This window comes from Vibrio viridaestus, assembly GCF_003856525.1.
Lineage (GTDB): Bacteria > Pseudomonadota > Gammaproteobacteria > Enterobacterales > Vibrionaceae > Vibrio > Vibrio viridaestus.
On sequence record NZ_RJVQ01000017.1, the window covers coordinates 1 to 42,661 of the forward strand.

Here is a 42,661-nt window from a genome sequence, read left to right on the forward strand (position 1 = left end):
AGATGCTCGTATGGATATCTTTGAATATATTGAGATGTTCTACAACGTAAAACGCAGGCACGGTTCCAATAATCAATTATCGCCTGTAGAGTATGAAAAGCAGTATGAAGAAAGGCTAACTAGTGTCTACTGACTCGGTGGCTATTCAGTTGGCCATGGTATGGAGGCTTCAGAATATAAAGCTCCGCCCTCAATTGACATATCAACTCTCTCAGAAGAAGAGATTGAGGCCTTTTCTGATTCTTACTCACCTGATTATGAACACGCAGTTAGTGAGGCTCATGGATACTTTAAAAAGAATCACAAGGACACCGCTGCTTGTATCCAAGCATCTAGCATGTTCCTACAGTCTTTAGTAGATATTGAGAGAGTGGTAATCCTAGGTCATTCTATAGCAGAAATCGATAAACCTTACTTTGACTATGTAAACAAAATAGTTGGGCCGAACTGTCAATGGTGGGCGTCTTACTATCCAAGTTCCGAAGAAGATGCAATACGTAGTCGACTTGAGGAGATTGTTGATGACGAAAACAGGATGAAATTGATAGAGATGTCCCTGTTGACTAAATAATTTGAAGCTATCAATTTTTCTCAAACTATTTAACGTGACGGTTATTCCCCAAAGTGTGCCAGCCTAAGATTTTGGACACATTTCTTTTGTCATCATTTGACCTATTTTTTCTAATAACTAAATATGTAGTTAGTTTTGCATGCGATGTTATACCGACTGTCTTCATTTTGAGTTTTATTTTTAATCAACAAAAAACAATGTGATAAGTAATTTTATTCGGTATTCTTCTCTTCACTTATATGGAATGTGTTTTAGATAAAAGATATTGTTAGGGCAACCAAGGATAGTTAATGAGTATAATTTTAGAAACAACAGTCGGTGCAACGGCTGCATCTCTTGCTAATCTTATTCAGGAGTGGTCAAAGCTTAGAGAAGCGAAGAAAGAGGAAGAGCTAAAAACTCCTGAATGGCAGCAATTAGAACAGTCATATATTGAACACCTTAAATGGCGTTTTGAATATCCTAAAAAGGTATTCGGTCAACAAATTTTAGCTAACTGGATTATAACTTTTGTCGTTCTTGCTCTAGTCGTTTCGGGGTTAGTGTTTTCATTTCTCCAGCTCCAATATGCTATTACCTTAGGAGATATGTCTACATTAAACACGAATGTTCAAATAGAAACTGCTGGGAAGGTGTCAATTAGTTCTTCGATAGTCGGTGCTATTACGTTAGTAATTTCGCTTGCTTTCTTTGCTCTTTATTTGAAATATGTTTTTCAAATAAAACATACACATCCTCCGCATGTAAGCTTGTCAGAGACTGATGCAGAATCAATCTTAAATAAGGTAAAAGAAACCAAATCGGATCTGTCAGCAGGGGACATGAAAATCACTGGTATTCAAGTTGGGTAGCCCATACAAGCATTTAAGACGGATTCACAACGCTTTAGGGGCGGTGGTCGGCGTTGTTCACCACTTAACGCGGCTATGCTGATTAGCGGAGATCGAGAGACTTCCGCTTGTTTAGAGTAGTTAGTCCGCTAGATCTTGTTTATCTTCAATTAACTTAAGTTCGGATTTATCTTGAAGTTGCTTAAAGTTGGAATTAAGTGCTTCTGATGTTGTTCTGTTCTTGTTCGTGGAGATACAGTGAATACTTCCACCTTTTTGGTTATATTTAGTTAGCTCTTTAATCGCACTAATTAGCTCGTTTTGGCAATGTTCATTCATTACCAAGTTTTGTTTTTTAAGGTGCTCTACAACATTTTCTATGAGTTGTTCTTCATCCTTTCGTACATTTTCAGTCACTTGCTCAAGCATTGTGTTATAGGTTTTCTCGTCCATCTTTCCCTTTAGTGCTTTTACTCCTTCAATGCCCATCTTTAAGGCAATCAATTCAGTTGCTAGCTCAGCCATTGCTTTCAATGTCTCTGTCACTAGCTTGACCACCTCGATATTAAGCATCATATCAACGATCACTGAGCCTTTATCGGTACTAACTATCTCAAAATCTTCAGGGGCTTGGTTTACTGCCATTGAGAACCCCCTAGCTATTGTGTGCCAAGTTTTACTCCAATCTTTGAGATCAACAACGTTGTCGATAGCAGCATTATTATGAAATCTAAGTCTTGTTAAGCATTTGTTGTCTGGGATATCCGTCGCTTCCAAATATACAGGGGCTAGTACAGTCTTCATTTGCATACGCAAGCCTTTAAAGGAATTCACAGCTTGCGCAATTCGGTCTGTGCCAGCTTTTAAAGTAGAAACTACGTAGGCATTATCTTGTGGTAGCATCAAAAGGTTTTGAAGATACTCTTTTGATGGAGACAGGAGCAAGCTTTGTAGTTCCATATCTCGAAGAATCTCTTTGTGCGTATCTGTCAGCCCCGACTCATCGATTGCATCCAATCGTTCAATAAGCAAGCTGTATTGAGCTTCTTTTAGCTTTTGCGCATTTTTAAGGTTTTGTTGGTTGGGTGTCGCAGTCAAGCGTTTAAGGTCCGAATGTAGTTTGTTATATAGGCTATGGACGGGGTCTACTTCAATGTTTTTGTTAAACCATAAAGCTAATGAGTATAATTCGTTGGTTTGCAATTTAGTTTCCACCGTTAATTAAATCAATAAGTTAATTATAATGTAATATACTCTCTATGCCATTTCCATAATCCACACAACTAACTGGATCAGCATACAAACGTTTAAGGTTTCAAGATACTTTTTCTTATCTACACTGATGCCACTTTGTCATTTAGGCTAAGAAGCTTTTGTCCAAAAACTTGTTACAAAATCCGCAACCTTATAACCCATAAAGGTCTTTTGTTTCGGATTATATTCATTATTCTAGATTCATAGTGACACTGATTTTGGTATAAGTTATTAATAGCCTTAAAAATGTGACAAATGCTCTAGTTCTTTGTGGAACATGAATAACATTGCCTTTGTCATCGTATCGTTTACGGTCAAATTTGCTTTGTAACAGGTGAATACTGATTGTTCCCGGAGGATGGTATTTTAAGTATTTCCCATCATCACTGATGATTGTTTTAAATTTTGTCGAACCTTTCATATAAGGTTCCAGTAGCTTAGAAACTATGATCTCTATTGTCATGTTCGGGTAGATATCTGTTTTTATCGCATCGTGCCAGAATTTAAGGTGTTTTCTATATTCTTCTAGTTTAGATGGAGAAAAGTAGTCTTCGCTCGGGAAATACCATTTAATTTTTACATGTCTTTCTGTTAAGCCCATTGTTTGGATTAGCTTGAGAAGTAATAGGGCAGCCTTTTGGTTATGTGTGCGAATTAAAAAATCTTTCGCTCCAACTAAATCATTTAGTATTTCACTTAATGAACTTAAATCACCATGTGCTGGTAACTCTACAGAATTGTAAGCCTTATGGAACATATTGATTAATGCATCAATCGTGTCGATATTACCCTTGTTTAATTTTTGGTAATTGATTAGGGGTCCTAGCTTATATTTGGAGCGAGGCAGAGATGATTTAATGAATAGCTCGTCGGATTCTATTATTGCTGAAATAGTCTTTGCTGTAATACCTGTGTTGTAGCTGATTTCGTTAATTGTTTCTCCTTCGGCTAAACATTGTATAACCGTCCATATGTCATTAATGGAAACACTTTGTATAGTATCTGGCACTTTCGGAACACTAAGCTCTTGAATGGCATTCTCTATGTTTGATATGTCTAACGGTGGTTCATAGCTTTCAGGAATAGATGACATTCGACTCAATTTGGTAGTTGGTATCGCTGATAGTCGACCCTGATCATTGACACGTATTCTTTGTCCCCAAAAACGCCTCAACAAAAACGAAGATGGACGATGATTGGAAAAGTTTGTTCGTTGAATAAATTCACTAAGATGAAAATAGGATGAAGTAGTCACTTCAGGTGAAGAATGTCCGAGCAAGCTTGATAACGCCCACAGTTTTTTCCGTGAGAATGACCTTAATGCTAGTCTTTCACATAATCGGTTATGATTATGTGTAGAAAAATAATCATGCTGGGTGAATGAAAAATCAGCCAATCGTGATGGTTCTGGGTAATTCAACCGAACCCAAGTCCAGTTGCAAAAAGAATGGCGACAATGGTGGTATCGAATATCAGGCTCACCAGTAACAATTTTTAGTATTTTAGTGAGAAGCGCAAATGCTTCGTTCAGTTTATGGGCATCTTTAAAGAGGAGAGACTTATCTTGTGTAAACTTGGTTTTGGTAATGTCGAGATAATCCGATAGTACTGTTATAAATTCTTCCGGCCACAGACAATCAAGGGGAAGGTTCCTTGAACTATCGCTGGATTTTAATTCTCTATATTTGTTGGGCCGAATATGGAGATTGATGTAATCAGTTCCGTTAGATGTAAAATCTGAAAACTGTAGTCCAGCAACTTCTCCCCGACGTAATCCACTGTAGAAGCCAAAGCAGAAACATAATTTAGCTAATTTTGATATTGGGGTATCGAGTGAATTACAGGCTTTAATAATACGTTCAGCCTCATGTTGTGTTATTAAATTTGCGTTGACACGATGTCCTATGGAGGGAATATCGATATCAGATAGACATAAATTAGTGACGAGGTCACTTTTAATTAAGAATTCCGCAAAATAAAGAACATAAGCTTTCTTAGTTGATGCGATTTGTTCTGCCACGACATTTAATTTTTCCGCCCAATCTAAATTGTCCATTTTTTTTGGAGTACAGCCAGAAAACTCTTGAATAAAAGGCCCTGCGACATAATCGATATAAGCTCTTATGGTTGTTAACCGAAGGCGCTTTTTAAACTTGCCGCCGAATTTCAGCAAGTGATACAGCCACGATAGTACCAACCATCCCCATGGAGAGGACTTTGCTATGTCGTTACTCTCAAGTTTTGCTCTTAGCTCCTCTTGTAGTTCACAATTAATATGAAGGCTTTCCTTTAGCGAGGTTTTAACTAAACGGTTAGTAAAATACGCTATGACTTCAATTTGCTCAGAGGTTGTAAGTTCCTCCTGCTCAAGAATGCTTCTTTTCCTCAATTTTTCTGCCGCAGTTGATCCTACTGATAGCCAGGCGACTTTTTGTCTCACGGTCATTGTTCGTTGTTCATCACTTTTCTGTTGGTGCATTACCCGTTGATCACTCAGTAGTCTAAATAGTGAATTCTGAGTTAACGATGTTGTAGGAAGTGCCGATTGACAGATTGAGTATTCTGCTGGGCTAGCAGTGAGAACAAACTCATTTTTTAGTATCGAGCGTAAGTCAATGAATCTCAGTTGAAAGCTATTAGGAATTAGCCGGTACTGATAAAGTAAGGTGTTCACCGATGCCATAATGTTGATCTTAGCGGCTGATTCATTATTCCAATATGCAGTAAGAAGTAATTCGGCTTTTGGGGAGAGCCAATATCGTTGACTATTTGTTTCTACAAACCAATCCGGTCCAATGCGATAAGTAATACCTTTCTGTGATAACAGTGAACTAATATCCTTCGACTTTTGAATGCCTTCTTTTAAAACGAGCCATAGGATTATGATGGCTTGATTTTTCTTTGGCTGATCGAGATAGTTAGCGACAAGTGATTCATCTTCGATTAATTGATATATCTTGGCTTGCAGACGAGACATCAGAAAGTCATCGGGCTTTAGCAGCGGTAAATCCTGCTTTATCTGGCAAATCTGACTGGGCGGTGGTGACGTGATCCCCAGCTCTTTTTCTATCACACACAATAATAGCTCAAGTAACTTAAGTTGTAGATTGTATTCCTCGAACCCTTTACGAAAGGCTTTCTGAATATTATTGAGTGAATCAGGCTGAATTTGGTCACTAACTAACCGGGCGTGTTTCGAGGTTAATTCATAAACGTTATCTGTAATTTTCAACTTATCGGAATCTGGGAGCATTTCTGTGTCAGTTAGCCTGAGATATTCGTCAGTCTCCTTCTGTGCTGCCAGTAAATATACACGCTTAACATGTTCAGTTAGTACTTGACTTAATTTGGACATGTTAAGCTCGCTTACGTGTAATTAATGAAGGGATCGCTTTCCAATCTAGCTCTTCCATCATCTGGTTTAAGATAGGGAGAAGGTGCTCTATTGCTTCCCGATGGTTTAGCGACGAACATTTCTCTAGTGGAGTCTCACCATTTACCCAGTGACCTAATTGAAACTTGATTAATTCTTGATGGACATTAGAAAGTTCTAGATAACGTCGCACGTAATGACGACCAAAATTAAGCGGTAAATTTATATATTCACTTAATATCTTTGGCCCTGAGTTTTTCGTTCGGTAAAAGGATTTGTCATCAGAATCCTGCAGAAATAAAAAGAACAACCCATCATTAGAGCGAGAGTTTTTTGCAGAAAGGAACCACTCTATTCGATCATTTTTATGTGTAAGATCGATTAATTGATGATCGCAGGTTTGAGCGTAAAGCTGCCTAGATTGAGCTGGATAGAGGTGATTAATCAAATTTGCTAATGCTATGGCATGTTGTTGATAGTGTTTTAGCTGAAACTGCAGTAATGTGGGACAGGCAATCACTCTCGTATGTGAAAATGTCTTAGATGAATCTTTGTCAGAAATACATAATGCTTTGTAGCGAATTAGCAACAAATCAAAGCTCGGTAACGGATTATAAACCGCACGATAGCCAGACGCATTTATTAGCATGAGCAAAGTATAGACCGCATACCGATTATGATATTCCACTAGGTTCTGTAAGTTTTTGGACACATCAAATGCCGACAATTGGTTTAATTCATTTATATGATTGGAAACCCATCTATGTAACGAGGTTGCTTTTGGAGTGAACTGTGACCCGATGCCTCTACTATCTATATCTAATAAAATGTCACCTACTACAGGGGTGCTAAAATCAGGTTTATATTGTTTAATTTGTTCGAAAGTATCTGACCAAAGAGCTTGTACATAGCAGTTGATTTCTGATTCTGAATACCAGGCATAATGACGAGGTGAACGACTATAGTAACTGAGCTCACCACGTAACATTTCTAGAATGACAGGGTCATGCTGTTCTACTGCAATCATTCGATTGGTCAGATGATTTTCTATACGCTTCAAGCTAATTTGACAGTGATAACGTTGATTGAGTTTTTTTATATAAGATTCGATTGCTTTTCTGCAGATATTAACTTTGTATTTTCCTGCAAGAGTTGGATATCTGTCTAACCTGCTTTGTTTATAAATATCAAAGAGATAACAGGGCAGGTATATAAATGCTACTTTTTTGGTCTTAAGCAAATTTTCGTTATTGGAATGCTTACCGAGTTCGGCCGTCGGTTTGGGGGCTATTTTTAATACTAATCGTGAGTTTTTAATGATGATGCTAGCATTCTCATTGCTTTCGTTATAATCGATAGATAAATTACATACGGCGTTTAGATCTCGGCCTGTCAGTAATATTATGTGGAGAAGAAGCTTAATGTTGTTTTTAGGGACGGTTTGTATCGCATTATTACTTTTGGTGTTGAGTGAATGCCATAAGATGCAAAGCTCATGCGGCTGAAGGATATTTCGACTTAGTGGAGTAATATTGTGGCTTCGGCGTACATCCTTTGAAATTACTCTGTTTTTATTTTGAATTTTTGCCCTATCTTTGATGACAGAAAAATCGGGCAATTCATATTTGGGTTTTGGATGTATTGGCTGCTCAGTCTTAATAATACAGAGCTCAGGATAGTCTTCATCAGCCGATACACCAGCTTCAGTTAGTGGTTGACTCAATGTACGTTTATTTAATGATGCTGTATATAAATTGTCAGAGCCGACTACCCGTTCAATTTTCCTTCGACTAAACGATGAACGTATAATTTTTTGCGATGTTCGAGTAAAACTGGTTCGTTTTTTCCAATCGAGTAGATAAAAATGCTCTAAATTACGCAAATAACCAATACGGCTGGATGCGCTAGATTCATCATCAATATTATCTTCTTCTTTTAATGTATCACGAAAGTTGCGAATGTTATTTGTTATCTCAGTGATAGACAATGCGTTAAAGCAGCTTCTATCAATAGTCTCATCAGTATACAAAAGTCTAAAAGCACGTATAGAATCTTCCGTGCGATTTTCCATGATAATTTTTGACTCGTTTTCGTAGTAATGTTTAAGGAAAAAAAGTAATGCGGAAGCGGTTTGTTGATCCTGGCGATCATAAAAAACGAAGAGTAATGAATAAAGTGGTCGCCGACTCATCCATCCACGCGCTGGCTTAGGGTTTTGATAATTTTCGTAATACGCACTATCGATGTCGGAAAATAAAGCTAAAGCTCTGCTTGCTGTAAATGTGTCTAGGTCAAATATAATTTCAAATAGCGTTGGGTGTGTATCCAAAAAATAATCTATAACAGCGTGTACCTTTTGAAATCCACGGAAATCTACTGGACAATCTATCGTTTCTAACAAGTGCTCAAGAGGCTCTAGTAAATCGGATGGTGCTAAAGGCAAAAATGATTGAATATCTTCTACTGTGGGAGTCGACATCTTTTGTCCTTGACTTGCTATAAATCGGCTTTAGAAATAGATAAATAATTTGCAACTTTTTCGGCTGAATTGAGCCCAGGGAAAAACGTTAACCATTCCTCAGATTGATAAATACTGCGTTTCCCTTCATCTTTTTTAAACCATGAACGTAAATAAAAACTGATTTTTTTTGTATCGCTTATGAAACATTTTGAGAGTAGGTCATTTGTTAGATCGAATAAAATAATCGCGCGCTTGATGTTGGAAGATGGTTTTTTTTTCATGACTAGAACGAATATCGAATGGTCTTCAGGGAGCTGATGTTGTGCGATAGCGCACCGGAGTTTTGTTAGCGTGAAGGTCCCTGTTAGTGCCTTATATTGTTTACGATATCGATAGCAGATAATGGGAGATTGTAGAGAAAGTAAATTGAATAGGTATGCCGATTTGTCTATTGTTTGGCTCGATGTTCTAAGTCCACTCTGTGGGTTTGCTTGGTTAAACAGATCTTCAATGATATCGTCAGACCTCAGTTCATTAATCGCTACCCGAGTGAGTTCCACATTATCGAGTAGGGTAGCATCAAATCGAAGAATCTCATCTTTCAAAATCGTATCTAACCTAAAATATATCTGATTTAGATACTTTAAGATTTACACCAATTTGTGTCCAAATTGCGTGTAAAAACTGTGATCTAGTTAAAAGGTGGGAGTCATATGCCTAATAAAATCAAGGTATAGAAGCTATTCTTAACGTTTAGAGTATGTTATTAATGTCTTGACATGGTAGGGGTCGGCAGTTCGAGTCTGCCTAGACCCACCAAATTTTAAACAAAGCCCGCCTAACGCGGGCTTTGTTGTGTCTGAAGCTTGCATATTTCTACTTACAAATTCGCAAGAGAGTAAACATAACGCCACCGACTCAATGCTAGCCAATGGTGCGCTTATTGACTTGCGCATATCTATCTAATATCAATAAATAAAATTTTATCCCTAATATGAGTTGATTTTTCTTCTAAGTTACTAATTTTAAAGGTAACTACCGGATTTTTCGTATTGAAAACCGCATTATCCAGGCATTTTTGTGAATTTCAAAATGTAATGATCAGGGCATCCCTCCGTATCAAATGTACTTACTGTAAATCCTGCTTCGATGACTTCCTGCACCGCTTCTGTTGGAGAGACTCGTGCATTACTTCCTTTGTAGTCAACGATGATATAGCGGGTATTGGGTTGAGTCTGTTCATGAATTTTCTGTAAAAACCGGAATCGATTCTCTATGAAGCGGTAGGTATTTGCGAGAAATACGACGGTACATTCGTTTGGAATGCAGGGGTCATCCCTCATAGACTGAATAGGCGAGATATTTTTGATCTTTTCTTTGGTGAAGCGCTTTATCATAAAATCGATCATATTAGGTTCACAATCAATGGCATAGACCTTTCCTTGTTTGACATAGTTGGAAAACAGGTTGGAAAAATAGCCTGTTCCGGCACCAATATCAGCGATAATGTCGTTATCTTTGAGTTCTATCTGAGAAAGTATATGGCTTGTTCGTTGCCATTCCTCACGGTTTTCACCGTCAAAAATCTGAGTTAATCGTTCCGGTTCGGCAAAGCTGATACCCATAAAATAATTCCTGTCATTGTGGTTTGAAGAGGCATTGTTCCGCTATCAAAAATGAATTAACTCAGTTCAACAGAGACTGAGCTAGTGAGTTGTGAAGAGCAGGCAAGCGTATAGCCCTGAGTTTGTTCTTCCGGGGTTAGAACGGAATTTTCAGTTATAGTGAAATCACCATCAGTGACCTTACATTTACAAGACCCGCATACGCCGCTACGGCAGGCAATGATGATGGGTAATCCTTCTCGTTCCAGCACGTCAGCGAGAATGTCACCTTGATTGGCGCTTATATTTTTATCAAAACCAGCGACGGTGACTTGGATATTCTCATTCGATATGGGAGTACTTAACGCCTCTTTCGGAGTGAAGCTTTCCTGATGGAATTTCGACATATCGAAATCGAGTTCGGTCAGATACTTTGTAACATCACGCATAAACTGATTCGGGCCACACAAATAAATGGTTTGTTCATTAAGATCTGGAACCAGTTGAGTCATCCATCGTTTATCCAAGCGACCTTGATGGTGGAGTGTGTGCCCAGAGTTTTTCATCAGTATCGATAAATGAAAGTTCTTGTAGATAGAATCCATCGTCTCGAGTAAATCAAGATAAATGGTGTCTTGTGGTGAGCGGGATATATGCAAAAATGTTACATTGATACTAGGCTCACAATCCAGTAGATAACGAGCCATCGACATAACAGGAGATATACCGCATCCCGCACTCATAAGGAGAACCTTAGTTTGATTTTTGTCGCTTACAGGAGGAAAGTCGATGCAGTTAAAATCCCCCCTGGGAGAGTAAGCATATAGCGTATCGCCAGGTAAACTATGATCAATGAGATAATTGGATACTTTTCCTCCGTCAACACGCTTGATAGTAATTTGTAAATAGTCATCTCCTGAGATGCCACTCAGTGAATACGCACGAAACTCACGCTTACCCTCTATTCCTATACCTACGGTGATAAATTGCCCGGGTTTAAATTCAAAGATCGTTGACTCTTCAATATCAGTGAGTTTTAGAGTAATGGTATCCTGCGTTTCGTAATATTTTTCAATAATGATGAGTGGACTGGGATTGGTCTCATGCCATTTAAAAAACATATCGTACTCTGCTTATTCTGGGGAAGTGGAAGGTCGCCAATGCTTCTGGCGACCTACAAAGTTATGCTGCTAAGATCGTATCTAAATCGGCTTCAACCTCGCCGATACTGCGCATATCAAATTTTTCCTGAATGATGCTAATTAAATTTGGTGTGAGGAATGCTGGTGCGGATGGACCGGTATAAATACCTTTTACGCCAAGAGCAAACAGAGTCAGCAGGATCACAATGGCTTTTTGTTCGAACCAAGAAAGAACGAGTGTCAGCGGTAGTTCATTAATATCACAATCGAATTCTTTCGAAAGCGCTATGGCTAATTGGATCGCGGAATAAGCGTCGTTACATTGCCCAACATCCAAAAGACGTGGGATACCGTTGATATCGCCGAACTGATTTTTGTTAAATCGATATTTACCACATGCAAGCGTTAGGATAACGGTATCTTCAGGGGCTTTTTCAGTAAATTCCGTATAGTAACTGCGCTCTGACTTATCCCCATCGCAGCCCCCGACCAAGAAAAAGTGTTTGATATTGCCTTGTCTGACCTGGTCAATGACAGCGGGGGCGGCTGCCATTAGAGCATTACGGCCGAATCCAATGGTGATGAAGTGTTCAATTTCGTTGTGGCTAAATCCAGACATACTAAGTGCACAATCAATCACCGCCTTAAAATCATTGCCCTCGATGTGACTGACACCAGGCCAGCCAACAATGCTGCGCGTGAAGATGCGATCGGCATATTGACCAACGTTAGGATTAATAAGACAGTTGGAGGTCATGACAATGGGGCCAGGAAAATTGGCAAATTCTTTCTGTTGGTTTTGCCATGCACTTCCATAATTACCAACTAGGTGAGGGTACTTTTTAAGCTCTGGATAGCTGTGCGCTGGTAGCATTTCACCATTGGTATAAATATTGATACCCATCCCTTCAGTCTGTTGCAATATTTTTTCAAGATCGTGCAGATCGTGACCGGATACGAGAATACATTTACCCTTAACCGGTTTTACATTTACGGTTGTTGGTTCCGGATGGCCAAAAGTTTCTGTCTCACCACGATCAAGCATTTCCATCACTTTGTAATTCATCAAACCGATTTGCATTGAGCAGTTAAGTAATTCGCTCAAGTCGGTTGGATCGGAACCTAACCAGGCCATAATTTGATGATATTCGGCATAAATATCGTCATTCGTTTGATCAAGGACACGAGCATGTTCCATATACGCCGCTGCGCCTTTAAGTCCATACAGACAAAGCAAACGTAAACCAATCACGTCTTCATGGGTATGCTCTTTACCACGATTGACAGCGACTTGTGGTGCTAGCTGAATAATATCTTCAGCGTCTTGTGGCAGTTGAAATAGAGCGAATGACGGTAGGTCTCCTAACTCCTTATCAGCAAGAATTGCTGCTGCACGAACTTTTTCCTCTAGACGATTTCTCAGCTGCTCAGTCTGTTGGGTAAATTCGATAATACGTTCTGGATCGAAATTGACATTGGTTAAAGTAGAAAAGAACGCCTTAGGCGACCACGCATTCACTTCGGGATCAATAATCTTGAATTCGCTCGCTTTCGAAGCCCAAAAAGAAACACTTTGCAGAGCATAAACTAGGACGTCTTGTAGATCGGATACTTCTGATGTTTTTCCACACATCCCTTGTGCAAAAGAACAGCCTTTAACCTTCGGTGTTTGAATCGTCTGTTCACATTGAATACAGAACATAATAGAGACTCCAGTGATGAATTGATTTTGATAGTTAATCACTGGATTGCAGATTGTGTGCCAATTTTAACTAATTGAAAATATGAGGAATTATTTCTATATAGCTCTTTTGTGATGTGTAAATGACATCACGCGCGTAGTCATTTATACATCAGAGCCTTATTCGGTTAAACCAAGTTTTTTTCCCATGCGGTATAAATTGCCTCTGTCGACCTGAAGAAATTGCGCCGCCTGAGCCCAAACACCGTTTGACTGCTGTAACGCGTGTTGAATTAAATCTCGTTGGTATTGCTCAACCAATAAGCGCATCGATTGACTTTCTGTTGGTAAATATTGTTTATTTGAATGAACGGGCTGATTCACCACTGAGTGGTCGAGGTGAGAAAGGGTAATTCGATTACTGTTCTGTTGAATTGAATGCAAAGCAGCCCGAGTCAGAACATGTTCCAGCTCACGAACATTTCCATACCAAGGTTGTGACTCGAGATAGGATATCACTTTTGCGTCAGCGTAGAGATTTGGCGAATTAAATTGGTGTCGTACTTTATCGAGTAAATATCCGGTTAATAGTGCAATGTCTTCAGCGTGTTCTCTGAGTGGCGGTACATGAATAGGGAACACGTTTAAACGGTGATATAGGTCGGCTCTAAACTGACCATTGGCGACTTCCTGATCTAGATTACGATTCGTTGCGGCAACGATTCGGACATTGACTATGATATGTTGATCGCTACCCACGCGTTGCACTTCACCTTGCTGTATAACCCTAAGCAGCTTTGCCTGCATCAATAGCGGTAGCTCACCGACTTCATCTAGAAATAACGTTCCGCCGTCGGCCAATTCAAATTTACCAGTACGATGGGTTAAAGCACCTGTAAATGCGCCCTTTACATGTCCAAACAGCTCGCTTTCAGCCAGTGCTTCGGGCAATGCGGCACAGTTCACGTAAATCATTGGTTTATCGCTGCGTCTGGATTGAGCATGAACCGCATGAGCAACTAACTCCTTTCCTGTCCCTGTTTCTCCCATAATCAGCACAGAGTAATCAGACTGCGCAACCATCGCGATATTGCGCTTTAAGTTTTCTAGTTGAGGGCTATTACCAACCATTTCTCCGTGTTTCGAACGAGCCTGTTGAATAAGAGTCTGAGTCACGTCTTTTTGCTTTTGGTTCTGAGCTTTGAGTGCCGTCACTTGAGCAATATTTCTCATCGTGGCCGCGGTCAGTGCCGCAAAGGTCAGCATCGACAAAGTATCGATATTATCAAATGCACCCACCATCAGCGCATCCATCGTTAACGCGCCCACAAGTTGCCCTTCTACATACAAACTGCATCCCATACAGTCATGAACGTCAATGCATGCCTTTTCGGTCAGAAGAGTACCATCGAATGGATCAGGTAGGTCGCAGTGAGCATCAAAACGAACAGGATCTTTTGACTGAATAATCGCATCCAATCTGGGGTGTGCTTTGGGAAGGTAGCGTCGGCCGAGTACCGTATTGGACACACCCTTAACAGCAACGGGGGTCAGAAAACCTTTTTGGTCGAAAATAAGCAGACAAGCAGCATCGCATGGGAAGACTGTTGTTAAGCCATCAATAATTTCATGATACTGGTATTCTGGAGAATTATTGGTACTCAGATTAAGAACGATGTTGAGTAAAATCTGATCAATGCTTGTGCTCATTGTGTGCTCTCTTCATATCGAATAGAGCTATGCTAACATGATGATGTCAATATGACATCAGTGTTTTTGTCCAAAGTCGTTGCGGCACGAATTTGGTTATCAATAAAGAATCAATGTGATTACTGAATCGCCACTACTTTGTTATTCAACTTTGAGGGAAACATTGGACTGCCACTACTCTCCCAGATAACTAAAATGATGAAATGGTGGAGTAATTATATTGTAAGGCTACCGTAGAATCGCTGTCGGTTGGCAGTAACATAATGTTCAGCGGATTTATACAATGTAATAAAGACTTCTTACTAAGTTTTGCTTTTTGATATCGATGGACGGAGTCGTTGATGTCAACCGCCGCAAAAATAATCGTGCATCGAGGGTTGTTTCATTAAACTTTTCTGTTATCAAGCTTTCCATAAGATGATATCCAAAATGAGCCTCGTTGAGTATGTCATCTCTTTTTTAGATAGTAGATATTCTTATAATTTATTTGTCTTAATTTATTAATACATTAAAGTCATATCGTATGGGTTCTAAATAAGAACTAATATCTGTCTCTTTTACAGAGTGACCACTAATATAAATATTTGTTCATAAGTTTTATAAGGAAATAAATATAATGAATAATAGATGTGATATAAATAATAAAAAAATTAAGCTGGAAATTTTATTAAGTATTGTACACTGTTCCATGTACTTCCTTTTTATATATCTGTGTGTTTTTAAGGTTGATTTATTAAGAGCTAAGCTGTTCAATTCTAATCTGCCAATTTCCTTTGCTTTTGGTTTGATGGTTATATTTTCTGGAGTGGTTTTAACCTTCATTTATGTTTTTATTACTAATCGTAAAAAGGATATTTAATATGAGGGGTGTAATTTTTTTAATTTTTTTTATTACAATGAGTGTACATGCAAAACCTCTGGATAACATAGCCCAAACCAGTTCTAACCCTGTTTCTATTATATTCTTTCTTATAATTATTTTAATGACTCTATGTATTACTTGGTGGGCCGCAAGAAGAACGAAAACAGCTCAAGATTTTTACTCTGCTGGTGGTAATATCTCGGGGTTTCAGAATGGTCTTGCAATCGCAGGAGATGCTATGTCTGCTGGAGCATTATTAGGGTTGACTGGACTCGTTTTTTCCAAAGGATTTGATGGCCTTGTATACGCGATTGGTTATACGACAGGGCTCCCGATAGTTGTATTTCTTATGGCGGCTAAAATGCGGGAACTTGGCAAATTTACATTCATAGATGTGGTATGTTCAAAATTATCTGGAAATAGTATTAGGATATTTTCTGCATTTGCTTCGTTAATTATTGTTTTGTTCTACTTAGTTGCACAAATGGTGGGCGCTGGGCAATTAATAGAGATCATGTTTGGTATCGATTATGTCTATGCAGTAGTTCTCGTTGGTGTACTAATGGTTTTCTACGTAGCATTTGGTGGAATGATGGCTACAACGTGGGTTCAGATGATAAAAGCTGTTCTTATGATCTGTAGTTGCTTCTTTATATGTATTTTAGTGTTAAATATAACAGGATTTGATTTTACGCTTTTGCTTGATTTAGCCGTCAAAAGCCACTCCTCAGGATCTAATATTCTTATACCAAATAATATGAGTAATTCTCCTTGGTCAGCATTCTCATTGGGTATCGCTCTAATGCTAGGTACAGCAGGTTTACCACATGTTCTGATGAGGTTCTTTACTGTCCCTGATGCCAATGCGGCTAGAAGTTCTGTGCTTTGGGCTAACCTTTTTATGAATTCATTCTATGCAATGATTTTTATTATTGGGTTTGGAGCTCTATACATACTAAGAAATGAGTCTGGTCTTTTAGATATAAATGGAAATTTACTGAGTGGAAATAATACTGCTGCTCTTCAATTAGCCTATTTCTTAGGTGGTAATCCATTATTTGGATTTCTATCAGCTGTTGCATTTGCGACTATTCTAGCAGTTGTCGCCGGTTTAACACTTTCAGGGGCATCTGCTGTTAGTCATGATATTTATGGTAGTTTTAAAGTGACGTCAGAGAATAAAGAAACTATTGAAATGAGAATTATGAAAGTATCAGTAATTACTCTTGGAATTATTGCTATTATTCTCAGTATTCTCTTTCGAGGGCAAAATATCGCTTACATGATTAGTCTAGCTTTTTCTATATCTTGTTCATCTACGTTTCCTGTCCTTTTACTTTCTATGTATTGGTCGCGACTCACCTCTGTTGGAGCAACAATTGGCGGTACTAGTGGTTTGATTGCATCACTAGTAATGACAATCCTGGGTAAATCTATATGGGTAGATATTCTTGGTCATCAGGAGGCTCTAGTAAGCTTAGATCCTCCCGCGATTGTTACGGTACCACTCGCGTTTACTATGTGTATTTTAGTGTCGTTATATCAACGTCGAGCCGTTTCTTTTTCGGCTAATCCCCACCAAGGTAACTCGTAATAATTGTCTACAAAGGAAATTTGTAAAAATGGAAAGTTCAGTGAATAAAGAATACGGTGCATTTGCAGAATTAATGAGGATACGTGGGAAAGAGCAAATTCATCAAGAAGAAGTGAATATTATTAATTCTGAGCCACTATATAAGACACCGTTCAAAGTTGATGAAGTTTCTGCGCAGATCTTAGCAGCTAGAGGTGTGGCTGCTAACGATTTGTGGGAACTTCGAACCGGTAATAGACAGAAGATTGGTGTCAATATGCGCGCTGCAGCTGCTACATCTCTATCCGGTAGTGATATGACCCTTAAAAAAGATATACGTGGGAAATTCAAGCCAATTCCTGTTTCAGAATCTATGAAACATATGATTTCACTAACCCAACCTTGGGAGACTGCTGATGGTAACTGGTTTTTACCCCACACTAATCTACCTCATTTGGAAAAAAGAGTACTTAATATACTAAATTGTCAAAGCACTCCAGATTCTATTCGTTTAGGGGTAAATAAATGGAACGCATTAGAACTCGAAAATACAGTAGCGGATGAATTAGCCTGTGGAGGGATGGTTCGAACTCCAGAAGAATGGCTAAAGCATCCCCAAGGAGCATATCTTGACTCAAAACCTGTGGTAGAAATAATAAAAATAGCAGAGGGAGAACCAGAACCACTGCCTGAAGGTGTGTCACCTGCATCGGGAATCAGAGTCTTAGACTTAACCCGCATTCTCGCAGGTCCAACCGCTGGGCTAGGTTTTGCCGAACATGGCGCTGATGTGTTGATGGTGACAGCTCCACATTTACCCCAAGTGGAGTCATTTGTACGCGATACAAGTCATGGGAAACGGTCATGTTTCTTAGATCTTAATATCCAAGAAGAAGCCTCAAAACTTCGCTCACTCGTTCAAGATTCGGATATTTTCATAGACGGTTATCGCCCAGGGAGACTTGAAGCCCACGGATTCGGTTCGGATGATTTATTTAAACTGAGGCCAGGCCTAATTCATATTGATGTTAACTGTTTTGGTTCTGGCGGGCCTTTTGCTACTAGAGCAGGATGGGACCAAGTTGCACAAGCGGTTACCGGCTTATGTCATATTGAAGGGCAGTATACCCCTGACAAAACTCCCAAACTGATGCCTGTATTTACATGCGATTTCCTGACTGGTTATCTCGCTACCTTTGGTGGATTAGTTGCTCTCTATAGACGCGCAACTGAAGGAGGTAGTTACAAAGTTAATGTTTCGCTTTGCCAATCAGCGATGCTTCTACAACGTCAGGGAATGCAAGACAATTTTCAAAATGCTCCCGGAAAACTATCACCACAGGAATTTGACGCGTTTTCACTACAACAAGAAAGCACGCCTTACGGAGACCTAAAATGTTTAGCGCCAGTTTTAAGTATGTCTGAAACTCCATGCAAATGGCTAACAAAAACACCTGAGCTAGGTAGTCATCAAGCAGAATGGCTAACTAGAGAAGCAAGTAAATATCAAAAAAATTAGTCTTTTATATTGGAAGTTATTATGAACAAACCCGTACTTATGATCGTCGGATATGGCATGGTCGGTCATCATTTTATTGAGCAATTAGTAGCAAAAGATCTACACATAAAGTATCAAATTATTCTTTACGGAAAAGAACGTTACTTGGCCTATGATCGTGTTCACTTAACAGACTATCTAGCAGGTTCAACTGCGGAAGATTTAAGTCTAGGAAGTAACGAGTTCTTGGAAGAGCATGATATTACTTTTCATAAATCTTGTTCCATAATCAATTTGAATACTGAGAACCAATACGTAGAGGATTCACTAGGCCGCCGTCAAAGATACGATAAGTTAGTTCTCGCAACTGGCTCTTCTCCATTTATTCCTAATATTGAAGGAAATACATCTAAAAATTGCTTCTCATATAGAACTTTCGATGACTTAGATTCAATTTTATCAGCTTCGAGTAGCGCGCAAACAGGGGTAGTAATTGGAGGTGGACTATTAGGTTTAGAAGCCGCTAATGCCCTGAAGAAACTGAATATTGAGACTAACGTAATAGAATTTTCTGCACGGTTAATGGCTGTCCAGCTTGATGAAGTTGGGGGAAGTATGCTCCGAAAAAAAATCGAAGCGCTGGGAGTCGGTGTTTTTGTGAGTAAGGAAACTAAAAGCATCGTTGAAAACAGTGATGGTACCCTGACCCTTCTATTTTCTGATGGAAGTAAGTTAAATAGTGACATTGTGGTGTTTTCCGCTGGGATAAGGCCCAATGATCAACTAGCAAAGTTGGCGAACATTGAGGTTGGAGAACGAGGGGGGATAGTAATTAATGATAGATGTGAAACTTCTGTTCCAAATGTTTATGCTATAGGAGAATGTGCTTTATGGCAGGAGCGTATTTTTGGTTTGGTTGCGCCAGGCTATCAAATGGCTAGGATACTAGCAGCAAACTTAGCATCAGAAAATATTACTTTCGACGGTGCTGACATGAGTACCAAATTGAAGCTAATGGGAGTAGATGTAGCTTCATTTGGTGATGCTCATGGAAAATCTTTAGGCTGTAAAGTCTATCAATGGATAAACGAACCCGAAGAAATATATAAAAAAATTGTTGTGTCTTCTGATGGGAAGAATCTGATAGGGGGGGTCCTTGTGGGAGACTGTGACGAGTATCAGTCTCTCTTACAAATCATGCTCAACAATATCCCACTACCTAGTAATCCAGAAAAGCTCATGCTACCTACAAACATAGAACAAGAAGATAGCGATTCGGGTACCGTAACGTTACCAGAGTCAGCACAAATTTGTTCGTGTCATAATGTTAGTAAAGGCGACATTTTTTCGGCTGTTGAAAGTGGTTGCTTAGACCTACCTTCCGTAAAAAAATCGACCAAAGCTGCTACAGGCTGTGGTGGTTGCTCTGGCTTAGTCAAACGAATAATCGACGAAAAGCTTGAGGTTATGGGAGTCGAAATAAAAAAAGATATATGCGCTCACTTTCCTTATTCAAGACAAGAGCTATATCATATAATTCGAATTGAAGAAATAAAGGACTTTAACACATTGCTTCTTCGATATGGTAAAGGGGTTGGCTGTGAAGTTTGCAAGCCAGCTATAGCATCTATATTAGCTTCTTGTTGGAATGAATATTTATTAGAGCCCAAACATCTGCCTCAACAAGAAACAAATGATCGTTATTTTGGAAATATTCAAAAAAATGGTACATATTCAGTTGTTCCACGAATTCCCGGCGGCGAAATTACGCCATCACAGTTAATAAACATTGGCGAAATTGCAAAGCAATATAATTTATATACGAAAATTACCGGTGGACAACGTATAGACTTATTCGGTGCAACTCTAGAAAACCTTCCAAGTATTTGGGGCGCTTTGATTGCACTGGGATTTGAAACTGGCCATGCGTATGGAAAATCACTACGTACAGTTAAATCATGTGTTGGTTCAACTTGGTGTCGCTACGGAGTGCAGGATTCGACTTCGCTAGCAATACTTCTAGAAAACCGTTACAAAGGCCTTCGTTCTCCTCACAAAATAAAAATGGCCGTCTCTGGATGTACGAGAGAATGCGCTGAAGCCCAATCAAAAGATATTGGAGTTATCGCTACTGAGAAAGGTTGGAATCTCTACGTGTGTGGTAACGGTGGGATGAAACCACGCCATGGGGAATTGTTTGCTAGTGATATTGATAAAGAAACGCTAATCAAATATATCGACAGAATTCTTATGTTTTATATTCGTACCGCTGATCACTTACAAAGGACCAGTGTTTGGATTGATAGTTTAGAAGGAGGGATAGAATATCTACGTGATATTGTTATCAATGATATTCTATCTATTTCATCTACTCTTGAAGATGAAATGAGTAGTGTTATCGATAGCTATCAATGCGAATGGAAAAAGACATTAAACTCTCCAGAGCAACTCAAGCTATTTTGCTCATCTATCAATGACAAACATCCCGATGAAAATATTCGATGGAGCATAGAGAGAAATCAAATTAAACCTCTTGTCCCATCGAATACCCATAGTTCTATGCTACCTCAAAAAGAATGGAGTCCAATTTGCGGCGTGGACGAGTTACCCATTAATGCAGGTGTTGGTGCTCTTTTGGGAAGACATCATATTGCATTGTTTCGTTATGAAGAGCAAGTTTTTGCGATTGACGATTGTGAGCCTAAAAGTCAATCGAATGTAATATCAAGAGGGATTCTAGGTGATATTGAAGGAGAAATTGTGGTTATATCTCCAATATTTAAACAACGCTTCCGATTAAAAGATGGTGTGGATATTGATGGCCAATCTCAAAACTTACAGATTTGGCCAACAATGGTAGAAAACAATACGGTCTATGTTGCAAATTCTCCAAAGAGTGTTGCTTTATAAGTTATTCTTCTATTATTTTAATATAAGCGTTCATGGATAAAAATATATTTGAGCGCTTTTATTTTATACAAAAGGAATTGATAATGATTTTTCCTCATGAATTATCTGACATACATCTAGGCTTAGCCCATAAACCAAGTTGCTCAGGTTTCGTGTCATTAGTTGGGACAGGGCCGGGGAAAATAGATTTACTTACACTTAAAGCATATGAACTAATTAAAACTTCTGACATTATTCTGTACGACAAGTTAGTTAGTGACGAAATTATTGGATTAATATCTCATAGAACTAAAAAAATATTTGTCGGGAAATCAAAAGGAAAACATTCATTCATTCAGAAAGATATAAATTCTATGTTGGTTAAGTTAGCATACGAGGGAAAAACAGTAGTTAGATTGAAAGGTGGGGATCCATTTATTTTTGGACGTGGTGGAGAAGAAATGCTCCATCTAAGAAAGCATAAGGTTCCATATCAAATTATACCAGGGGTCACTGCCGCAAGTGGTTGTTCAGCGTCCGCTGAAATTCCTCTTACTCATAGAGGGTTAGCTAATTCAGTACAGTTTGTTACAGGAAGAGTTGAGTCTGGTATCAATAAACTATCAAGTTTTAATCAAAATAACGATTCGAAAACACTAGTTTTTTATATGGGAGTTGATGAATGTGAATATATCTCTTCAGCTTTAATATATCAAGGGTTTAGCAATAATACACCTACTGCAATTATTGAAAGAGGGACATGTGAAGATGAAAAAATTATAATTACTGACTTACTAAATCTACCATCTTGTGTATCGTATCATAAGCCTAAGTCTCCTAGCTTAGTTATCATTGGTAAAGTCGTTTCCTTGCATTCTAGTAAAAAAGAAAATATAGATATGCAAAGCTATTCCGATTTGTAAATATTAACTTATAACAATTACACCCCATAAAAATATCAGATAATATATATTTATTAAATTTTTATATTTAATGAATATTAGGGTTTTTGGTAGTATGCTTTGTGACAACAGACCAAATGATAGGGTGCTCTTATGAAAATTTCAGATTTAATAACCTTTGAGGCTGTTGCAAACTGTGAAAGTATCAGTGGTGCTGCGAAACAACTTCATACTGTTCAATCTAACATTACTAACCGTATAAGGACCCTAGAGGAGCATATTGGCTTACCTTTGTTAGTCCGACATAGTCGAGGTGTCTCCCTTACAGATGCAGGATACAGGCTATTACCTTACGCCCATAAAACAAAGTTACTACTTGATGAAGCTACAAAGGTTGCAAGAGATGAAAATGATGGAACAGGTTGTATTTCTATAGGGACGATGGAAACTACTTTAGCTGTTCGGTTACCAATTATTCTTGCAAGTTTTCATGAAATGTATCCAAACGTATCAATATCCATGGAAATAAATAGCACAAAGTATTTAATAGAAAGTGTTCTAGAAAATAGGTTAGACGGAGCTTTTATTGCTGGCCCTATTGATCATCCGTCAATCGAATCTGAGGAGGTATTTAATGAAAAGCTAGTTATTATTACATCCTCGCAATATGCTTCTGTTGAGGAGTACTTCAGGAATCAATCTATCACAGCGTTAATGTTCAGAGCCGGCTGTGCTTATCGTCAACGCTTTGAACAATATTTAACTTATTCCGGTCATCCTTCTTTTAAGCTTATAGAATTTGGCTCGCTTGACGGAATGCTAAGTTGTGTAAGTGCAAATATTGGTATTGCCATGTTGCCTTTTTCGGTGATTAGTCGTTCTAATTTAACTAATCAAATTTCAGTTCACGAAATTGATAACACAATATCCAAAGTTGTAACATTATTCATTCGAAGAAAAGATACTTATCAAACATCAACCTTAACTCAGTTTTTACATTGTTTTAGGAATTCTGTATCTGCAAAGTAGAAGCCTCAATATGATTTTTAGTACTTTAAATCGATTGAACTTCATCGAAAGCTTTCGAACTGTCCGTCTTAACTCGAGCAGATCTGATCAGTCTTCCTAAATATATTTTATACATATTTACCCACGGTAGATTCTAATGGTCATAGGCATCCGTGCGCTTAAATGAACGCCTATGAACCAATTTATCGTGTAGTGTTAACCAGAGTTTGCTCTATTGTTCTTTGCGTTTCAAATTCGGCAGTGTACCTATCTCGTTCAGGGTGGACGATTTCGTTCTAACGATTGGAAAGCACTAATTCATGCCGCTATTGAAGCTTTGTAGAACAGGTTCGTTCTCAGATCCAAATACAGCTGCCACAAGGTGAACCCGAGCTGGACATTATTGCGAATAGCATGGGTGACAGTCGTGTGGTCATACAACGTAAATTGCGCGCTGAAGGTATCACGTTTCGCCAGTTGGTCGAGCGCGTCAGATGCGATATGGCAAAACAATATCTGCAACAAAGTCATATCCCGATAACGGAGATGGGACTGATGCTGGGCTACTCTGAAACCAGCGCATTTTCGCGAGCGTTTCGTCGTTGGTTCGGTATCAGCCCTAGCAGGTTCAGGCAGCGATAATCCGCGCCCTATAAATACCTATTCCAATTTCGCCAACCGCACTGACTGTCGCCATATTAATGGAGCGGTAAACAGTAGTGTCTCTCCGCTGTGTCCTGTTTCATCGGTCTTTTCCAAGCGATTGACAATCGCATCCGTCATATCATCCAGTGGTTGTCCAAACGTGGTGAGTTGGTAACTCAGCCAGCCCGCTTGTTCGATGTTATCAAATCCAATCACGCAGAGATCGTCAGGAATACTCAGTTTAAACTCCTGCCGTGCCGCATCCATAAAGCCACAGGCAATCAGGTCAGTGACACAAAACACACCGTCAGGACGTTTACGTGAGGGAAGAATCTGACGCGCGGTATCCACACCGGTTTGGTAGCTTGTGGGGCCTGAACGATAGACTAAGCACTCGATATTTTCGTCCTGCGCTGCGGATAAAAATAGCTTTTCTCGGCCTAATAAACTAGGGGACTGAATGGTTGACGAAATGACAGCAAGACGCTTACACCCAGCCTGTTTTAGCATGTACAACGCATCATACATAGTGCTGGAATAATCCAGTGAGATATGATCAGCACCATCAAACTGACCCGCACGGTTAACCAGAATGACATGCTGACCGCTGTTCACACAGGTTTCAACTAATGAACCCTGCGGAGTTCCAGATAATACGATGGTGGCTGAAGCGCGATAATTCAGTGTCTGACGAAGAGCAGCATCGGCATCAGACTCTGCTCCGGATGTATTGATCACCATGACAGCGCGACCGGCCTGCTGCAATTTTTGCGTCAGGGTGTCGAGCAATCTTGCCTGATAAGGGGCATTCAAATTGGCACCGAGCAGACACACTGGTCTGCTGCGTTCGTTTGAAAGACCTCGAGCAAGATGATTAACGTGATAGTTCAGTGTGTCGGCGGCCTCTAATACGCGCTGACGAGTTTCTTCTGAAACACTCGCACCGGGCGTAAAGGTGCGCGACACGGCTGAACGCGATACACCAGCTAAACGTGCTACTTCCGCTGCACTAGCAACCAATTTTTGTTTTGAAATACTCATAAATTCAAATTGTATTTATCTTGCCCGTAACCAGCTTGTCGTAATAAAGTTTCCATGTTAATCGCGCGCTGCGCAAGTTCTATTAGCATGGGTTTCGGCGTTTCAAACCATTCATCTGGATGTAATTGACGCTTATCACGAATATGAGCAATCGCGGCATCGAGAGTGGGGAACTTTTCTGGCCATTCCAGATGAAGGAAAATGGCGACTATCGTTACTGAACGGCTTCTTCCACCTCGGCAGTGAACGAGAATATTACCTTTATCACGAACTTTGTAAGACGGTTTATCCGGTATCTGCTGACTCAGGCTAGAGCACATCAAATGATAACCGGCTAACACCATGGATTCTGGATTCCCAGGACCATCGATTAAACCGATTTTGTAATAGCGGATTGGACCTGCGCCAAATGGGCTGAGTTGCTCATTGTATTGACTGTCGAGCTGTTCGACTAAATCGATATCGAGATTGACGGCGCAGTTAATAACGGTCGTGATGTTATGTTCATGTAATAGCGAAATATCGGCAGCACCGGTTGAGCCGCCAATGTAAATATCAACGTTCCAGTTCGGAATATTGGATTCAATTAAGCTGATGGGTGGTCTGGGATAGTGTGGAACATGGGTGGTCATGATTTATACCTGCATACAAAGAGAAACAGGAGATTTGATCTCTGTTTGAGTGGCAACGGAAAGCGCTTTAGCAACGTTCGGTGCAGCAGCCAGCACGGCACCCCCACGCTGAATATCGGCGTGAGTTTCAGGGTAGCGGCAAATTCTTCCGCCAGCTTCTTCAACTAGTAGTAATCCCGCCAGACAGTCCCAAGCGTTCATATGCAGTTCGGCATAGCCGTCAGTTCGACCCTCGGCGACCCATGCTAGTGCCAGAGCGCCTGATGCGCCGCGTCGGATGTTGGCTCCTGATGAGAGCAGTGCACTGTACGCATCTAAGTATCGCTTCTGTGAAACGCGGTTTGACCAACCTAATTCGAACGAAGCGGCAGTTAATTCAGACGTATTGGCGACACACAATGGCACCTCGTTTTTTACCGCGTATTCTCCTTTTCGTGCCAGATACAGTTCTTCTGTAACCGGATTATAAATACCGCCTAACAGGGTTACGCCATCTTCGATAAAAGCCAGAACTACACAAAAATGGCCAATTCCTCGAGCAAAATTAGCGGTTCCATCGATAGGATCGATGACCCAAAGTCGCGAATGATCGGGGTTGCCGCCACTCTCTTCGCCTAAGATGCCGTCATCTGGAAACCGTTCCTGTAGCCTGCCGCGTATATAGCGTTCGACGAGGGAATCGGCTTCAGTGAGAAAATCCTGAGCGCCTTTAAGCGTGTAGTCACCCGGCTTGCGAGACAAAAAATGTTGCAGAGCCAGAGAACCAGCTTGTTGTATTATTTCGTGCAGAGAGATTTCTCTGGTTTCAAGTTCTGATAAATTCAAAAATCGATGTCCTTTAGAGCCGCGTAGCACTGGGTACGCGGCGTGTTAATTGTGAGTCTTGCGGATAACTTAGCGTTGGTAATTGAGGCTCCAAAGATCCATCCAATCCTGACGTTGTTGCCAGTCCGAATTCAATGACGATGTTTTAAACGTCATCAACTGGGTACGGTATTGTTGAATACCTGAGGCTTCCTCAGCCGGGAGAGCGACTTTCTGGTTGGAAGACATTTTTCCATCGATACCCTGTAACTTTATGCCTTCTGCGGTCATCAAATAGTGAATAAATAACTTAGACGCATTTGGGCTATTAGTTTTAGTCGTGATCACACCCGGAGAAGGGTACAAAGAACCGATAAACGGTTTCATATCGTGGCAAATACCCAGTTTCATGCCATTTTTATTTTCGCGGAATTTAGCGGTACTGATTAAGCCTACGAAACTGTCTTTCACATCGGGTGCGCCGATTGCCTGCGCGGCATCACCGTCGGACTTGGTGAGCAGAGGACCATTTTGAGCCAGACGCTTAACAAATTCCGCCGTTGCAGAACCTTCATCGGTCTTTAACGCTTTGCCATACAGAGCCTGATAGGCTTTTGCCATTTGGTCATCATAGTGGGATGCCATTTGGTTAAAGGTATCGACGTATAAAGGTTTGATTAATGGATCCTGCATGGCAATTTTGTGACGCCATTTAGGTTCTGTTAATTGCCAGATATTGGTGATAGGGCAGGTACTGTATTGAGCTGTGTTGTACGCCCAGACGTTCGGAGCCAAAACCACAGTTAACGGGTTTTGGTTATCCTGACTGATATCTTGCTTCATATCATCAGGAACCCAGCTTGTCACATAGCCTTTCTTCAATAGTTGCACTTGCGTTGCGGGGGCGTCTTCGATTAGGGCGACATCCGCTTTCACGTTATCGGCTTGCGCTTCCCGACTGATGATTTCAATGATATGCGGGGCTTTCGCTTTAATTCCGACGGCTTCTATCCCATATTTTGCCGTAAAGTCTTTTGCTTGTTGGACGATTTTGCCTGTCGGTGCATAAACAATAATCGGATCTTCCTTTTTAGCCGCGGCTATCATTGACTGTAAATCGAAAGATTCATTTGCGTGGCAAGTAAATGATAAGCCAGCAGTTACCACAGACAGAGCAAGCAAGTTGTATTTCATTTTCATATCCATTTCCTTAATGGGTATTTCAATTAATCTGTTTCGGGTGAAGTAAACCTAATAGGCACAGGCGTTATTTGTTGTATGTAGCCAGATAGGTTTGATATTTGATGGTGTCGGCTCAAGCCGATTACCGTCTGGTGCGAAGTAGTGCAGGGATTCTTCGGGTAGTTCACAGAACACGGTATCGCCGGCCTTGAATGTCGGGCGCAACTGCGTCGAATGGAACAAACGCTCTTGCCCCTGAAGGAGTTCGATAACCCAACTTCCACCGGTTGGCATAATCGATTCGACGGTCATTTTTACGCTGTTGGCGACCTTATTTTGATGCAACACGATCGCCTCAGGGCGAATTCCACAGTATTGCGCCTGATTGATATCAAAATGGTGTTGAGATAGCTGATGACGCAAATGACCACACTTATCCGTTGAGTGATGATTTTGTGTCTTAAGATTGATCATATTGAGCTTGGGTGTACCAATAAACTCAGCGACGAAGCGATTCGCTGGCGTGGCATAGATATCATCCGGAGTACCTACTTGCTGAAGCTCACCGTTACTCATCACCGCAATGGTCGTCGCCAACGTCATTGCTTCCCACTGATCGTGACTGACGAAAATGATCGTTGTGCCAAAGGTCTGGTGGATACGGCGCAGTTCTGCGCGCATTTCCAGTCGCAGCGCCGCATCAAGGTTGGATAACGGTTCATCAAGCAACAGTACACCAGGATTGACTACGAGCATTCGAGCCAGCGCCACACGCTGTTGCTGTCCACCTGATAGCTGAGAAGGATATCGATCGGCGTAATTTTCGATGCGCAGTTTTTCCATGACGTCCATGCAGCGCTGCTTACGTTCCTGACGGGGAACCTTTTTCAGTTTGAGCCCGAATTCCACGTTTTCTTCAACAGTCATGTGAGGCCATAGGGCATAACTTTGGAAAACTAAGCCGATACCACGCTTTTCTGGTGGAACGAAACAGCTGTCTTTAACCGAATCCATGATCTCGCCGTCGATGGAGATTGACCCACCGCTGGTATGCTCGATACCTGCAATCATGCGTAATATGGTGGTTTTTCCGCAGCCAGACGGTCCGAGTAAACACATAAACTCACCATCTTTGACAGTCAGATCCAGTTCTTTTACCGCTGACGTTTGCGCGCCGGGATAGGTTTTTTGTAGTTGAGATAAAGTAATGGTTGGCATGTTAACTCTCCAGTCCTTGTGCGAGGCCAGTGCCTGAAATTCGTTGAATCAAGACAGTGCCACCCCAGGCAACCAGTGCGATCATCAGTACAACAGCATTGGCAGCTTGGTCGTAGTTGTAGTCAATAAGACGTAATGAATAAGTGGTTAAAACATCGGTTGCCGGAATCGCGAGAATAATGAACAGGCTGACTCCCTTAATACCGGAAATAAAAGGCAACAGTATTCCAGTGGCTAAAGGTGCGGCCTGAATAGGCACGATGATGCGAATTAAACGGTTGAACCAGTTAGCCCCCGCAATTCGCGCCGCTTCTTCAGGTTCTTTACCTAACTGTGTCATGGCGGCTATCCCTGAGCGGCTGGCGAAGGGCATCTGCTCCGCAATCAGGGCAATGATAAGTAAGACAGGCAATCCGTAGAGTGCAGGAATTGGCCCGTGTGAAACCGCAAACAGGGAAAGAAACGCGGCAGCAAAGGCGATGCCCGGGACTAAATAGGGCATAAACGTGATTTGTTTGAGTGTTTGACCGACCCACGGAATACTGCAGCGCAGAACGGAGTAGCCGATCAGTAAGCCTAGAACACCTGAAATTGTGGATGCGCTACCGACAATCATGATCGTGTTCCATGCTGCATCCCAAAACTCTTTGGTGAACAGGATGCCACTGTGCATGGCGAGTGTATTGAGGTTCTCTCCAATCCAGTAATCGAGCGTGAAATTCTCGAGATTAAATCGACCCGGTAAAATCATGATGGTGGATAGAAAGAGTGTCGTTAGTGGCAGGATGACACCGATAAAGACGAACAGCCCTGCTAATCCAGTAGCGGGTAGGCGCCATAGCCCAAGCTGATTGATGCGCTCGATTTGTCCTTTACCGCCAACGGTGACAAATCGACGCGCTTCTTTCATCATGCGAATATCAATCATCAGGGTGACAATACCAATCAGCATAATGACCAGAGCGACAACCGCAGCCACACCACTTTGACGAGAATCGAGTGCTCGATAAAGGCTGGTGGAGAGCGTGTTGAAATTCACCGGTAAACCCAATACATAAGGGATAGCAAACTCACCAATACAATCAGCAAAAATAAGTAGGGCAGCTGAAAGCAGAGCAGGGCGAACTAAGGGCAATATAATTTTTAGCGAAATTGTTCTGCGGTCTGCACCAAGGAGTCGGGCACAATCTTCTAATTGAGAGTCAAAGCGTCGCAGCGCATTTCCCACAATTAAAATCACAAGTGGTACGTAGTGGATGACGAGAATCACAACCATCGGGAAGAAGCCGTAAGCCATCCAGTCTGGTGTACTGATCCCCAAGGCCTCCAACCAGCCGGGCTGACCACCCACAGTGCGGTTCTTGAAAATGGTTGTCCAAGCGAGGGCGAACGTCCAGGATGGCAGCATAAAAGGCACGACTAACGCGGTGGCAAGCCATTTACGCCCAAGCATGTTGGTTCTATTGACTAACCACGCCAAAGTGACTCCGAGGAGTAAGGCGAAAAGGACGGTGAGTGCGGCAACACTGATTGTGTGCTGCAATGGTTCCCACAAGAGCAGTTGCGACATGCGCGAGGTTAGGACTCTTGATAAGTAATACGCGGTTGTATCACCTTCATTGAGATGGGTGCGCATTTCGTCACCCGGTTGAACGATAAATGAATCGGTCACAATGGACAGAACCGGAGCCACAATCAAATAGGCAAAAAACACCAACAGCAGTAATGCTAAGATATTAGCGGGTTCTTGTTTGGCAACAGCAAAACGATGTTTCCATCTCTGCAATGCACTTATTTGCATCGAGGCCGGACTGGTGGGGGAACCAAACACAATATTCTCCTTTTGGTGTGTTGATGGAAATTACCTTAGAAGAGATAGATGACAAAAATATGAATATTTTGCACGTATGTGCAAAATGCGTAAGGATGAAATGAAAATGTCATAATGGCTGTTTAATGTTCTGCCTGTCTTTTGAGTATTGATCAGACACATGATGTTATTTGAATGAAAAGGAAGCTTAATGATTCGTTATACTTTTATCGCCTCTGCCATTGCTACGGCACTACTGAGTGGTGTAAGTCAGACCGCACTAGCACAGAGTCCTGCTGATGGCTATCAGTACAGCAGTAAGGCGACGTATTCAGCACAACAAGATCCCAACACTTATGAAGCACCACCTTCTGGCTATCATGTTGTTTATACACAATTAGTTGAGCGTCATGGAGCACGTGCACTTTCCAGTCCGAAATACGATGTGCTGTCTAAGCAGGTGTGGGACTTAGCGAAAAAGCGTGGTCAACTGACGCCATTAGGCGAAAAGTTAGGGCCGATAATCGATAAAGTTACTCAAGCAAATGAGAAATTAGGTTATGGGTTATTAACCGCTGTGGGCAAAGAAGAACCTGCGGGGATTGCGTCGCGGATGGCAACACGTTTGAGCTCTATCCTGACAAATAATGCCCAGAAACCTGTTTGCATCCAAGTGCAAACTTCTGGTGAGGAACGCGCTAATCAAACGTCCTACCAATTTATGCAATCGCTCGCTCAGAACGTGAATTACGTACAAGATAATGCAGCGAGTTGTTATCAGAAGCCAACGCAGTCAAATAAAATCGACGATCAGCTCGTCAATCGGTTTGAACTGTATTTTCATAAAACCAATCCCAAGAAAAACGAAAAATATCAGCAATACGCTGACAATTATAAAGCGTATAAAGCATTCAAAGATTCGGACAAGTTAGATGCTGTATTTGATGAGCTTGCTGCCTTGCCAAAAACTCAGTTAATGGCGCGTGAAATGCTGGAAAGAATATACACCCGAGATTTCGTCGATTTTCTTGAGAACGACTTGTCACAAGACAAGCAGTGTGATGTGACCGCTGATAACTGTTTTAAAACCAATACCAGAAAGCCCGATGAAACCGAAGATGACTGGAAGTACATCACTAGCGATGTTGACGCGGCTTCAATGCTTTACAACATGTTTATCATCGGCCCCGGTATGCTGCGTGAAGCACAGGCTCAGGGCGGTGACTGGGATCTAAAACAATTTATCACACCCCAAGAGTCGGCATGGTTTGCCTATTTATCCGATGCTGAAGATTTCTATGAAAAAGGCCCAAGCTTCGCGGATGGGAATGGCGTGACATACAACATCGCCAAGCCGCTGTTAAAGGATATGTTTAACGAGATGGATGCTGTCGCTAACGGCACTCAGTCTACCAAGCATGTTGCAAAGCTGCGTTTCGCGCATGCTGAACAAATTATGCCCCTTGCCGCTTTACTGCATGTTAAAGGCAGTAATCAATCGGCCGATCCAGCGATTTTGTATACTCAGGAAAATAATCCATGGCGTGGCGGTTGGGTAACACCTTATTCAGCCAATATTCAATGGGACGTTTATAAGAGTGGCGCGAAGAATAACGAAACACTGGTCAAAATGCTTTATAACGAAAAAGAGATTCAATTTAAGGCGGATTGTCAGATTTATCCAGGAACTCACTATTTCTATAGCTTGAGCGAGCTTGAACGCTGTTACAGCAAGGAACTGAGTATTAAAGATTAATACCGTTTAATAGGTGAGTTACTCAATATTCGTTATTAATTAAAGATTAATACATGAATACATATTATGCCTCAATGAAATGAGGTAGGGATTTCTGCGCCCTTAAACCAGATATTAATAAGTTTATTAGTTCTCAATATACGTAATTAACATTCATCAAACCTCAAATATACGCTGATTGCAGTGGGGTTTTTTATTGCCTGAAGAAAGGCAAATTAATAAGGAAATAAAATGAAACAGCTTATATTAACTGCCGCTATTATCGCCGCAACAACGGCCACTTCTGCTAGTGCTGCCTCAATCGTCGATAAAGATGGTTTTATTTATGAAATTAATGGTGATATCCAAATTCAGTTACAGAAAGATAATGGTGAAGATCAGCATCTTTATGTTAATTACGATTCGCTTGAAATCGAAAATTCCGTTGCTTATGAAGTGACGGAAGATGTAACCGCGTTTGGGGTGATTAAATTCGATTTTGATGATGCGGCGAATGGCGATGAGGATCAAAATAGTGCGGAGTTAAAAGACGCTTTTATTGGATTCGAGACGAGCAATGTTTCATTGTCTGTTGGTAGACAAGATTATGCGTCAGATGAGTTTGGGATAGCGGAAGACTATGAGATGGATTCTGATGATGTCGCGTTCGATGAAACTGACGGCGATAACGTCATTTTGCTGAGTTTCAATCAAGACAACGTCGAGTTGATGCTATCGACCGATCTGCAGGCCAAGGGTGAAGATAACGAAGGCGAGCAGTCATTCGATGCTTTTGCTTCCATCGCTATCGATAAGCTCCAATTAGCTGCTTCTTATCAGAACCGAGAGGTGGAAGTGGACGGTGATACTCTTAACACTTATGGGGTTAGTGCGTTGTATGACGCGGGTTTTGCAACGTTCGCCGCAGATTATTCCGATGCTGAAGACACCCTCGAAGTGTACAACTTAGTGACCACATTTAATGTCACAGACGCGACGAAAGTAGCACTTGGCTACGTTAATAATAAACCGGAGGCTGAGGAATCGGTCAACGAATGGTATGCCAACGTCACCTATGAATTTCCGAAATTTAATGCGGTTAAACTATTTGCTGAAGTTTCCAATACGGATGCAGAAGATGCCGAACTGGCGTATTTAGCTGGTGCGGAAATTGAATTTTAATTAAATCTCTGGTTTTTATTTATTAAAGTAAAGCTCGCAATTAGCGAGCTTTTTTATTGATAGTTACGCAGGGGGTGTATTTGCTTGATAATTATAGATTTTATATTAAAGATAACCATTTATATATAAACTCAAAGAGGTGTTTTTATCACCAAATAAATTAGATAATTGATAGGATTTAATCAAAAAAGTGCTTTATATGAAAAGTTAAAATTGACCTTCCTCTCATAATCTACAGTGATTAATGAATAGAATTACCTGAGTGTTCTATGCCATTATCGAATTTATTACGATATTTTTAGGAGGGTAATGTACTGATGTAGATGGTAATTTATTGATTTTGTAGTATCTGAGTTTTTTAATTTATTGAATTACTATACCAATAAACATGAACCTGCCTAATAAAATTAATTAGTCAAGAATATACTCTCGTTTTCCTTTTGTTGATGCATCTAGTTTATGCATAGGGAACACTTTTTTAATTAAAATTAATTTTAAGCTTATCCGGAGGCTTTATGTCCAATAATGAAAATATTAATAAAGATTATAATTTAAAATACATTTTAGTTATATGTGCTGTTGCAGCACTTGGAGGATTGCTCCTTGGTTACGATACTGCTGTTATATCTGGAGCAATAGGTCCGATTCAAAGCTTTTTTGATTTAAGTCCATTAGGTGTTGGTTGGGCTGTATCTAACGTTGCCATTGGTTGTATAGTCGGTGCGTTCTTGTCAGGTACTGTTGCGGCTAAATGGGGTAGAAAAAAGGCGTTAATTCTTTCGGCTATCCTCTTCACTATTTCAGCTATCGGTGCGGCCATTGTCGATTCCTTTTTCTGGTTTATCATTTATCGAATGATTGGTGGTTTAGCTGTCGGTATTGCTTCTTCTGTTTCTCCTATGTATATGTCAGAAGTATCACCAAAGAAAATCCGTGGTCGTGCTCTTAGTTCACAGAATTTTGCCATCGTATTCGGACAAGTTGTTATTTTTATCGTGAACTTCCTCATCGCGAAAGGGATGACACATGAGTGGATGACGAACATTGGCTGGCGCATTATGATTGGCTCTGAAGCTATTCCTTGCACTCTTTTTGTCCTAGCTTCTTTCTTTATCCCGGAATCACCACGTTGGTTGGTAATGGTTGGCAGACTAGAGGAAGCTGAACGTACTCTTGCTCGTATCTTTAATTCTGACTATGCACCGGTTGTTGTTTCGGATATTCAGAAATCGATTGAAGACGAAGCTAAACAACGAAATGAACAGAAAAATATAAACGTCCATAAGGAACGTCGATTTTGGTTGTTTGTGTATATCGCTGGAATGATAGTGATATTTCAACAAGCCAGTGGTGTTAACGTAATCATGTACTTCGCTCCGGTTGTGTTGGAAAAAGTAACAGGAAACAACGAAGTTGCACTATTTCTAACCATATGGGTTGGAGTTATTCAGCTCGTCGGAACATTCATTGGTTCCTTGTTGATGGATAAAGTTGGCAGATTGCCACTGATGAAACTTGGATCTTTAGGTGCAACTGCTGGCCTGTTACTAACCTCTTATTTTATCTATCAGTCAGCAGGGTTAGAAGGTGAAGCTGCAATCCAAATGGGCTACTGGACATTGTTAGGTATGATGGCGTTTATGATTTGTTTTGCATTCTCATGGAGTTTGGGCGCATGGATTATTGTGTCTGAAATATTCCCTAACCGTTATCGTGCGCTAGGTATGTCTTTCGCGGTTGGTTGCTTATGGGTGAGTAACTTCCTCATTGGTTTGGTATTCCCAGTGATGAATGATAGTCCATGGCTTAATGAGCATTTTAGGGGCGCATTCCCAATGTGGGTCTTTGCGTTCTTTATGGTTCTATCGTATTTCTTCATCAGAAAGTATTTGCCGGAAACCAATGGTGTTTCACTGGAAAAAATGGAAGACCATATAATGCAGAAACAATATGACCGTAAAGGGTTGATATATAGAGAACAAGAGTCGAGATTATAATAGTAATATAAAATATTACTATTTTTAGCTTTATATTTATGGATTGATATTAAATACAGCCTCATATTATTTGAGGCTTTTTACATTTTAATCTTCTGAAAAAGAAAAGAGATGTTAATATAAAATCAATTTCATTAGTTACTAGTATAATATACTAACCAATAGAATTTACCCTGAATGTCAATATTAAACCTGATAATTATTCCATTTAAATTGATGTTTTATCATCCTTAATTTGTGACTGACCAGTTTTATTGATTTAAATTTGATTGATAAGATCTTTGTGTGATTTTTTACATCAAAAAACAATCAAAAAGGACAATGTTATGATCAAAGCCCTACATGGAATATCGACAAATTATTGTAATGTAATGACTGAAACTAGAATCGCTCACGAGACAGGGTACGATGCGTTAGAGTTCATTCAAACCAAGCTACTTAGATATTTAGATAATGGAGGCACAACCAAAGCTCTCAAGCAGCGAGTCGATAGTTTTGGACTCAATACTGCATGTGTGAATGCGTTACTGAGTATAGAGAGACATCAGGTAGATGAGCGCAAAGAAATGTTGCAAGAGGCCGAAAGATTAACGCAAATTGCCCATGATTTAGAATGCCCAACAGTACAAATATTGCCACTATTTAGTATTGATCATTTACCTCAAGAATCCATTATGAAAATCATGATGGACAATATTGATGCTATTTCAGATATTGGACTAAAATATGGTGTTCAGTATCAAATTGAAATTATTACTGAAACTCAATTTAATACAGTTGAACAAGCAAAAGATATTATTGATACACTAGATAAAGGTAATATTGGTATTGTGGTTGATTTTTGGCACTTACATTGCTCTGGTTATACTGCGGACGATATTGCTAAGTTGAGTAAAGATATCATTTATGGGGTCCACTTTTGTGATGGTCGTCGTCCATACCCAGGTGAAGTGTGGGATGAAATGATTCAAAGAAATTATTTCCCTGGAGAAGGCGACGTTGATATCCAAGGCTTTACTGATGCCGTTAAGTCGACTGGATTTGACGGAGTGTGGTCTACAGAATTATTTAGTCCAAATCGCTGGGAAGATGATTTGTGGGACGCCGCAAAAGCATGCATTGATAACATGACTAAGTATACAGGGTAATATATCTGTTTGAATCGTTTAGTTGGGAAGCGTCTGTTATCTTTACAAACGCTTCCTGATACTTGTTTATTATTTACCAGTGCCGCGACAGACTAATACGTTATATCCCCTCGCCAAGAAATTTAGCGGTATTCTGTTTACTTATTCAATTAGAAAGCGATAAAGCCGACCCAAATGCGATCAGTCCGAATCCGCACGCTTGATTAATTCGATGTCCGGCATTATGTAATATGGCTAAAGCGCTCTCTGACGTGACAAGAAATGCCACTAGGCAGAACCAGATGATATGTAATGCGGACATGTAAACGCCATAAAGCAGGGTAAATGAAGTCGAGTTATCGCCGTCTACAGAGACAAGTTGACTGAATACACTGAGGAAAAACAGCATGGTTTTGGGGTTGAGCATATTACACAAAAAGCCTTGAGCGAAATAGCGTCGTAAAGGGACGGCTTCTTTGGGGGCGATAGAGTGCTTTGCATCGAACGCGGTCTTGGAACCGAATATTCCCGTAATACCCAAGTAGATTAAATAGGCTGAACCGGCGTATTTAATGATATTGAAAATGACCATGTTCTGTGACAATAAGTGACTGATGCCTAAAATGGAGTAGGTGATGTGGATACAGACGCCCATGCCAATTCCAATCCCTGTTAATACACCTGCTGTTCTTCCTCGGCTAAGGCTGTTTTTCAATACTAATACGAAATCCGCTCCAGGGCTTATTACGATTAATAACCCTAAAATTAAGTAGCTTGTTAGTTCCATTTTTTAATCTCACATTGTCATTATGTGAAATGATTGTATCTATTGTAGCGCAGGTTATAATCGAAAAGATGGCACAGTTAGCGTGAGAAAAAGTCACAGATGAGACACCTTAAAGCTTACCACGTTTTTCATATTGCGGCAGAATCTGCCAGCTTTACCGAAGCTGCAGACAAACTGCACATTACTCACGGAGCGGTGAGTAAGCAGATTAAGCTATTGGAAGCGCACCTTTCTCAGGCACTGTTCTACAAGAAAGGCCGCGGATTGGCGCTTACGCCCGAAGGTGAACTGCTTAAGCAATACACCAACGTTGCGTTCGATGCGTTAGACACCGGAATCAATAAACTCAAAAATGTGGCGGCGAATTATATTGAGGTTTCCTGTGAACCGACACTGACAATGCGTTGGTTAATGCCAAGGCTCTCTAACTATTACAGTGCGTTCGGTGTTGATATCCGCTTATCGACCGCTGGTGGCCCGGTCACATTAGGTGAATCCGGCTTATCGATGGCGATTCGTCGCGATGACTTTTCTATACCTTCAGAGTACGCAGTTCACCAACTGGTAGAAGAGTGGGTCGGGCCGGTATGTTCGCCTCAGTATTGGCAGAACATCGAACAGGAGTTATCCAACGCTTTACTCCTCCATAGCGATACCCGCAAAGGCGCCTGGCATCATTGGGCAAGCCATTCCAAACACCCGTTTCAGTTAGATAAGAATAATCAGTCCTTTGACCATTTCTATTTCTGCCTCCAAGCCGCTGTTGATGGGCTAGGCGTCGCTATTGGTTCGTATCCTTTAATTGCCGATGATCTTAACAGTGGCAGGTTAATTGCGCCGTTCGGGTTTGTTCCATCAGGGCACAATTATGTTCTTCTGCATCAAGCAAAATTGCTGGAACCAAAAGAAAAGCAATTCGTCCAATGGCTTGATGAACACTTCTCAACGTGCATCCCAAACCCAATGTAATCCACTTTCTTTATTGATCTACATTAGCAAATGATTGAATATGCAGTTAATGGTATAGTTTAGACTCGTATTGTAAGGCAAAATACCAAGGCGCTTATTATCAAGGAACATGTCGGTATTTTGTCGAGTAGGTACAGAAGTAAATTTTAATTTGGAGCTTGAAATCAGCTGGTTAGGACATTGCATTGAATAGGATAGTGTCACTTATATGGACATTGTCATGTGGACAATGTCCATATAATAACTGTTAGCATTACAAGTAAAATTTGACTAAGTAGGGAAAATGGAAAATTGGGAAGTAACATTGTTAGTGATCGTTATTGCTGTAGTGGTCACGTCTTTCTTTATATGGTTTTTTAGTTCAATAATTGAAGCAATTATAGATTATAAAATTTTCAAAAAATCGGTCAGTGAATTTGAAAAAGATCTCTTTGCATCCTTGAAGCACTCGCAGCCAAAATGGACTGCTCTGAAAGAGATTGCTGCTACTAGGGGGCTTTCTCAGTCTCAAATTCAACCGACGCTGAAGAATACGTTAAGAGATATCTATGCCGGACGCTTACCAGAATTAGAGGGTTATTCAGAATTAGTGGCAGGATATATAACAGATTATCGAAAAGATGAGCCATTTGAAGGGTTGCCAAGTGATATTCGGTTACACATGCAACGAGTTCGGGAAAAACTATCAGAACCTTTGCTTTTAGAGCCGTTAACTACTCATATTAAGGAAATGGGCTCGGTACACACTAAAGAGAATCAACGCTTAAAGTTCTACACAGTAGGTGGTTTTTTTGTCGGCGTATTGGGTGTGATTTTGGCAGTCGTTTTCTATTTCGCAACACCGTCTCAAGCAGAGTTAGTTAAGGTGCATAGTGAAGCAGCAACATCTGTCGGCAAGTAATGCTAACAAATTGCTCAAGAGTGACGGCTAACCTTTGGCGCTTTGGGTTCGGTTGGCTTTAGTGATTACGATAGTTTTGCTCAGGTTTTTTGGCAGTTAGCCGCACCTTAGCAAGGCGTTATATGCTTTCGTCGTTCGAAGTAGAGGAAAATGATGACTCGTGAAATTATAGAATTAGCAAAGAAAGTTCGGTCTATCTATGAAAAAGGTTCACAAGACCGTTTTTCATTATTTATGGGGTCATTTCAGTTTCCTAAAAATAGCTGTGAAGGAGCTTCAAGAGTCTTTGCTCATATAGTGAAGAAAACTTATCCCCAATGTGACGTAAAAGTTGTAGAAGGCTACGATTACCTAAATGATGAACGGCATTATTGGACGTTGGTTGATGGATGGATTTACGATTTAACAAGTGATCAATTTGATGGCTTTTCTGCTCCTCTTTTTGGAGTTATCCAAACGCCCCTTTCTGAGAAATTTAATGATTTAGAGTTCTTTAATAATGAGCAAATTTTTCAGGACTGGTACCCAGGTGGTAGGTATGACAAGCTCCAAACTTTGGCTTATGTCGAGGACCATTTAGCACGCATATAACAAAGCAAATCAATGGACGCTTAACGCTTGGGTGCTTGTTGTTTTAAGGTTTTTTGTTGCTGCAACATTGGTGAAAGCGCCACTGTTTGCGGCGTTAGTTTTCATTGTTCTATCGCGTCTTTATTACATTAAACACCACCGGAAGTGCGTACTTCCGGTGGTGCTGTTCTTATTAGCTTTTCTTGCGGCATTCTCGACACCAGCTTTGGCTTCTTACGCCATTTGGCATGTTTCTATAACCAAATTTTTCGTCTAGCTCTCTGTGAGTAGAGGCTTCCGTATGATGTTCGCAATTACGGTTTGGGCAACGGTGTGGGAGTTTAATAATGTTAGACATGGTTGTCATCCTCTTAAGGTTATTCGGAGTTTGGCTCTGATTCTAAGTGAATCAAGTTGAATCATAAGATGTTTTACGACTAGATTCAATGTGAATCATTAAAAATCAGCTCCTGATTTAATTTGAATCAAAAATGAATCTAAATTATATTTGTAAAACAGCCCGTACTTTTATTGTCAAAGGTGAACCGAATAATGTCGAAATCAGATGTCAACCACGCATCAAAACCTCTAGTCAGTACAACTGTCAGGATTAGTGGTGAGCAACACCATGCTATCGAAGAAATGATGAGGCAAATGGCAATGAGCAAGCAAAAAGTTTTAGCCTTTTTGCTAGAAGAGGGGTTGAAAGTGGTCAAGTCGAACTCACAAAAAGAGCAAGATGACGCCTTTTCAGAAAGCTCTTTTTATTTGTTTAATTTAAGTAAACATGAAAATGTTTCTGATGAAACTATGATGTTAACTAAGCAAATAATAGTTGCAAAAGATATGTATTGTCAGCGGCTTATAAGAGATATTGGTGCACAGCGAACAGTTTACTTCTACTCAGAAAACAAGGGAGTAATTGCTTATGGAAAAACCTCAGGCAAAACATTACAAATGGGTGAGTGTGTATATCAGAAACTATCAAACTTTCAAACTCTTGAATACCCAGTGTCCGTCTCGGCAGTAAGGAAAATACTGGGGATTAATTTTATTTCATCAAATGTAATCACACCGTTGAACGATGGACACAAAATTTTTGAACATATAAATTCAGTTCTTCACACTTGCCCCAAATGTGGCGTACAGGCGAGGGGATTTAATGAAATTGAAAAGCTATTTGGGTTTAGGAACATGCCTCATAAAATTAGTCATCAAAGCTGGTGTCGGATGTGTCGGAGAGGGTGATCGTTTTAGAAAACTAACAAGATAATTGGACTCCCGCTCTAATGACCGACTAACCTTTTTAGGTAAGTCAAAACTTTGGGAGAACGACATGGGTACTACGATCATTGGTGTTGACCTAGCCACTAAAGCTATTCAAGTATGTGTTTATTCGAACTCAAAAGTGCTTTCTAACCGAGAACTGACACCTCAGCAATTTAGTGAATTTTTGCGTCAACAATCTCCTTCTGTCTTGGTATTCGAATCATGTAGTGGGTCTAATTATTGGGCTCAGGTTAGTCGTTCTCTTGGGCATGAAGCTAAACTCATTTCAACACGGTTGGTTATGGCTATTCGTCAGAACCAAAAGACTGATAAAAATGATGCATTAGCTATTGTTCAGGCAGCGTTATTACCTGATATTCATTTTGTATCAAGTAAGACGCCACACCAACAGCAAGCACAAGCTATACTCCGTTTGCGAGAGCAGTGCATCAAACAAAAAACGGCATTGAGAAATCAATTGACTGGCCTTTTACGTGAGTTTAATTTTCAAGTGGGTAGAGGGGAAAGCAAGCTTATATCAACGATCGAATTGATTCTCGAAGACGCTGAAAATGGGTTGAATTTCTCATTCAGAGCCATGTTGAATAAGTCCTTATCGCTATATCAGCCAATCTGTGTAACGGTAGAGAGTTACAATACCGCTCTTGAGAATTGGGCTATAAACACACCAGATTGTCGAAAATTGATGAAGATTGAAGGGATAGGTTTACTCAATGCTATCTATCTTTATATCGCTATTGCTGACAAAGAGTTAGGGGAGTTTAGACAAGGACGAGATGTCTCAGCTTGTATTGGATTAACTCCTGTTCAACACAGCTCTGGCGGTAAAGTAAAATTAGGAACAATAGGTAAACGTAAAAATATAAGTTTACGTAGTTTACTTATTACAGGCTCAATGTCTGTCATTCAACAAGTTGAAAAAAGAGAGCCTAAAAGCAAGAAAGAATACTGGTTAAAAGCATTAATTGAACGACGTGGTAAGAAATGTGCTGCAGTCGCATTAGCCAATAAAAATGTCAGGACAGCCTTTGCTATGTTAAAAAATGGAACGGATTATCAACTCAATTAATTTTCGATACAAATGCGAAATGAATATTAAATTAGGTGATGCAGAATACTCGTTTGAGAAGTAAATCTCGCTAACAAGCGTTGCACCCTAATCAGCGAAATTGTCATAGAGTCAAGGTAGCTCCTCATCAGAACTCGTACATAAGCAAGCAAATATCGTTAAGCAAAAATTTGTATTGAAAATAGGGAGTCCACATAAACGAGTATGGCGTCAATAGTTAATTTTTCGCCATATTTGCGTTCCACATAGTTCCATCTCTGAGCATCGAATTTAGTATCACAACCATCTTTCTAACGCAGGCAATGATCGCTACTTTCTTTGGTTTCCCAGCGTCAAGCAATCGT

At 40.4% G+C, this 42,661-nt stretch carries 35 protein-coding genes and 1 pseudogene; 19 read left to right on the forward strand and 17 right to left on the reverse strand.

From position 1 onward, the window contains the following. From EES38_RS20990 to EES38_RS21000, 3 genes are all read left to right on the forward strand, one after another. Positions 1-133: IS3 family transposase (locus EES38_RS20990; protein ID WP_148090379.1), on the forward strand; the 133-nt coding region annotated here is incomplete at its 5' end. Positions 134-160: 27 nt separating this feature from the next. Beyond that, positions 161-571 (forward strand): AbiH family protein, encoded by a 411-nt coding sequence (locus EES38_RS20995; RefSeq protein WP_208020490.1) that lies wholly within the window; start codon positions 161-163, stop codon positions 569-571. A gap of 290 nt (positions 572-861) precedes the next feature. Continuing rightward, positions 862-1,422 (forward strand): hypothetical protein, encoded by a 561-nt coding sequence (locus tag EES38_RS21000; RefSeq protein ID WP_124939176.1) that lies wholly within the window; start codon positions 862-864, stop codon positions 1,420-1,422. Positions 1,423-1,542: 120 nt separating this feature from the next. Here the strand turns inward: EES38_RS21000 and EES38_RS21005 are convergent, their stop codons facing one another. The 8 genes from EES38_RS21005 to norR all read right to left on the reverse strand — a co-directional run bounded on the left by EES38_RS21005 (position 1,543) and on the right by norR (position 14,626). Then, positions 1,543-2,604, reverse strand: coding sequence for a hypothetical protein (locus tag EES38_RS21005; RefSeq protein WP_124939177.1), 1,062 nt, complete (start codon positions 2,602-2,604; stop codon positions 1,543-1,545). A gap of 241 nt (positions 2,605-2,845) precedes the next feature. Further along, positions 2,846-6,010: a tyrosine-type recombinase/integrase gene (locus EES38_RS21010; protein ID WP_124939178.1), complete on the reverse strand. Its 3,165-nt coding sequence runs from the start codon at positions 6,008-6,010 to the stop codon at positions 2,846-2,848. A gap of 1 nt (position 6,011) precedes the next feature. Continuing rightward, positions 6,012-8,429 (reverse strand): hypothetical protein, encoded by a 2,418-nt coding sequence (locus tag EES38_RS21015; protein ID WP_124939179.1) that lies wholly within the window; start codon positions 8,427-8,429, stop codon positions 6,012-6,014. 95 nt (positions 8,430-8,524) lie between these two features. Further along, positions 8,525-9,094, reverse strand: coding sequence for a hypothetical protein (locus tag EES38_RS21020; protein WP_124939180.1), 570 nt, complete (start codon positions 9,092-9,094; stop codon positions 8,525-8,527). Between the two features lie 459 nt (positions 9,095-9,553). Further along, positions 9,554-10,114, reverse strand: a complete 561-nt coding sequence (locus EES38_RS21025; RefSeq protein WP_124939181.1) for a class I SAM-dependent methyltransferase — start codon at positions 10,112-10,114, stop codon at positions 9,554-9,556. Between the two features lie 56 nt (positions 10,115-10,170). Beyond that, positions 10,171-11,214 (reverse strand): FAD-binding oxidoreductase, encoded by a 1,044-nt coding sequence (locus EES38_RS21030; protein WP_124939182.1) that lies wholly within the window; start codon positions 11,212-11,214, stop codon positions 10,171-10,173. 61 nt (positions 11,215-11,275) lie between these two features. Continuing rightward, positions 11,276-12,937: a hydroxylamine reductase gene (gene hcp / locus EES38_RS21035; protein ID WP_124939183.1), complete on the reverse strand. Its 1,662-nt coding sequence runs from the start codon at positions 12,935-12,937 to the stop codon at positions 11,276-11,278. 159 nt (positions 12,938-13,096) lie between these two features. Beyond that, the gene (gene norR / locus EES38_RS21040; RefSeq protein ID WP_124939184.1) at positions 13,097-14,626 is read right to left on the reverse strand and encodes a nitric oxide reductase transcriptional regulator NorR; all 1,530 of its coding nucleotides are present in this window, start codon (positions 14,624-14,626) and stop codon (positions 13,097-13,099) included. Positions 14,627-15,242: 616 nt separating this feature from the next. On the opposite strand from norR, the gene EES38_RS22740 reads away from it, so the two are divergent. From EES38_RS22740 to EES38_RS21075, 7 genes are all read left to right on the forward strand, one after another. Next, the gene (locus EES38_RS22740; protein ID WP_124939185.1) at positions 15,243-15,485 is read left to right on the forward strand and encodes a DUF485 domain-containing protein; all 243 of its coding nucleotides are present in this window, start codon (positions 15,243-15,245) and stop codon (positions 15,483-15,485) included. A gap of 1 nt (position 15,486) precedes the next feature. Continuing rightward, the gene (locus EES38_RS21050; protein ID WP_208020491.1) at positions 15,487-17,082 is read left to right on the forward strand and encodes a sodium:solute symporter family transporter; all 1,596 of its coding nucleotides are present in this window, start codon (positions 15,487-15,489) and stop codon (positions 17,080-17,082) included. A gap of 28 nt (positions 17,083-17,110) precedes the next feature. Further along, complete coding sequence (locus EES38_RS21055) at positions 17,111-18,580, forward strand: CoA transferase (protein WP_124939186.1); 1,470 nt, start codon at positions 17,111-17,113, stop codon at positions 18,578-18,580. A gap of 21 nt (positions 18,581-18,601) precedes the next feature. Beyond that, entirely contained in the window at positions 18,602-21,469 is a 2,868-nt protein-coding gene (gene nirB / locus EES38_RS21060) for a nitrite reductase large subunit NirB (protein ID WP_124939187.1), read from the forward strand. 83 nt (positions 21,470-21,552) lie between these two features. Continuing rightward, positions 21,553-22,371, forward strand: coding sequence for a uroporphyrinogen-III C-methyltransferase (cobA, locus tag EES38_RS21065; RefSeq protein WP_166434319.1), 819 nt, complete (start codon positions 21,553-21,555; stop codon positions 22,369-22,371). A 132-nt stretch (positions 22,372-22,503) separates the two neighbouring features. Continuing rightward, complete coding sequence (locus EES38_RS21070) at positions 22,504-23,379, forward strand: LysR family transcriptional regulator (RefSeq protein WP_124939189.1); 876 nt, start codon at positions 22,504-22,506, stop codon at positions 23,377-23,379. 393 nt (positions 23,380-23,772) lie between these two features. Then, entirely contained in the window at positions 23,773-24,000 is a 228-nt protein-coding gene (locus EES38_RS21075) for a helix-turn-helix transcriptional regulator (RefSeq protein ID WP_124939190.1), read from the forward strand. 18 nt (positions 24,001-24,018) lie between these two features. Here the strand turns inward: EES38_RS21075 and EES38_RS21080 are convergent, their stop codons facing one another. The 6 genes from EES38_RS21080 to EES38_RS21100 all read right to left on the reverse strand — a co-directional run bounded on the left by EES38_RS21080 (position 24,019) and on the right by EES38_RS21100 (position 30,711). After that, a complete protein-coding gene (locus EES38_RS21080) occupies positions 24,019-25,044 on the reverse strand; it encodes a LacI family DNA-binding transcriptional regulator (RefSeq protein ID WP_124939191.1) in 1,026 nt (341 codons plus the stop codon). After that, the gene (locus tag EES38_RS22365) at positions 25,041-25,676 is read right to left on the reverse strand and encodes a dual specificity protein phosphatase family protein (protein WP_208020492.1); all 636 of its coding nucleotides are present in this window, start codon (positions 25,674-25,676) and stop codon (positions 25,041-25,043) included. Before EES38_RS22365 ends, EES38_RS21080 begins: the two co-directional genes overlap by 4 nt. Before the next feature lie 3 nt (positions 25,677-25,679). Next, positions 25,680-26,501 (reverse strand): inositol monophosphatase family protein, encoded by an 822-nt coding sequence (locus EES38_RS22370; RefSeq protein ID WP_208020493.1) that lies wholly within the window; start codon positions 26,499-26,501, stop codon positions 25,680-25,682. Positions 26,502-26,570: 69 nt separating this feature from the next. Further along, positions 26,571-27,680: an ABC transporter substrate-binding protein gene (locus EES38_RS21090; protein WP_208020494.1), complete on the reverse strand. Its 1,110-nt coding sequence runs from the start codon at positions 27,678-27,680 to the stop codon at positions 26,571-26,573. 51 nt (positions 27,681-27,731) lie between these two features. Next, positions 27,732-28,880, reverse strand: a complete 1,149-nt coding sequence (locus EES38_RS21095; protein ID WP_124939192.1) for an ABC transporter ATP-binding protein — start codon at positions 28,878-28,880, stop codon at positions 27,732-27,734. Position 28,881: 1 nt separating this feature from the next. Continuing rightward, complete coding sequence (locus EES38_RS21100) at positions 28,882-30,711, reverse strand: ABC transporter permease (RefSeq protein ID WP_208020495.1); 1,830 nt, start codon at positions 30,709-30,711, stop codon at positions 28,882-28,884. A 190-nt stretch (positions 30,712-30,901) separates the two neighbouring features. Between EES38_RS21100 and EES38_RS21105 the strand changes: the two genes are divergently transcribed. From EES38_RS21105 to EES38_RS21120, 4 genes are all read left to right on the forward strand, one after another. Next, positions 30,902-32,446: a histidine-type phosphatase gene (locus tag EES38_RS21105; RefSeq protein WP_124939193.1), complete on the forward strand. Its 1,545-nt coding sequence runs from the start codon at positions 30,902-30,904 to the stop codon at positions 32,444-32,446. A 231-nt stretch (positions 32,447-32,677) separates the two neighbouring features. Further along, positions 32,678-33,607, forward strand: a complete 930-nt coding sequence (locus EES38_RS21110; RefSeq protein ID WP_124939194.1) for a porin — start codon at positions 32,678-32,680, stop codon at positions 33,605-33,607. 515 nt (positions 33,608-34,122) lie between these two features. Continuing rightward, on the forward strand, positions 34,123-35,604 hold the full coding sequence (locus tag EES38_RS21115; RefSeq protein ID WP_124939195.1) for a sugar porter family MFS transporter: 1,482 nt from the start codon (positions 34,123-34,125) through the stop codon (positions 35,602-35,604). A 326-nt stretch (positions 35,605-35,930) separates the two neighbouring features. Next, positions 35,931-36,752 (forward strand): sugar phosphate isomerase/epimerase family protein, encoded by an 822-nt coding sequence (locus EES38_RS21120; RefSeq protein ID WP_124939196.1) that lies wholly within the window; start codon positions 35,931-35,933, stop codon positions 36,750-36,752. A 145-nt stretch (positions 36,753-36,897) separates the two neighbouring features. On the opposite strand, the gene EES38_RS21125 is transcribed toward EES38_RS21120, so the two are convergent. Then, positions 36,898-37,518, reverse strand: a complete 621-nt coding sequence (locus tag EES38_RS21125; protein ID WP_124939197.1) for a LysE family translocator — start codon at positions 37,516-37,518, stop codon at positions 36,898-36,900. A 99-nt stretch (positions 37,519-37,617) separates the two neighbouring features. Between EES38_RS21125 and EES38_RS21130 the strand changes: the two genes are divergently transcribed. From EES38_RS21130 to EES38_RS21140, 3 genes are all read left to right on the forward strand, one after another. Continuing rightward, a complete protein-coding gene (locus tag EES38_RS21130; protein WP_124939198.1) occupies positions 37,618-38,487 on the forward strand; it encodes a LysR family transcriptional regulator in 870 nt (289 codons plus the stop codon). Between the two features lie 283 nt (positions 38,488-38,770). After that, positions 38,771-39,388 carry a hypothetical protein gene (locus EES38_RS21135; protein ID WP_124939199.1) on the forward strand — a complete coding sequence of 206 codons (618 nt, stop codon included), beginning with the start codon at positions 38,771-38,773 and terminating at the stop codon, positions 39,386-39,388. A 150-nt stretch (positions 39,389-39,538) separates the two neighbouring features. Beyond that, positions 39,539-39,979, forward strand: coding sequence for a hypothetical protein (locus EES38_RS21140; protein ID WP_124939200.1), 441 nt, complete (start codon positions 39,539-39,541; stop codon positions 39,977-39,979). A 172-nt stretch (positions 39,980-40,151) separates the two neighbouring features. Here the strand turns inward: EES38_RS21140 and EES38_RS22240 are convergent, their stop codons facing one another. Then, the gene (locus tag EES38_RS22240; RefSeq protein ID WP_166434320.1) at positions 40,152-40,316 is read right to left on the reverse strand and encodes a hypothetical protein; all 165 of its coding nucleotides are present in this window, start codon (positions 40,314-40,316) and stop codon (positions 40,152-40,154) included. 194 nt (positions 40,317-40,510) lie between these two features. Here EES38_RS22240 and EES38_RS21145 point away from each other — a divergent pair, with 194 nt between their 5' ends. Then, a complete protein-coding gene (locus EES38_RS21145; protein WP_124939201.1) occupies positions 40,511-41,206 on the forward strand; it encodes a hypothetical protein in 696 nt (231 codons plus the stop codon). Positions 41,207-41,294: 88 nt separating this feature from the next. After that, on the forward strand, positions 41,295-42,317 hold the full coding sequence (locus tag EES38_RS21150) for an IS110 family RNA-guided transposase (protein ID WP_124939202.1): 1,023 nt from the start codon (positions 41,295-41,297) through the stop codon (positions 42,315-42,317). Positions 42,318-42,534: 217 nt separating this feature from the next. Here EES38_RS21150 and EES38_RS21155 read toward each other — a convergent pair. After that, positions 42,535-42,661: pseudogene (locus EES38_RS21155) on the reverse strand (IS110 family transposase); the annotation flags it as partial.

What these genes read in the sequence shown, in the direction of transcription:
- EES38_RS20995 (WP_208020490.1), top strand. Translation starts at nt 161, where the DNA reads ATGGAGGCTTCAGAATATAAAGCTCCGCCCTCAATTGACATATCAACT.
- EES38_RS21000 (WP_124939176.1), top strand. Translation starts at nt 862, where the DNA reads ATGAGTATAATTTTAGAAACAACAGTCGGTGCAACGGCTGCATCTCTT.
- EES38_RS21010 (WP_124939178.1), bottom strand. Translation starts at nt 6,010, where the DNA reads ATGTCCAAATTAAGTCAAGTACTAACTGAACATGTTAAGCGTGTATAT.
- EES38_RS21025 (WP_124939181.1), bottom strand. Translation starts at nt 10,114, where the DNA reads ATGGGTATCAGCTTTGCCGAACCGGAACGATTAACTCAGATTTTTGAC.
- EES38_RS21030 (WP_124939182.1), bottom strand. Translation starts at nt 11,214, where the DNA reads ATGTTTTTTAAATGGCATGAGACCAATCCCAGTCCACTCATCATTATT.
- hcp (WP_124939183.1), bottom strand. Translation starts at nt 12,937, where the DNA reads ATGTTCTGTATTCAATGTGAACAGACGATTCAAACACCGAAGGTTAAA.
- norR (WP_124939184.1), bottom strand. Translation starts at nt 14,626, where the DNA reads ATGAGCACAAGCATTGATCAGATTTTACTCAACATCGTTCTTAATCTG.
- EES38_RS22740 (WP_124939185.1), top strand. Translation starts at nt 15,243, where the DNA reads ATGAATAATAGATGTGATATAAATAATAAAAAAATTAAGCTGGAAATT.
- EES38_RS21050 (WP_208020491.1), top strand. Translation starts at nt 15,487, where the DNA reads ATGAGGGGTGTAATTTTTTTAATTTTTTTTATTACAATGAGTGTACAT.
- EES38_RS21055 (WP_124939186.1), top strand. Translation starts at nt 17,111, where the DNA reads ATGGAAAGTTCAGTGAATAAAGAATACGGTGCATTTGCAGAATTAATG.
- nirB (WP_124939187.1), top strand. Translation starts at nt 18,602, where the DNA reads ATGAACAAACCCGTACTTATGATCGTCGGATATGGCATGGTCGGTCAT.
- cobA (WP_166434319.1), top strand. Translation starts at nt 21,553, where the DNA reads ATGATTTTTCCTCATGAATTATCTGACATACATCTAGGCTTAGCCCAT.
- EES38_RS21070 (WP_124939189.1), top strand. Translation starts at nt 22,504, where the DNA reads ATGAAAATTTCAGATTTAATAACCTTTGAGGCTGTTGCAAACTGTGAA.
- EES38_RS21075 (WP_124939190.1), top strand. Translation starts at nt 23,773, where the DNA reads ATGGGTGACAGTCGTGTGGTCATACAACGTAAATTGCGCGCTGAAGGT.
- EES38_RS21080 (WP_124939191.1), bottom strand. Translation starts at nt 25,044, where the DNA reads ATGAGTATTTCAAAACAAAAATTGGTTGCTAGTGCAGCGGAAGTAGCA.
- EES38_RS22365 (WP_208020492.1), bottom strand. Translation starts at nt 25,676, where the DNA reads ATGACCACCCATGTTCCACACTATCCCAGACCACCCATCAGCTTAATT.
- EES38_RS21090 (WP_208020494.1), bottom strand. Translation starts at nt 27,680, where the DNA reads ATGAAAATGAAATACAACTTGCTTGCTCTGTCTGTGGTAACTGCTGGC.
- EES38_RS21095 (WP_124939192.1), bottom strand. Translation starts at nt 28,880, where the DNA reads ATGCCAACCATTACTTTATCTCAACTACAAAAAACCTATCCCGGCGCG.
- EES38_RS21105 (WP_124939193.1), top strand. Translation starts at nt 30,902, where the DNA reads ATGATTCGTTATACTTTTATCGCCTCTGCCATTGCTACGGCACTACTG.
- EES38_RS21110 (WP_124939194.1), top strand. Translation starts at nt 32,678, where the DNA reads ATGAAACAGCTTATATTAACTGCCGCTATTATCGCCGCAACAACGGCC.
- EES38_RS21115 (WP_124939195.1), top strand. Translation starts at nt 34,123, where the DNA reads ATGTCCAATAATGAAAATATTAATAAAGATTATAATTTAAAATACATT.
- EES38_RS21120 (WP_124939196.1), top strand. Translation starts at nt 35,931, where the DNA reads ATGATCAAAGCCCTACATGGAATATCGACAAATTATTGTAATGTAATG.
- EES38_RS21125 (WP_124939197.1), bottom strand. Translation starts at nt 37,518, where the DNA reads ATGGAACTAACAAGCTACTTAATTTTAGGGTTATTAATCGTAATAAGC.
- EES38_RS21130 (WP_124939198.1), top strand. Translation starts at nt 37,618, where the DNA reads ATGAGACACCTTAAAGCTTACCACGTTTTTCATATTGCGGCAGAATCT.
- EES38_RS21135 (WP_124939199.1), top strand. Translation starts at nt 38,771, where the DNA reads ATGGAAAATTGGGAAGTAACATTGTTAGTGATCGTTATTGCTGTAGTG.
- EES38_RS21140 (WP_124939200.1), top strand. Translation starts at nt 39,539, where the DNA reads ATGATGACTCGTGAAATTATAGAATTAGCAAAGAAAGTTCGGTCTATC.
- EES38_RS22240 (WP_166434320.1), bottom strand. Translation starts at nt 40,316, where the DNA reads ATGTCTAACATTATTAAACTCCCACACCGTTGCCCAAACCGTAATTGC.
- EES38_RS21145 (WP_124939201.1), top strand. Translation starts at nt 40,511, where the DNA reads ATGTCGAAATCAGATGTCAACCACGCATCAAAACCTCTAGTCAGTACA.
- EES38_RS21150 (WP_124939202.1), top strand. Translation starts at nt 41,295, where the DNA reads ATGGGTACTACGATCATTGGTGTTGACCTAGCCACTAAAGCTATTCAA.